The 57,671-nt window shown below is 31.2% G+C and carries 53 protein-coding genes and 5 pseudogenes (1 of these 58 running past the window's edge); 8 read left to right on the top strand and 50 right to left on the bottom strand.

Annotation, left to right across the window (positions count from 1 at the left end):
* Nucleotides 1–106: 106 nt before the first annotated feature.
* The 3 genes from ACFWTK_RS10790 to ACFWTK_RS10800 form a co-directional block, all read right to left on the bottom strand.
* A complete protein-coding gene (locus ACFWTK_RS10790) occupies nucleotides 107–307 on the bottom strand; it encodes a GGDEF domain-containing protein (protein ID WP_415876019.1) in 201 nt (66 codons plus the stop codon).
* A complete protein-coding gene (locus ACFWTK_RS10795; protein ID WP_415876020.1) occupies nucleotides 288–650 on the bottom strand; it encodes a hypothetical protein in 363 nt (120 codons plus the stop codon). Before ACFWTK_RS10795 ends, ACFWTK_RS10790 begins: the two co-directional genes overlap by 20 nt.
* A 569-nt stretch (nucleotides 651–1,219) precedes the next feature.
* Nucleotides 1,220–1,984, bottom strand: coding sequence for an SLC13 family permease (locus ACFWTK_RS10800; RefSeq protein WP_415876021.1), 765 nt, complete (start codon nucleotides 1,982–1,984; stop codon nucleotides 1,220–1,222).
* Between the two features lie 471 nt (nucleotides 1,985–2,455).
* Here ACFWTK_RS10800 and ACFWTK_RS10805 point away from each other — a divergent pair, with 471 nt between their 5' ends.
* Entirely contained in the window at nucleotides 2,456–2,854 is a 399-nt protein-coding gene (locus ACFWTK_RS10805; protein ID WP_415876022.1) for a hypothetical protein, read from the top strand.
* A 401-nt stretch (nucleotides 2,855–3,255) separates the two neighbouring features.
* Here the strand turns inward: ACFWTK_RS10805 and cooS are convergent, their stop codons facing one another.
* From cooS to ACFWTK_RS10925, 24 genes and pseudogenes are all read right to left on the bottom strand, one after another.
* The gene (cooS, locus tag ACFWTK_RS10810) at nucleotides 3,256–5,172 is read right to left on the bottom strand and encodes an anaerobic carbon-monoxide dehydrogenase catalytic subunit (protein WP_415876023.1); all 1,917 of its coding nucleotides are present in this window, start codon (nucleotides 5,170–5,172) and stop codon (nucleotides 3,256–3,258) included.
* 199 nt (nucleotides 5,173–5,371) lie between these two features.
* Nucleotides 5,372–6,403, bottom strand: a pseudogene (locus ACFWTK_RS10815) (FGGY family carbohydrate kinase); the annotation flags it as partial.
* A gap of 522 nt (nucleotides 6,404–6,925) precedes the next feature.
* Nucleotides 6,926–8,350: a WD40/YVTN/BNR-like repeat-containing protein gene (locus tag ACFWTK_RS10820; RefSeq protein ID WP_415876024.1), complete on the bottom strand. Its 1,425-nt coding sequence runs from the start codon at nucleotides 8,348–8,350 to the stop codon at nucleotides 6,926–6,928.
* A gap of 164 nt (nucleotides 8,351–8,514) precedes the next feature.
* Nucleotides 8,515–8,910, bottom strand: a complete 396-nt coding sequence (locus ACFWTK_RS10825; RefSeq protein ID WP_106024460.1) for a DUF3888 domain-containing protein — start codon at nucleotides 8,908–8,910, stop codon at nucleotides 8,515–8,517.
* 885 nt (nucleotides 8,911–9,795) lie between these two features.
* Nucleotides 9,796–11,964 (bottom strand): type IA DNA topoisomerase, encoded by a 2,169-nt coding sequence (locus ACFWTK_RS10830; protein WP_415876025.1) that lies wholly within the window; start codon nucleotides 11,962–11,964, stop codon nucleotides 9,796–9,798.
* A 12-nt stretch (nucleotides 11,965–11,976) separates the two neighbouring features.
* A complete protein-coding gene (locus tag ACFWTK_RS10835) occupies nucleotides 11,977–12,537 on the bottom strand; it encodes a hypothetical protein (protein ID WP_415876026.1) in 561 nt (186 codons plus the stop codon).
* The gene (locus ACFWTK_RS10840; protein ID WP_415876027.1) at nucleotides 12,525–14,564 is read right to left on the bottom strand and encodes a hypothetical protein; all 2,040 of its coding nucleotides are present in this window, start codon (nucleotides 14,562–14,564) and stop codon (nucleotides 12,525–12,527) included. Before ACFWTK_RS10840 ends, ACFWTK_RS10835 begins: the two co-directional genes overlap by 13 nt.
* A gap of 7 nt (nucleotides 14,565–14,571) precedes the next feature.
* On the bottom strand, nucleotides 14,572–15,012 hold the full coding sequence (locus tag ACFWTK_RS10845) for a hypothetical protein (RefSeq protein WP_415876028.1): 441 nt from the start codon (nucleotides 15,010–15,012) through the stop codon (nucleotides 14,572–14,574).
* A gap of 35 nt (nucleotides 15,013–15,047) precedes the next feature.
* On the bottom strand, nucleotides 15,048–16,277 hold the full coding sequence (locus tag ACFWTK_RS10850; protein ID WP_415876029.1) for a hypothetical protein: 1,230 nt from the start codon (nucleotides 16,275–16,277) through the stop codon (nucleotides 15,048–15,050).
* Between the two features lie 70 nt (nucleotides 16,278–16,347).
* Nucleotides 16,348–17,010 (bottom strand): hypothetical protein, encoded by a 663-nt coding sequence (locus ACFWTK_RS10855; protein WP_415876030.1) that lies wholly within the window; start codon nucleotides 17,008–17,010, stop codon nucleotides 16,348–16,350.
* Between the two features lie 57 nt (nucleotides 17,011–17,067).
* Nucleotides 17,068–18,141: a tyrosine-type recombinase/integrase gene (locus ACFWTK_RS10860; protein ID WP_415876031.1), complete on the bottom strand. Its 1,074-nt coding sequence runs from the start codon at nucleotides 18,139–18,141 to the stop codon at nucleotides 17,068–17,070.
* A 322-nt stretch (nucleotides 18,142–18,463) separates the two neighbouring features.
* A complete protein-coding gene (glpK, locus tag ACFWTK_RS10865; protein WP_415876032.1) occupies nucleotides 18,464–19,954 on the bottom strand; it encodes a glycerol kinase GlpK in 1,491 nt (496 codons plus the stop codon).
* 90 nt (nucleotides 19,955–20,044) lie between these two features.
* On the bottom strand, nucleotides 20,045–20,749 hold the full coding sequence (locus ACFWTK_RS10870) for an MIP/aquaporin family protein (RefSeq protein WP_415876033.1): 705 nt from the start codon (nucleotides 20,747–20,749) through the stop codon (nucleotides 20,045–20,047).
* Between the two features lie 157 nt (nucleotides 20,750–20,906).
* Entirely contained in the window at nucleotides 20,907–21,287 is a 381-nt protein-coding gene (locus tag ACFWTK_RS10875; RefSeq protein ID WP_415876034.1) for a DUF1667 domain-containing protein, read from the bottom strand.
* A gap of 4 nt (nucleotides 21,288–21,291) precedes the next feature.
* Nucleotides 21,292–22,551, bottom strand: a complete 1,260-nt coding sequence (locus tag ACFWTK_RS10880; protein WP_415876035.1) for an NAD(P)/FAD-dependent oxidoreductase — start codon at nucleotides 22,549–22,551, stop codon at nucleotides 21,292–21,294.
* Between the two features lie 29 nt (nucleotides 22,552–22,580).
* Nucleotides 22,581–24,014: an NAD(P)/FAD-dependent oxidoreductase gene (locus ACFWTK_RS10885; protein ID WP_415876036.1), complete on the bottom strand. Its 1,434-nt coding sequence runs from the start codon at nucleotides 24,012–24,014 to the stop codon at nucleotides 22,581–22,583.
* A gap of 249 nt (nucleotides 24,015–24,263) precedes the next feature.
* The gene (locus tag ACFWTK_RS10890; protein ID WP_415876037.1) at nucleotides 24,264–24,830 is read right to left on the bottom strand and encodes a glycerol-3-phosphate responsive antiterminator; all 567 of its coding nucleotides are present in this window, start codon (nucleotides 24,828–24,830) and stop codon (nucleotides 24,264–24,266) included.
* 26 nt (nucleotides 24,831–24,856) lie between these two features.
* On the bottom strand, nucleotides 24,857–26,749 hold the full coding sequence (gene phnD / locus ACFWTK_RS10895; RefSeq protein WP_415876038.1) for a phosphate/phosphite/phosphonate ABC transporter substrate-binding protein: 1,893 nt from the start codon (nucleotides 26,747–26,749) through the stop codon (nucleotides 24,857–24,859).
* 102 nt (nucleotides 26,750–26,851) lie between these two features.
* A complete protein-coding gene (gene glpK / locus ACFWTK_RS10900) occupies nucleotides 26,852–28,348 on the bottom strand; it encodes a glycerol kinase GlpK (protein ID WP_415876039.1) in 1,497 nt (498 codons plus the stop codon).
* Nucleotides 28,349–28,421: 73 nt separating this feature from the next.
* Nucleotides 28,422–29,126 (bottom strand): MIP/aquaporin family protein, encoded by a 705-nt coding sequence (locus ACFWTK_RS10905; RefSeq protein WP_415876040.1) that lies wholly within the window; start codon nucleotides 29,124–29,126, stop codon nucleotides 28,422–28,424.
* A gap of 333 nt (nucleotides 29,127–29,459) precedes the next feature.
* On the bottom strand, nucleotides 29,460–29,831 hold the full coding sequence (locus tag ACFWTK_RS10910; RefSeq protein ID WP_415876041.1) for a DUF1667 domain-containing protein: 372 nt from the start codon (nucleotides 29,829–29,831) through the stop codon (nucleotides 29,460–29,462).
* Nucleotides 29,832–29,864: 33 nt separating this feature from the next.
* Complete coding sequence (locus ACFWTK_RS10915) at nucleotides 29,865–31,121, bottom strand: NAD(P)/FAD-dependent oxidoreductase (protein WP_415876042.1); 1,257 nt, start codon at nucleotides 31,119–31,121, stop codon at nucleotides 29,865–29,867.
* A gap of 50 nt (nucleotides 31,122–31,171) precedes the next feature.
* A complete protein-coding gene (locus tag ACFWTK_RS10920; protein WP_415876043.1) occupies nucleotides 31,172–32,605 on the bottom strand; it encodes an NAD(P)/FAD-dependent oxidoreductase in 1,434 nt (477 codons plus the stop codon).
* Nucleotides 32,606–32,792: 187 nt separating this feature from the next.
* Nucleotides 32,793–33,359, bottom strand: a complete 567-nt coding sequence (locus ACFWTK_RS10925; protein WP_415876044.1) for a glycerol-3-phosphate responsive antiterminator — start codon at nucleotides 33,357–33,359, stop codon at nucleotides 32,793–32,795.
* A 267-nt stretch (nucleotides 33,360–33,626) separates the two neighbouring features.
* Between ACFWTK_RS10925 and ACFWTK_RS10930 the strand changes: the two genes are divergently transcribed.
* Nucleotides 33,627–34,574 (top strand): L-lactate dehydrogenase, encoded by a 948-nt coding sequence (locus ACFWTK_RS10930; protein WP_415876045.1) that lies wholly within the window; start codon nucleotides 33,627–33,629, stop codon nucleotides 34,572–34,574.
* A 75-nt stretch (nucleotides 34,575–34,649) separates the two neighbouring features.
* Here ACFWTK_RS10930 and ACFWTK_RS10935 read toward each other — a convergent pair whose 3' ends face one another.
* Complete coding sequence (locus tag ACFWTK_RS10935) at nucleotides 34,650–35,630, bottom strand: HD-GYP domain-containing protein (RefSeq protein ID WP_415876046.1); 981 nt, start codon at nucleotides 35,628–35,630, stop codon at nucleotides 34,650–34,652.
* Nucleotides 35,631–35,758: 128 nt separating this feature from the next.
* Entirely contained in the window at nucleotides 35,759–37,564 is a 1,806-nt protein-coding gene (locus tag ACFWTK_RS10940) for a MutS-related protein (RefSeq protein WP_415876047.1), read from the bottom strand.
* A 248-nt stretch (nucleotides 37,565–37,812) separates the two neighbouring features.
* Between ACFWTK_RS10940 and ACFWTK_RS10945 the strand changes: the two genes are divergently transcribed.
* A complete protein-coding gene (locus ACFWTK_RS10945) occupies nucleotides 37,813–38,085 on the top strand; it encodes a GIY-YIG nuclease family protein (protein WP_415876048.1) in 273 nt (90 codons plus the stop codon).
* Here ACFWTK_RS10945 and ACFWTK_RS10950 read toward each other — a convergent pair.
* The 4 genes from ACFWTK_RS10950 to ACFWTK_RS10965 form a co-directional block, all read right to left on the bottom strand.
* Nucleotides 38,075–38,236 carry a YetF domain-containing protein gene (locus ACFWTK_RS10950; RefSeq protein WP_415876049.1) on the bottom strand — a complete coding sequence of 54 codons (162 nt, stop codon included), beginning with the start codon at nucleotides 38,234–38,236 and terminating at the stop codon, nucleotides 38,075–38,077. The genes ACFWTK_RS10945 and ACFWTK_RS10950 overlap by 11 nt on opposite strands.
* Nucleotides 38,233–38,772 carry a permease gene (locus ACFWTK_RS10955; protein WP_415876050.1) on the bottom strand — a complete coding sequence of 180 codons (540 nt, stop codon included), beginning with the start codon at nucleotides 38,770–38,772 and terminating at the stop codon, nucleotides 38,233–38,235. Before ACFWTK_RS10955 ends, ACFWTK_RS10950 begins: the two co-directional genes overlap by 4 nt.
* Nucleotides 38,769–39,254 carry a permease gene (locus tag ACFWTK_RS10960; RefSeq protein WP_415876051.1) on the bottom strand — a complete coding sequence of 162 codons (486 nt, stop codon included), beginning with the start codon at nucleotides 39,252–39,254 and terminating at the stop codon, nucleotides 38,769–38,771. The genes ACFWTK_RS10955 and ACFWTK_RS10960 overlap by 4 nt, the downstream gene beginning before the upstream one ends.
* Nucleotides 39,255–39,621: 367 nt before the next feature.
* A complete protein-coding gene (locus tag ACFWTK_RS10965; protein WP_415876052.1) occupies nucleotides 39,622–40,248 on the bottom strand; it encodes an NUDIX hydrolase in 627 nt (208 codons plus the stop codon).
* 320 nt (nucleotides 40,249–40,568) lie between these two features.
* On the opposite strand from ACFWTK_RS10965, the pseudogene yjeM reads away from it, so the two are divergent.
* Nucleotides 40,569–42,092 (top strand): annotated as a pseudogene (yjeM, locus tag ACFWTK_RS10970) (glutamate/gamma-aminobutyrate family transporter YjeM).
* 143 nt (nucleotides 42,093–42,235) lie between these two features.
* Nucleotides 42,236–42,958: a 2-phosphosulfolactate phosphatase family protein gene (locus tag ACFWTK_RS10975; RefSeq protein ID WP_415876053.1), complete on the top strand. Its 723-nt coding sequence runs from the start codon at nucleotides 42,236–42,238 to the stop codon at nucleotides 42,956–42,958.
* Nucleotides 42,959–43,016: 58 nt separating this feature from the next.
* On the opposite strand, the gene ACFWTK_RS10980 is transcribed toward ACFWTK_RS10975, so the two are convergent.
* From ACFWTK_RS10980 to ACFWTK_RS11000, 5 genes are all read right to left on the bottom strand, one after another.
* Nucleotides 43,017–43,217, bottom strand: a complete 201-nt coding sequence (locus tag ACFWTK_RS10980; protein ID WP_415876054.1) for a cold-shock protein — start codon at nucleotides 43,215–43,217, stop codon at nucleotides 43,017–43,019.
* 560 nt (nucleotides 43,218–43,777) lie between these two features.
* Complete coding sequence (locus ACFWTK_RS10985) at nucleotides 43,778–43,957, bottom strand: lmo0937 family membrane protein (RefSeq protein WP_415876055.1); 180 nt, start codon at nucleotides 43,955–43,957, stop codon at nucleotides 43,778–43,780.
* Nucleotides 43,958–44,063: 106 nt separating this feature from the next.
* The gene (locus ACFWTK_RS10990; RefSeq protein WP_415876056.1) at nucleotides 44,064–44,489 is read right to left on the bottom strand and encodes an acyl-CoA thioesterase; all 426 of its coding nucleotides are present in this window, start codon (nucleotides 44,487–44,489) and stop codon (nucleotides 44,064–44,066) included.
* Between the two features lie 209 nt (nucleotides 44,490–44,698).
* Complete coding sequence (locus ACFWTK_RS10995) at nucleotides 44,699–44,902, bottom strand: hypothetical protein (protein WP_415876057.1); 204 nt, start codon at nucleotides 44,900–44,902, stop codon at nucleotides 44,699–44,701.
* Nucleotides 44,903–44,925: 23 nt separating this feature from the next.
* A complete protein-coding gene (locus ACFWTK_RS11000) occupies nucleotides 44,926–45,492 on the bottom strand; it encodes a rhomboid family intramembrane serine protease (protein ID WP_415876058.1) in 567 nt (188 codons plus the stop codon).
* Here ACFWTK_RS11000 and ACFWTK_RS11005 point away from each other — a divergent pair, their 5' ends adjacent.
* Nucleotides 45,493–45,615 (top strand): hypothetical protein, encoded by a 123-nt coding sequence (locus tag ACFWTK_RS11005; protein WP_415876059.1) that lies wholly within the window; start codon nucleotides 45,493–45,495, stop codon nucleotides 45,613–45,615.
* Between the two features lie 136 nt (nucleotides 45,616–45,751).
* Nucleotides 45,752–45,928, top strand: coding sequence for a DUF1540 domain-containing protein (locus ACFWTK_RS11010; RefSeq protein WP_415876060.1), 177 nt, complete (start codon nucleotides 45,752–45,754; stop codon nucleotides 45,926–45,928).
* Between the two features lie 91 nt (nucleotides 45,929–46,019).
* Here the strand turns inward: ACFWTK_RS11010 and aroQ are convergent, their stop codons facing one another.
* The 10 genes and pseudogenes from aroQ to ACFWTK_RS11060 all read right to left on the bottom strand — a co-directional run bounded on the left by aroQ (nucleotide 46,020) and on the right by ACFWTK_RS11060 (nucleotide 54,649).
* Nucleotides 46,020–46,454 (bottom strand): type II 3-dehydroquinate dehydratase, encoded by a 435-nt coding sequence (gene aroQ, locus ACFWTK_RS11015; protein ID WP_415876061.1) that lies wholly within the window; start codon nucleotides 46,452–46,454, stop codon nucleotides 46,020–46,022.
* Nucleotides 46,455–46,495: 41 nt separating this feature from the next.
* The gene (locus ACFWTK_RS11020) at nucleotides 46,496–46,987 is read right to left on the bottom strand and encodes a shikimate kinase (protein WP_061857683.1); all 492 of its coding nucleotides are present in this window, start codon (nucleotides 46,985–46,987) and stop codon (nucleotides 46,496–46,498) included.
* Between the two features lie 15 nt (nucleotides 46,988–47,002).
* On the bottom strand, nucleotides 47,003–47,815 hold the full coding sequence (gene aroE, locus ACFWTK_RS11025; RefSeq protein ID WP_415876062.1) for a shikimate dehydrogenase: 813 nt from the start codon (nucleotides 47,813–47,815) through the stop codon (nucleotides 47,003–47,005).
* A gap of 82 nt (nucleotides 47,816–47,897) precedes the next feature.
* The gene (gene pheA, locus ACFWTK_RS11030; RefSeq protein ID WP_415876063.1) at nucleotides 47,898–49,058 is read right to left on the bottom strand and encodes a prephenate dehydratase; all 1,161 of its coding nucleotides are present in this window, start codon (nucleotides 49,056–49,058) and stop codon (nucleotides 47,898–47,900) included.
* A 52-nt stretch (nucleotides 49,059–49,110) separates the two neighbouring features.
* Entirely contained in the window at nucleotides 49,111–50,184 is a 1,074-nt protein-coding gene (gene aroC / locus ACFWTK_RS11035; protein WP_415876064.1) for a chorismate synthase, read from the bottom strand.
* Nucleotides 50,162–51,441: pseudogene (aroA, locus tag ACFWTK_RS11040) on the bottom strand (3-phosphoshikimate 1-carboxyvinyltransferase). The gene aroC and the pseudogene aroA overlap by 23 nt, the downstream one beginning before the upstream one ends.
* 20 nt (nucleotides 51,442–51,461) lie before the next feature.
* Nucleotides 51,462–52,520 carry a 3-dehydroquinate synthase gene (gene aroB / locus ACFWTK_RS11045; RefSeq protein ID WP_415876065.1) on the bottom strand — a complete coding sequence of 353 codons (1,059 nt, stop codon included), beginning with the start codon at nucleotides 52,518–52,520 and terminating at the stop codon, nucleotides 51,462–51,464.
* Complete coding sequence (locus tag ACFWTK_RS11050; RefSeq protein ID WP_415876066.1) at nucleotides 52,521–53,372, bottom strand: prephenate dehydrogenase; 852 nt, start codon at nucleotides 53,370–53,372, stop codon at nucleotides 52,521–52,523. It abuts the gene before it with no gap.
* Between the two features lie 21 nt (nucleotides 53,373–53,393).
* Nucleotides 53,394–54,407 carry a 3-deoxy-7-phosphoheptulonate synthase gene (gene aroF, locus ACFWTK_RS11055; RefSeq protein ID WP_415876067.1) on the bottom strand — a complete coding sequence of 338 codons (1,014 nt, stop codon included), beginning with the start codon at nucleotides 54,405–54,407 and terminating at the stop codon, nucleotides 53,394–53,396.
* 116 nt (nucleotides 54,408–54,523) lie between these two features.
* The gene (locus ACFWTK_RS11060) at nucleotides 54,524–54,649 is read right to left on the bottom strand and encodes a hypothetical protein (protein WP_415876068.1); all 126 of its coding nucleotides are present in this window, start codon (nucleotides 54,647–54,649) and stop codon (nucleotides 54,524–54,526) included.
* Between the two features lie 263 nt (nucleotides 54,650–54,912).
* On the opposite strand from ACFWTK_RS11060, the gene ACFWTK_RS11065 reads away from it, so the two are divergent.
* Nucleotides 54,913–55,185, top strand: coding sequence for a hypothetical protein (locus ACFWTK_RS11065; RefSeq protein ID WP_415876069.1), 273 nt, complete (start codon nucleotides 54,913–54,915; stop codon nucleotides 55,183–55,185).
* A gap of 44 nt (nucleotides 55,186–55,229) precedes the next feature.
* Here ACFWTK_RS11065 and ACFWTK_RS11070 read toward each other — a convergent pair.
* Together ACFWTK_RS11070 and ACFWTK_RS11075 are read right to left on the bottom strand one after the other, a co-directional pair.
* A pseudogene (locus ACFWTK_RS11070) lies at nucleotides 55,230–56,823 on the bottom strand (ABC transporter permease/substrate-binding protein).
* Nucleotides 56,823–57,671, bottom strand: a pseudogene (locus ACFWTK_RS11075) (ABC transporter ATP-binding protein); it runs 287 nt beyond the window's last position. The pseudogenes ACFWTK_RS11070 and ACFWTK_RS11075 overlap by 1 nt, the downstream one beginning before the upstream one ends.

Genomic DNA, 57,671 nt, shown 5'->3' on the forward strand with positions numbered 1-57,671 from the left:
ATTCTTATTTTATACCCTCAATTTTTATGTTTTACTTTTTCAACAGTTTTCCTTATTCTTTCTAAAACCTTAAATGCTTTTTTATTATCTGTATTAGATAAGCATATTAAAAACTCATCTCACCATATCTTGCAGCCCAATCTGTATCATTTCTAATGGAATTCGATAATATCTGTCCAAGCTTCTTTATAATAATATCACCTGCATTATGGCCATAGGTATCGTTTATACTCTTAAAATGGTCTACATCAATCATGGCAATAGATAAAGGATTTTTATCATCACATCTAGCAATTTCTTCTGGCAATTATTCTATCAATGTATCTCCTATTGTAAAGACTAGTCAATGTATCTTTCATTATAAGAGTATTCAAATCTTGTACAATATTCCGTAATTCATGACTTTCACATTGATAAACTGTTTCGAAAACCAAGATATCCGTAATATCCTTAATCAATTCCAAGGCAAATATGTCTCCATTAAGCTCTAAAGGCACAGCAAACATCAAAAACATCTTATCTGCATTATTTTGTATTTTTACAAAGGTTTTTTTATGATTTAGTGCCTTTATAATAATACAATCCTTACACTCATTACCATCTAACCACCTTGAATAGCAGGTTATATTTTCGGGAAATATCTTTATCATCTTTATATATAGTAGCTTTTTTTGTAACTGGATCTACAACTCGTACAGTATCAAAAATTCTCTCGTAGGCTTTAAACTTGCTGTCTAAGGCTTTCATATTTGGTTATTTCTTTCATAGTAGAGATTACTCCTTTAAGCCCCATTTTTTATAATCATATATTTGTTAAACTAATTATATTATTACCACATATCAGATACAATATTTTATAATATACAACAAATATACATAATTCAACTATAGTATAATATAATTTATGATTATAAAAACAACAAGACTTATTAAATTATATATGGTGAATTTCTTTAAATATCCCTTAGACTTTTCTGGAAAAATCGGCAACATAGAGCTTATAAGATATTACGCTGGCAAAGAGAAGCTATAAGCGTTCCCATTCCTCCCTATATTTACTCCAAGCAAAATCTCTCCAATTTTCCGTAAATCAGCTAGCAAAACAGCACAAGGCACGTTGCTTATAACCTGGCTTAATAAATGGCAGCAAAATAACTTTTTTTCTCACTGCCTAAAATATATTTCATAACTGAATGAATCCCTGTGCTATTAGATACATTTACCTATAAAAAAGGAAAAAACCTATAAAGGTAATTAGTAAAAAGTAATCTACTTTCATAATAAGCTCTCTGTCTAGAAAAAATACTACAATTATAGTTAATGCTGAAACTAACTTATAATCTATAACATTAAATACAGACATTATGATTATAAAAAATAGGACTCCATATATTACCGCCCTTTTTTTATCTTTTATTGGTATATGATTTAATTGAAAATCTAGAGAAATATTTTTATTCCTTAAGTTTATTAAGAAAAGCCATATAGCACCTATAGCAACTAATGGAGCAGTTATCTTAAAAAAAGCACCTGCTTTTAATTTGTAATAAGAGAATAAAAATAAGTTCTGTGGATTTCCCATTGGTGTAAGACTGCTTCCTATGTTTGCAGCCAAGGTTTGAAATATTATTATATCTATAACTTCTATCTTAGTCTTTTTCCCTATAATCAATGTTAATGGAACAAAAGTTATCAAAGCTACATCATTAGTAACAAACATAGAACTTATAAAGGTTAAAGAGATTAATATTAAAGAAACCATTCTTGAATTTTTATATTTGCTTAATATTTCAACAGCTAACTTGTCCATGATTTTTAATTCCTCAAATGCCTTTACTATAAGCATGAGATTAAATAAAGAAAATAATACCTTAAAATCTATGTAATCTAACCTTGGAATAGATATAAAAGATGTTCCTATAGCTAGTATCAAGGCTCCAGTAAAAACTACTTCATTTTTTAGAGTATTTATTATGCTCTCCACGTTATCATCTCCCCAAACAATTATATGTTTATTTGAGGCCAGTTTCAACAAAATACGCATTAAAAATATATTGTGTGGTTTATGCCATATATATTTTAGAACTTTAGCAAAATAATACTAAAAACAAGAAACTCTAGACTTCAAAAAACGAAAACAGGATTAACTGCTATGGTAAACAGTCAATCCCAAATAACTAAGTCACTATATTTATTTACTTAATCTTGATATATTAGTCCCATATAAAAAATTTACATTAACTTTGAATTGTTAATTCATATATAAGATAAAAACATCTATAAAAAGTTTCATTTTTTTGAAACATTTTTTTTAAAATCTATATCTAATTTATAGTGAATTCTCCATGCTTAGAGTACAACTAGTGATTATTTTGTTAATGGTATAACTTCTATTGCACAGCCAGATATAAGTTATATTAGAGTTCAAGGTTAGCAAACCAAAAATATTATGGAGGTGATTAAACTGGTAGTTTCTAAACCAAAACATGATATAAATCTATTACTATATTCTTTTATAATAGCTATATTATTTGGTTTTATATCATGGATAATTTCAAAATCATTTGGAAAACAATTTACAGATATATTGTTTTATGTAAGCTTAGGAGTTATAATAATTGGGTTTTTTTTAATGATGAGAGGAAATCCTTCAGGAGCTTCTCTTTCAGGCCTTGGTAGAAATAATACTCAATATATTGCAAATGAAACTCTTGAAGCCGTAAAGCAACAGCAGCAATCAACAGATTACCACAAGAACTTTAAAAAACATTCTGTTGTGGAATTAAATTTTAAAGGAATAGCTATATTGTTAAGTGGAATACTTTTGATGATGCTGAATGTTATTTTATCATAGACAGAAACGCAAAAAGAGGCTATCTTAAAATGATTTTAAAAGTCATTTTGAGAATTAGCCTCTCTTTTTTTATCTAAATTCTCTAAAGTTCTCCACTTGCGCATCAGGTGCCTACACTGCCCTTTACTCCTCCAATTGTCCTTATTTATCTTCCTCAGAAAATTTCAGTACATTGGTGAAATATTTCAACATCATGGATGAGACTTGCATTGTAGAAAGCATTGAACAAGCATTAGAAGCTCTTTATTTCTGAGTTTAAAACACCGTAAGAACCTTCTATTGTTTGAACGTCAGTGAGTTTAGAAGGTTTAGGGGTTTTAAACTCAGAAATATTAGAGATTCTTTGCATAGTGAAGCTTTCCTAAATGCAAATCCCATGGGTGATGTTTAACATAATTATCTTAGCTTAATCCCATCTTTTTTCTCTTATCAATAATATGAGCTTCTATATTATTTGCTACTTCCACTGGGTCATCTCCAAGAGCAATCTTTCCTCCTGTTATATCTTCTACTTCTTCAGTCAATAGCTTTACAAGTTTAGGAGCACCAGTCATAAATGGAGTTGGAGATAAGTGAGTATATGCACCAAATCCTAATGCAAATATTCCATCTATTGTTGCCTTTTGTTCCATCCATTCTGGAGCTGTAACTGCTATCGGTAAATCAGATACATCTACATCTAAATGATCTGCCAGTGCAGATACAACCATAGATATTCTTCCTGTATCTGTACAAGTTCCAAAGCTTAGTACTGGAGGTATCTTTAAAAGGTTGCAAACTTCTTTTAAACCTTCTCCTGCAATATTATTAGCTGCTTCAAGAGTACAAAGTCCAGCAACTTCTAATGCATGGTTTCCGCATCCTCCTGCAACTACTAAAATATCCTTTTTAATTAATTCCTTTGCAAGATTTACTGTATTCCAGTCCTGTGGTCCATTTCTTAAAGTTGAACAGTTTGCAATAGCTACTATTCCCTTAATCTTTCCTGCAGCTATTACATCTACTAATGGATCAAGCTTTCCTCCAAGAGCCTTTAATATAGCTTCAGTAGAGAAACCTGCAATAGCCTTTTGTGTAATCTTTGGAACCATAGGTTTAACTTTATTTTTACGTTTCTTAAAGTTTTCTATAGCAAGTTCAATTAATTTATCTGCCATTTCATCCACTTTTTCAGGATAGTATGGAATTTTATGCTCAATTCCTGGCATATCTATAATTGTGCTTATGCTAACTAAAGTTGCTTGATATTTTTCAGCATATTGGTCTAAAGCTGGTGGAGAACAGTTTTCTTCCATTGCTAGAACGTCTACTGTACCTGTAGCAAGTAATGGCTCTATAGCTAACCAGTTACCCATTAATCCTACAAAAACATCATCAATTTCAAATCTTTGTAGTAATTCCTGTCCTGTTTCTATAGAACCTACTACTCTTAGTCCTTTTGCTCCAGCTGCTCTTGCCTTTTCTTGCACTTCCTTAGTTCTTGCCTTTAGAATTGTTGCGGCTCCACCCCAAGGTTGATGTCCGTTAAACACTACATTTACATAGTCTGGATCCATAATACCTAAATCTACATCAACTTCATGAGGCATAGGTGTTCCAAATAAAATGTCTTGAACCATTTCAAGTCCAATCTGAGAATTATAAATAGTTGCAATTCCTAGACGAAGTGCTTTTGCAGCCAGTGATTTATAGCTTCCATCCACATTTGTTAAACAGCTTGCTACACAGTTTTGTTCCTCATGAATTGTGCCTTTAGGATAAACATTTATTTTTTTCCAAAGCTCTTTTCTTTTTCTTGGAGCAAAAGCTTCTACCATAAGATTTTCATCATCTTCACCAATCTCTTGTTGTCTTTGTAGTAATTCTGCTAATTGTACAGCCATTTTATTTATATCTTGATTAGTATCAATGCCAAGCTTTTCACACATCCATTTTAATTTATCTACATCTTTAATCTTAAATGGAGTTTTTCCTTCTCCTGTTGCCTTTAATGTACGGAATGCTTCATATGCATGATGACTATATGTACCTGCTCCCATTATATTTTTTAATAGGAAATTTCTCATTGCCATAGCATCTGGTCCAATTCCGCATACACCTTTTTCAGGCTCACCTTTATCATTTATTCTACATGGCCCATTTGAACATAATTGACAGCTCAAACCTTGAAGACAGAATTTACAGCGTATCTTTTCTTGTTTAGTCCATCTGTCAAATACGTTAGACATCCCATCTTCTCTAATTCTTTTCATCATTTCCTCAACTGAATCGTGATAACTTACACGTCCTTCAGCTTTTTCCAATATAGTTTCACTCATGAAATAACTCACCTCTTTTTAATTTTTCTCTAATAAGTTTTCCACTTACTTTCTTAAATATGTATTACAAATAAGTAAAAAAGTGATTGCACTCATACGTAATGCAATCACTTTTTATATATTAATTCACTCTATTTTATTACTTGCTTTAATTCGAAGTATTTCCTTTGTTCTATCTATACCATATAAACACTAACTTTTATTTTTCTTCCCAGTTTTGTGATCTTTCTACTGCTTTATGCCATCCTTTAATTAATTCAGCACGTTTTTCTTCATCCATATTAGGTTCGAAGGTTCTTGAAATCTTACAGTTAACAGCTATATCCTCTTTATCCTTCCAGTACCCTACTGCAAGACCTGCAAGATAAGCAGCTCCTAGTGCTGTTGTTTCTATAACTTCTGGTCTTTGTACTGGAGTACCTAAAATGTCAGATTGGAATTGCATTAAGAAATTGTTAGCGCATGCTCCACCATCAACCTTTAATGCTTGTAGTTTTATTCCAGAATCCTCTTCCATAGCTTTTAATACGTCATAAGTTTGATATGCCATAGATTCTAGAGCAGCTCTTATTAAGTGTTCCTTCTTAGCTCCTCTTGTAAGTCCTACTATAGTTCCTCTTGCATAAGAATCCCAATATGGTGCTCCAAGTCCAACGAAAGCTGGCACTAAATAAACTCCATTTGAATCTTCAACAGCTGTTGCATATTTCTCTGATTCTGGAGAATTGTTTATAATTCTAAGCTCATCACGCAACCACTGAATAACTGCTCCACCTATAAATATACTTCCTTCAAGAGCATATTCAACTTCTTCTGTGCAGCTAGCTGCCATAGTTGTAAGAAGTCCTTTTTTAGATTCTACTGGTTTATTTCCAGTATTCATAAGAAGGAAGCATCCTGTTCCATAAGTGTTTTTAGCCATACCTTCTTCACAGCAAATTTGTCCAAATAGTGCTGCTTGTTGGTCTCCAGCATCTCCTGCTATTGGAATTGGCGATCCAAATATAAGCTCATCAGTTTCTCCATAAATTTCGCTAGAAGGTTTAACTTCTGGAAGCATTGATTTTGGTATATTTAATTCTGCTAAAAGTTCATCATCCCATTTTAATTCATGGATATTATAAAGCATTGTTCTTGATGCATTTGTATAATCTGTAACGTGAACCTTTCCTTTAGTTAGATTCCAGATTAACCATGTGTCTACATTACCAAATATTAATTCTCCCTCTTTTATACTTACTTGTATTTATGTGTAATATCCTCAAAACACTTATAAGTCAGTATGTGTAGAGCTTATGTATTACTTTTTATGATTTACACACCTATATTTATATATTATATTATATACAACAAATTTTCTGCTTATATTCAAAAAATCTTTAAATTATTTCACATCTATTTAACAAAAATAGTTATATACTAAGATTTTAAAACTGAATGGAGTGAAATGGAATTAAATTAAATCAGATATGTTTTAATATAATCCTTTAGATGTATTTTCAATATGAATAACTAATAAAGATCCATTAACAAAATGTTACTAATCTGATACTATAGGACACATTAATCTATCCAATTAACTGTTGCAATTGTATCTGCTATAAAATCTGGTCACCAGTGTTTCTAAATAAAAAATACCCTAATCTGGCACTAAGTAAGAACAGCTTAAATAAGTTATCATGGTATCTTTCTTATAATAATATAGAGGTTCTATCTCAAAACAAAATTTGAAGACAGAACCTCTATATTATATTTATATTCGATCTATTTTTTCATTAGTCCACTCTATAAAATCACCTCCTTGTTTTAATTTATATAGGCTATTCTCAGGTGTATATATGTAAATTGAATAACCTCCGTTTAAACTTTGATCTATAAAAATGTTTTTTATTTGTACAGGCACCTCAAGCATCGTCCATTTATTTGTATTCTTATTCAATATAGCAATTTTTTTAGAATTATATATTATTATGCTATTGTCTTTGACCTCTAGCCCTTCAATATCATCATTTAATGGAGTAGACAACTTTATCCAACCCCCACTATTCTCTATAAATAGTTGATTATTCTTTATCATAATCAACTTTTCATCTAAATCACTCTTAATTATTTGAGCTCCTTCAGGTACGTTTTTAATAGTCCAATTATTACCTTCATCATTAGAAATGTATAACTTTTTTTGTGTTACTATAGAAACATTATTTCTATTAATACTACATCCATAAATTATATCTCCTGAAATATCAATCGTTTTTACCCAAGTATCTCCATCATCTTTTGATACATACGCTCCCGAGTCTGCTACTATATACATAGTCTTATTTTTTTTATATCCTGATGAAAACCATAATCTCGCTATATTATAATTTAATTTTAATTTTTTCCAGGATTGTCCCCCATCAGCTGTTATTAACGACACTGGTTTTATAGAGGACTCAGAATCTCCGCTAAACCCCCAAATTGCAATAACTTCTTCGCCTTGAAAGTTATCTGCTTTAGCTGCTCCTACAGCTCCAAATATTTTACTTTCTAACGGTTGAATTTTATTCTTCTCCTTGAACAGTCCCCCACCTACTCTTATTTTATGAATAGCTGAGTCAATATTACCTGTAAGTGAATCAACAAAAATCTTAGCCATATTTCCACTATTATCAGTTCCTATTACTGTCACCATATATTTATTATCTTCTAAGTTTAACCTAAAATGATATCCTGATGCCCAACCAATGCTCGGATTGATATTATATTTATCTTTTATATCTTTTAGTCTATTTGAAGCATTTAATATACTTTTTTCATCATTCATAATGGTTTCCTCTTCAACTACACTCTTCACTGCTTTACAGCTAACTACATCTTTGTCATGTATAGTCACTATATAGTGTTGATCTGTTTTAGGAACAGCGAAATCTAAATTCCAAAATCTTCTTTTTCCGTCTACACCTTCATTCATATCTTTTAATTTTGGATCATCAACACTACTGATATAGCATACTTGAGCATTTTTATTTAATTTTTTTACTGTCAATAATGATAATTTATAAGCCTCATACATATTTATTGGCTTGAAAGCTACAGCATGTACAGTTTTTGGGCTGCCAAATATATTTTTATAGTTCATTGCTAATATAACTATTCCTAATAAGATTAATATACAAAAGGCGATCTTTTTAAACATCAAATCACTTCCTCATACATTAATTATCGCAATTTATGTAACATTATATACTAATTTTACATTTATTTTCTACTTATGTAAATATATTTTATTATTACCATCTAATTTTTTATGCTATATAACAAAAATAAGCCCACACTAAAAACACAGGCTTATTTCTATATTTACTCTGATTTATGAATAAAATTAATTACTTTTGTACTTTCTGGACTAGTTTCTATAGTTATCGTATCCGTGCCTAGAGGTGGATTATGTGCTCCAGTAAAAGTATTTATCTGTATTATAACCCTATAAGTAAATGCTTCACTTGGCTTATCAATACTAAGTATTTTAGCATCAAACAAATCAAACTGTTTATTAGTACCATAATAGTCATAAACTGCTTTAGTAATAAACGGATATGCAAATGACAATAAAGCTTCATTACAATAATTAGCAGCTACTTTCTCTAACTGAATTTCCTTTTTTTCGCTAAAGGCTTTTGTTTTTCCACTGCAACAAAGTGCACACATAGTAATAGTGATCATAAAAACTACTACAGTATATACTATTTTTTTCATTATAACTGCAACACCTCCTTTTACTTATAGTTATTATGTTATTATTTCACTGTAATATTCACATTACTTTTAAATTTGAAAGGAGATTACTTTGTAGTACAACTTAATATTAAATTAAAAATGTATGCCTTATATTTTTTGCTTTTAAAGTTATATGTAGTATATAATAGATATATCTGTATACTTTGTTTTACATTGTAAACCCTACTTATTTTCACATAATTATAAAGTGCTTGCTTTTTGCGTTTGAAATTTAATACTAAAATCATCAAATTTGACTTATCTCTGAAACTGACTAACTTGACGTCCTTAGTCCCGCTTTCATTATAAAAGCCTCATTACTACTGCGAATCCATCTGTACCTATGCTAAATTCATGCCATCCTTTGCCGTTCATCATCTAGGCAGTAAACAGATTTCCTCTAGACTTGTCTCGAAAGCCACATAAAGTTTTGGTTTTGACTGCACTTATGAGTCTTAACGAAGCTTCAACAGTTCTTCATTTTCGTTCAGCTTTACAATACATACCTTACTGTTTTATACCGCCTTTTCCTAATTGTGCTCAGTACCACAACTTTTAATTATAGTACTCAATTGTGTTTTGTGGTCTGTACCTACATATCGACCACGGTAGGCCAACTATCATCTCTTAAAAAGCATTGTCTCACTAAATACTTCTAGCATTCAGGGAACACTATGTGCTAAACTACTATTGTCTATTATTAACATACCTTCATTGTTGGTAACAATCGTTAAACTCACCACCATTTTACATTAGAAGTATCTTTTTTCTATTCAACGTTAAAAGCCATTTAGGACCACAGGAAGAACCAGCAGTATTTATTAACCCAAAGATCAATAGCTTAATAAATAGTGCTATCGACCTTTATATCGTGTTAATAAATTCCATTTTCCATCTATAATATCCAGTTTCTATATTTATTTCATATCTTAAATATGCTGAAAAAGAAGTTCCTTTCTTACTTTTTAGATTTCTAAAACCAACTTTTCCATTTTTTAATAATAACTCTACCATATCTTTACTTACAGTTTTACCTAAAGATTTAATAAATTTATCATTTTTCCAAATAGTGTAGTCACATCCATTCTTCCAGTTAATACATCCGAACCCCTTATCGCTTTCAATTATGTCATTACCACACACAGGGCACTTACCAACACTCTGTACACCTTCTGGAATCTCCACCTTAAAGTGTTTAAGCATAGAGTTGTCTTTCTTAATATCATCAATTGCCTTAACTGTAAATTCCTTAATCATATTTAAAAAATCATTTTTTCTAAATTTACCTTTTTCAATATCATATAATGTTTTTTCCAGTCTACCTGTATATTCTAAATCCAATAATTCCTTAACTGGAAATATTTCTATCAAAGTCCTCCCCAGTTCTGTGCAAGTGAGACTTTTTCCTTTAGTCTTTATGTACCCAACATCTTTTAACTTTTTAATAGTTTCAGCTCTTGTTGCTGGTGTCCCAATACTAAATCCACTTAATATTGATGACATCATTTCTTCTGTATCATCTTCATCTTCTTTATACCCCTTACCACAAGTCTCCATAACTCTTAGAAGAGTTTTCTCTGTATGTAACTTAGGAGGTTTCAGAGTAACAGTATTAACTTTAGAATCAACAATATCAATAATTTCTTTTTCAACTACAGCAGGTAATATATTATCTTTACTTTCTATATTTTCAATTACACGCCATCCTTCAACTATTTGAACCTTTCCCTTAGAAATGAATACTCCATTTATATTTTCATCATATACTTTGGCAGTGATCTTAGTTTCTTCAAATTCTGCTATAGGCATAAATTGCATTAAAAATCTATTTTTTATAGCCTCATAGACTATACTTTCATCACCAGTTAATTTCGATGGTTTTATGTAAGTAGGTACTATAGCACTATGACTCTCTACCTTAGAATTATCAAATATTCTCTTACTTTCAATAAATTTAATTTCATTTTCATAAGGTAATCCTTTTTTTAATATATCTAATACTTTTTTTGTTCTATCCTTTAGGCTTTCCTCCAGTGCTATACTTCCTGTTCTTGGATATGTTATAAATTTCTTTTCATATAAAGACTGAGCTACTTTTAAAACTTTATCAGATGTCCATCCCTTATGCTTACTTGTTATATATCCTTGTAAATTAGATAAATTGAATAAATATGGTGCATAATCCTTTTTTCTTTCAACCTGTTTTTCTATGACTTCAGCATTTTTAGTTTTTATAATTTCTGAATAACTTTTTAATTTCACCTCATCATCGAACTTTTCAGAGTTTTTCTCATAATAAGTTGATTCAAATTCAATGTTATCTTTTGTCTTGAAATTTACAATTAATTTATAATATTTAGTAGCCTTGAAGTCCTCATTTTCTTTATCTCTGTCATATATTATTTTTAAAGTTGGTAACAAAACTCTACCTACGTTTAATATTTTCTTATTATTGGGACTATATCTTAATGTTGACACTGATGTTAAATTTATTCCTATTATCCAATCAGCCCATTGTCTACCTATACCTGCATCCGTAAGATGCTGCATCTCTTCATTTTGCTTAATAGATTTTAATCCATTTAAAACTTCATTTGGAGTCCATTCATTAAGTAATAGCCTATATACGGGCTTATTTGTACCTATATACTTAACTAATATATCCCCAATAATTTGCCCCTCTCTATCAAAATCGCAGGCTGAAATTATACTATCTACATCTTCCCTGTTCGCTAGTGTACTTATAATCGAAATCTGCTTTTCTGCCCCTTTATCATTTTTATTCTTATTAACAGGGTCACATTTAATTTTATATTTAAACTGCTTTGGTATAAAAGGAAATTTGCTCAATTGCCACCTTGCCATTTCTATATCATAATCTTTAGCATCATATAGCTGCAGCAAATGTCCAAAGGCCCAGGTAACAATAAAGTCGTTTCCTTCGTAGTATCCATCTTTTCTTATCTTTATCTTTAGAGCATCTGATATATTTTTTGCAACTGATGGTTTTTCTGCAATAATTACCTTAGCCATACTTCCACCACCTTACTTTTGCTTTTTATCCTTGGTAGGTAATATTTCAACATTTGTTATATTACTATCCTTCATTATATTTTTCAAGTTTTTAATTATTTTATCTTTTTCATCTATAATACTCTGTATTTTTTCTTTATCCTCTGTTAGCCTTAATATTTCTTTTTTATAATTTTCAACTTCAACTCTCAGTACATTAACATAGATAATATTATCAAGAACCTTATCATACTGTCCTTTTATTTCTTTTAACTCCATATGTAATTGCTCAACTTTTCTTTCAGTAAAATAATCATCTTCATCCTGAATGCATTTTTCAATATACTGCTCTAATAACTTGTCATTATAAACAGTTTTTCTAGTAAAACTCGTATTTTTTGAATTAGCAATATAAGATTTACTTAATTTTAGCTTCTTTATTTCTACTATTAGTTTCTGAATTTCAGCATGAGAATTCATCACAAGATTTTCTATTTCAAATAACCTCTTCTGAGTCTTAGCGTCTAGTTTTTCGTATGATGGATAATTTATTGCGCTAAGCTTATCATTGATAATTTGCTCTATTCCATCCATGGCCCTATTTCCTTTCTTATATTGTCTAAATTTAATAATACTTCACCTATTTGAGGATATTTGTGTAAAATTGGATTTTGTCCAATTTTATTAATATCTTTATTCAGAAGCACAATTTGCTCCATTAAATTATTTCTCACAAATATCTTTAATGCTTTCTCTTCTCTCTCGAATTCTAACATATAACTTTCATCTTCTTCAGCAATTTTTCTATTATGATTTACAATTGAAACTTTTTGATGGAATCTTTCATATGAAAAATGAATGTATCTATAAGTAGGCAATGTATTTTCTAAAAAGTAGCTATCTGAAATGGAACTAAAATACTTCCTTCTTTCACATAATCCACTTATAGTGGATCTAATACATATTCCCAGTTCATTTTCTACAATAGACGAATCTGTCTTATCTAGTAATTTAATGATTTTCCCTAGATCATCTCTTATATTTAGCTTGCTACTTTTTAAAAAGTCATTGATCTTTTCTATATTGATTTTAAATTCCTCATTTTTCATTTCATTTTGAAGAAATTTGTTATTTATTAAATCAGGATTTGTTTCTATTAAACCTTCTACATTAGCAATACTTGACAATATATTTGTACCTTCTTCTAAAGAATCTATAAAGTCTTCACTTTTATTATAGTAAGCACTCATATCTTCACTAAGATGATTTAAATGTTTAACTATAAAATCTAAATGAACACCTTGCATAAATAATTTAGTGCACACGGTAACCCTGAACATATGTGGATTTACATAATAAAATCTTTTATTCTTCACTTCTTCGAAGGAGAGATGATTTCTCTTTTCCAGTGAGAAATACTTTTCATACTTTGATTTACTTTGAATCTTCAGTATTTTAAGATTTTCTTTTTGATTGTAAGGCATTGTTTCTATACTAAAATCATTTTCATGTCTAATAAAAAAACGCTCTAAATTTTCTCTTAAAGGTACAATCCCCTTTTTTTGTAAGCCAGTTTTAGCACTAGTAAATAAATATCTTGTACTCTCTAGTTCTAGTTCCTTTAGCCTATCATCATCTATCTCTGATATCATTTTCCTGAGCTCTTCCAAAGTTATAGGTCTCTTTAAGTCTTTCTTTGTGTGTAGAGTTATTAGTAGCCTTAACTTTGTCTTTTCAGAAAGATTTTCAATTATATTCTTAACTAAATTTTCACAGGTTCTGTAAGCCTTTAATGCTTTATCACTTAATGCAGTATAAGTTTCTCGAGTTCCTGATTTAAAAGTTAAAAATTTCAAATAACACAACTCTGTACCATTTACTACTATAGTATCAAGCTTATTTGTTTCTAATAAGCTCACTTCTTCTGCCCTCATTCCTGTCTCAGCTAATAAGATCATTAGGCAAGCCATTATCCTATCATCCAGCTTCAATTTTTCATTATCTACGTCTTTAATTGCTAATGAGACTACTTCATTTAAAAATTGATCTGGGATGTATTGATTTGCTGATTTGCTTGATCTTTTTTTAGTGCATGAACTAATTACTTTGTTTAGATAATTAACTATGTTTTCTAAATTATATCCATTAATATCTATAATAGAGTTTATCAATTTTTTAATTGAAATCGCTAATCCTCCTACATGATAGTTACCGCAATTTTTAAGCTTTTTTTCTATATATAACTCAATGATAGCTTTATCAATTAATCTAACATCTTTAATATTATATTTATATAAATCTTTTGTTAATCTTTGCAAATGTTCTTTTAGTTTACTTGTACTTGTATAGCTATTTTTCTTTTTATTTAGCTCTTCAAATATAACAACTTTTATATAAAATATAAATGGCTCAGGTATAAAATTAAAGTCAAACTTATATTTATATCTTTGACGATTATTAACATTCATTTCACTAAAATCCCATACCATATCACTAAACCATGTATTATTATTAATTTTGAAATTTATCCATTTTTTCTTTGCTTTATATACTTTCTTTGAATAATTATATTGAACAATAGAATTGTTATTAAAGTTATAATTTATTGCCTCTCTACTCATAGAAATACTATCCTTTCAGTTTCTGCATTTTATACATTTCAGCCAGAAACTTACCTAGCAATTTTTTTTGAATACTTAACTCTTTAATTTCTATTGGATTAAAAGATTTTTCAATAATTTTATTATATTCCAATATTTGTTGCTCAAAGTACGGGATTCTATTGATAAAAGTTACAAAAGACCTACACATTAAACACTCAGCAACATCAAAAGTACAGTGACCATTTTTGCATTTTCCTAAGTTTTTCTTTACAACTTTATATTTATTCTCCTTCTCAACCTCTAATATATTTCCGTATATATCCACATCAGAAATAGTCACTTTAGCCATAGCTTCAACATATAATTCTATCTCACTGTATTTTCTATAATACATGTTAGCAGTCTTATAACTATTTCCTGTAATACTAGTAATTTTGTTTATTGATAAATTATTTTGTACACCCATTTTATATACTGAATTAATAAAAAGTATGTCGAATATTATAAGGAAAATAATCTTTTATCTCGAGCTTCTCCTCTGACAGCTTTCAATATTGCCTTAAAATACCTATAGAAATTAATTCTTTTAACTTTAGTAACATGTTTTGCTCTATAAGGCTCAACGAATATATATTGTGCCATTATATCATTTCCTGAAATATAGGGTTCAGTTAAATTAATTGCTTCATCTATTAAAGCTGCTACATTTTCTGATATATTCTGCATTACAAATTCTTTATTACTTGTTTTTGATAAATATTTTAATTTTACATGTTCTTTTTCTTTATTTAAACAATCTCTTCTTAAATTATATATTTCGCCAATACGCAAATTTGTTAACATAAATATTTCATAAAGAATAGTATATAATCTTCCATTTTGAACTATCGATTCTTGTTTTTCAAACTGCTTATAAATAATACTTGCATCTTTTTCACTAATTGGTGTACCACCATCAAATTTTCCAAGTCCCTTTAAATTTAAAATATCTAAATCATTCTCTGTAACATTATACTTATCTTTGAAACATTTCATGTATTTTCTAACTATTTTAAGTATTCCCTTTAGATGTCCATTTGACTTTACTGTATTCTCTATTGTACTTCTAAAATCCCATAAAAAATCTTCAGAAAATTCCTTGTATGAATTATTTAAATCCAATGCTATATTTACATACAGTTGATCATGGTTAACCTTGAAGTTTAAAAATTCAATTAGTTTATACATGTAGGTATTTGTAGTTCTTATATCTCCATCAATTTTCCATATAAAGTTTTTTACATCATTCTTATACTTTTGCGGCACATTTTCAAGATTTATAGCAGCAATCCTATAATTATTTCCACTTGAATTTAATAGTGTTTGAATAGAAGGAAGTACACAATACTTATCAGATTCAGGTGGCAATTCTAATCTATTATGATAAACAAAACAAAATCCTTTCTCATAATATTTATAAAAACTTTTTGAATAGATTACCTGCTTAAAACTTTTGCAAAATACATTATTATAATCTAGTTCTTCTAGCCTATTAATAAAGTATCTATAGAATGCTACAAGATTTTGCTGTAACTTTTTAACATTAATTATAAGTTTTTTCTTTCTGTAATCATTATCCATCTTCTGATAAAACTTATACTGCAAATTAAAAGTTTGCTCATCAATATCTTCATATCTCTCTAGACGCTTTTCCCCTAAGCTTTCTACAAAATAATAAATAAAAATTCTCATTTCCTTTGACTGTAAGCGTTCAGATTTATTATAGGATAGCAAGAAGTTAGTAAGTATATTTCTTATAAATTTACAACCTGTTTCTTATATTAAAATTTGCGTTCAAAATAGAATCCTTATTCTTTGTTGAATAATATTCTACTTGAATTACTTCGTTATAGTTGGATTCTAGTGGAAAGTTGCTTAAAATATTTCTTTCTAAATTTAAATATTCATTATCTGTTTCAATAGTTAAACTTTCATAATTTGAGTAGTTTAATAGCAAATGCTTATATTCATTTACTTCTTTAATATTTTTCATAGACTTATATCTTACATTATTGCAAAGTAATAAATAAAATTTATTAAGAATATCATAAAAGTCTAAATGCCCTACCATAAGCTTCTTTTTTTCATAATACTTAAATAATCGTTTTATAGATACACCTATTTCTTTCCTTTTATAATATCTTATTGCTTCACTTAATTTATCGTTAAAATTGCTATTATGTAATTCACAAATTACGTTCCAGTTAAGATCACTTATCTTATAGTTTTTCATATAATTAATTATATAAAACCATCCTACAATCCTTTTATACATTTGCATGCTATATAAAAATGTATTACCTTTATAAAAGTCATCATATAGAAATCTTGATAACTCTTTCTTCATATCTATATATTCTACTGTAGAATTGATACATTGTTGCAAATCACTCATATACTTTTTTAAAGTATCTTTATCAATCATTTCTATTATCTCCTAGTGTTACCTTTTATTTTATCAAGTATCTCCTTTTGTATTTTTTCAGTTTTCCTTTAATTGATCCTCAGGTTTAGGATTATAATACTTCAATGTAGACTGTATACTTTTATGTCTCATTTCTTTTTGAACATAAGAGATATCTTTATTTAATTCATCAATCAAATACATAGCATATCCATGTCTAAATCTATGATTTAAATTATCCTCCTTACTATTCTTATCTATCGAAATACCTATCTTAATAAAAATCTCTTTGAGAAAATTATTCCATCCTGAAGGTGATAATGGACTTCCATTCTTGTTTAAAAATAGGTAGTAATTTCTTCTTGTATTTTCTCCTACACAGTCTGCCTTCGCATATTTCATGATATTTTCCAATTTTCTTTCCGTTTGATTTAGAATATCTCTAGATATTTCTTGATATTTTCTGACTTCATCCATTAATTTTATTGGCAAAGCCACAACCTGATACCCACCTTCTCTTTCACTATTATAGATTTTTGTCTTATACATTTCTGAAGAAAAAACCTTCATGCACCCTTTTGCATGTTGATATTTCTTATCACTTACTCTATTTCTCAAGTAAAGTTGACCTGCTCTCTTATCATCGGGATGAGGAATAATGTCCTCTAATGTAATTCCTAATACTTCACCAATCCTCAATCCTCTTAAAAACATTAGATCTATAATCAATTTATTCCTTAATTTAAACTCTGATCTGACATTTTCATCAATGTATTCCAAAACTCTAGTATATTCTTTAACTGAAATATACTTAGGAACATATTGATTAAAACCCTTATGCCTTGATTTATTTGTTGTATATTTGCTTGTCACAATTACTTTATTTGCACTATAGCTAATTTTATCAGTGACAAATTGTACCTTATCAAAAAATTCATTTTTATTAAATCTAGAAAACATTATATACTTTCTGATGTCATCAAAGTATGTATTATGAGTTGTTATTGTCCTATTAGTCTTAAATATATACCTTTCAATATTTCCTTCTATATTATGGCCTAAAATAAAATGTGATAAATTAATAATATCTGTCTTGTCAAGTTCCTGTATTTCCCTTCCAATAATTTCACTAAAAGAATATAATAACTTCAATGCACTTGCTGCTTGTTCTCTACCTGAAAGAACTACGCTTGCACAATAATAATTTAAGTAATTAAATACTTCTTCGATTACTTCTCCTTTTGAATTAAGTAGAAATACATAATGGAAATTCTCATACTTCTTACTAACTCTTACAATGCTTACTTTTCTTACAAGTTCATCATCTATATTAAATTTAATAATATGAATGCAATGCAGGAAATACCAAAATTTTTCAATTTCATGGTAATTTGTCCCCTTTATTTAATAATACAAGATGAACTTCTATAGCAATTCATAGAAGTTCATCCATAGTATAATATAGTTTAATCAGTTATTTTTCCCAACCTTGAGATCTTTCAACTGCTTTATGCCATCCCTTAATAATTTGTTCTCTCTTTTCTGATTCCATGCTTGGTGCAAAAGTTGTTGATGCTTTACAGCTTGAACATATATCATCTAAGTCCTTCCAATATCCTACTGCAAGACCTGCAAGATAAGCAGCTCCTAGTGCTGTTGTTTCTATAACTTCTGGTCTTTGTACTGGTGTATCTAATACATCAGCTTGGAATTGCATTAAGAAATTGTTAGCGCATGCTCCACCATCAACCTTTAATGCTTGTAGTTTTATTCCTGAATCTTGTTCCATAGCCTTTAATACATCATGAGTTTGATATGCCATAGATTCTAAAGCTGCTCTTACAAAATGCTCTTTTTTAGCTCCTCTTGTAAGACCTACAACAGTTCCTCTTGCATATGGATCCCAATATGGTGCTCCAAGTCCAACGAAAGCTGGTACTAAATAAACTCCATTTGAATCTTCAACAGCTGTTGCATATTTTTCAGACTCAGCAGCGTTGTTGAACATTCTTAATTCATCACGTAACCATTGAATAACTGCTCCACCTATAAATATACTTCCTTCAAGAGCATATTCAGGTTTTCCATTATAGCAAGCAGCCATAGTTGTAAGAAGACCATTCTTAGATTCTACTGGTTTATTTCCAGTATTCATAAGAAGGAAGCATCCTGTTCCATAAGTATTTTTAGCCATACCTTCTTGACAGCAAAGTTGTCCAAACAATGCTGCTTGTTGGTCTCCAGCATCTCCTGATATTGGAATTGGTGATCCAAATATAAGTTCATCAGTCTCTCCATAGATTTCGCTAGAAGGTTTAACTTCTGGAAGCATTGATTTTGGTATATTTAATTCTGCTAAAAGTTCATCATCCCATTTTAATTCATGGATATTATAAAGCATTGTTCTTGATGCATTTGTATAATCTGTAACGTGAACTCTTCCCTTAGTTAAATTCCAGATTAACCATGTATCTATATTACCGAAAAGTAATTCTCCCTTTTCAGCTTGTTCTCTAGCTCCTGGAACATTATCAAGTATCCATTTAACCTTTGTTCCTGAGAAATATGCATCTAAAATTAGTCCAGTCTTTTCTTTTATGTTTTTATCAAAACCTTTTTCTCTTAATCCATCGCAAATTGAAGCTGTTCTTCTGCACTGCCATACTATTGCATTGTATACAGGAACTCCTGTATTTTTATTCCATACAACTGTAGTTTCTCTCTGATTTGTAATACCTAATGCAGCAATATCTGTTGCATCAAGCCCAGCTTTTTCTAAAGCTTCTTTCGCAACTCCTGCTTGAGTTCCCCAGATTTCCATAGGATCATGTTCAACCCATCCACCTTTTGGATATATTTGAGTAAATTCCTTTTGTGCTACACTTATTATTTCACCCTGTTTATTGAATATTATGCATCTCGAACTTGTTGTTCCTTGATCTAAGGCCATTATATATTTTTCCATAATACACTCCCCCTAAGTTAAACCTTAAAATTAAATTATTATATTCATAAAATCATTTAAAACTTAACTTATATAATATTTAAAAATTAATTAAAATACACCTACAAATAAGAATGCCCCAATTAATCCACCTATTATTGGTCCTATTACTGGTATCCATGCATATCCCCAGTCTGAATCTCCTTTTCCTGCTATTGGAAGTATTGCGTGAGCTATACGTGGTCCTAAGTCTCTTGCTGGGTTTATAGCATATCCTGTAGGTCCACCTAATGCAAGACCGATAATTAATATTACTAATCCTACTGCTAATGTTCCAAGTCCATCTGTCATCTTAACTTGGCCAAGTCCTAAAATACTAAATACTAATACGAAAGTTCCCACAATTTCTGTAATAAGATTTGCTGCTGAATTTCTAATAGCTGGTGCTGTTGCAAATACTCCAAGCTTTGCTGCCTTGTCTTCTGTAGCTTCCCAGTGTGGCAAATATGCGATCCATACTAATGCTGCTCCAACAATAGCACCTAACATTTGAGCTACTATATATCCTGGAACTAGTGCCCAATCAAAGTTTCCAATTGCAGCTAATGCTATTGTAAGTGCTGGATTAAAGTGTGCTCCACTTGCTGCTCCAAAAATCCATGCTGGAACTGCTACTGCACATGCCCATGCTACAGTTATTACTATCCATCCTGCATTCTGCGCTTTACTCTTGTTAAGAGTTGTGGCTGCACACACTCCATCTCCTAGTAGAATTAACATCATTGTGCCTAAGAATTCTGCTAAATAACTTGACATAATAATTCCCCCTTAATTTAAAAAATTTATATATCATTTCACATTTATATAAATATGAAATGAACATAACGAAATCGTTTACGCAGGTTAAAAAGAGCATTATCAAGAAAGAGTTTATTTCTCTCTCCTAATAATGGCTCTCATCTCTCCGCCAAGATTATTCATCTTTATCTACGCACTTTACACTCTTTGTTGCTATAACATCTACACCAGTTCCTACTACATTTTGTATAATTACATCTCCTATATTTATAGGTGCCTTTACCTTTATCCCTTTAAGAGCTTTCATACATTCATATATCTTCTCTTTAGGGATATCCTTCTTCGTTTTTACTGAAACTACACCTAATTCTCCGTTCTCTATTTCAACAGTTGAAGTAACTATTCTCGTAGGATTAGTACATTCTTTCTCAGCATAAGCAACACCCTTAACACAGCTATTGCCTTTAACCTCTATAACCTTTTTATCTTCTAGTGTAACTTCTAAAGCACACCCCATAGGGCATCCTATGCATGTAAGTTCTATATTTTCCCTCATAATACTACACTCCTTCCACCTTTACTATGATTTTCTTACAGTCAGGATAATTTTCAAACATACTCTTTGTAAGCTTTAAGGTTTGCATTTCTCCAGGAGTTAGTATTTTCTTATTTATATGCATAGTTCTTTCCCCATCAAAATAAAGAGAAATATATTTGTCTTTATATACGTTATTTACTCTGAATCTTAGGTCAACAAACTTATCCACATTGTTTATATTAATATATTTTGGAACTGTATAAGTTATTCCATCTAGTGGTAAAACTTCTATTCCTTTTTCATCGAAAGATTTTCCTTTCACATATCTTGCTGCATTTTTACCAGCATTTATACTTTCCTCAGTAACATTGTCTACTAAATCATGAACGTGAAGCACATTTCCACAAGCAAAAATTCCATCTATATTTGTCTGGAGACTTTCATTAACTTCTGGTCCTCCTGTAACGCTGGACATTTCAACCTGCGCCTTCCTTGAAAGCTCATTTTCTGGAATTAAGCCTACTGATAGCAATAGAGTATCACAAGGAATATATTCTTCTGTCCCTTTTATAGGCTTTCTATTTTCATCAACCTTTGCAATAGTAACCCCTTCAACTCTATTCTTTCCTTTTATTGATACAACTGTATGAGATAATTTTAAAGGAATATTATAATCATCTAGACATTGAACTATATTTCTCTTAAGTCCACTAGAATAAGGCATAAGTTCTACAACAGCCTTAACCTTTGCTCCCTCTAAAGTCATTCTTCTTGCCATTATAAGTCCTATATCACCAGAGCCTAAAACAACTACTTCTTTTCCTGGCATATATCCATCTATATTTACAAATTTCTGAGCTGTTCCTGCACAATATATACCAGCACATCTATCCCCTGGAATACCTATAGCTCCTCTTGGCCTTTCACGACATCCCATAGCTAAGATTATAGCCTTAGCCTTAATTTCTAAAATTCCGTCCTCTTCATTTACTGCTGTTATAACTTTGTCTTTATTAATATCTATTACCATAGTATTCAATTTATGCTCTATTTTTAAATCCCTTATCTTATCTATAAATCTTGCAGCATACTCTGGTCCTGTTAGCTCTTCTTTAAAAATATGAAGACCAAAGCCGTTATGAATACACTGATTTAAGATTCCTCCTAGTTTATTATCTCTTTCTAATATTAGTATATTGTCTATGCCTTCTTCTTTAGCTCCTACAGCTGCTGCAAGCCCTGCAGGTCCAGCGCCTATTATTACCACATCATATTCTTTCATTTTTCTATCCTCCAAAAAATTAATATGGTTTATATTTCTTTGTTTTTACCTACAAGAAGGTTAGACTTTCCTCCAAATAAGGTTACATCCTCTGGACTTAGGTTTAGTTCCTCTGCCAAAATATGAAGCACCTTATTTGAGCAGAATCCACTTTGACATCTTCCCATACCAGCCCTTGTTCTTCTCTTAACTGCATCTATGTTTCTTGCACCAAGAGGTCTTCTTATAGCCTCTACTATTTCTGCTTCTGTAACTGTTTCACATCTGCACACTACTCTTCCATACCTTGGATTTTTCTTTATTGCTTCTATTCTTTCTTCTTCAGTCATATCCCTAAACTTTGGTATTCCTTTTCTTATTGGATTAAACTTTTCATTTTTGCTTGGATGTAACTTTTCAACAACAATGCCTGCTATCATCTCTGCAATGGCAGGTGAACTTGAGAGCCCTGGCGATTCAATTCCTGCTGCATTTATAAATCCTTCTACATCCTCTGCTTCTCCTATTATAAAGTCTCCAGTATTTCCCCTTGCTCTATTTCCTGCAAAAGACTTTATAAGGTATTTCATAGGGATATTTTTAAAGGTTATTTTAGCCTTATCTATAACGTCATCCAATCCTTCTCTTGTATTTGATAAATCTCTTTTATCTTCAATATCATCTGCATTTGGTCCTATTAACAAGTTTCCATCTACTGTTGGGGTTACTAATATTCCTTTTCCAAGCTTGGTTGGTAATTGGAACAATGTCATCTTTGCCATATTGCCAACCACTTTATCAAATAAGCAGTATTCCCCTCTTCTTGGCATTATCTTTATCTTATTTTTACTTACCATATTATTTATATCATCTGAGAACAATCCTGCTGCGTTTATTACAAGCTTACTCTCTATTTCTTCTTTAGAAGTTTTGATTACAAACTTATCCTCTATCTTATTTATTCCTATAACTTCTGTGTCAAGTTTAAATTCCACTCCATTTGTAGCTGCGTTTTCTGCAAGAGCAATGGTCATCTCATATGGACACACAATTCCTCCTGTAGGTGCATATAATGCAGCATATACATTATCATTTATGTTTGGTTCTAATTCTAATATTTTTTCTTTGTATATTATTTGAAGATCTGGAACTCCATTTTTTTCTCCTCTTTCTTTTAGCTCTAATAAATTAGGCATTTCCTCTTCATTAAAGCATAAAACTAAAGACCCATTTCTCTTAAATGGAAAGTCAAGTTCCTCTACCAATTTGTCAAACATAGCGTTGCCTTTCGCATTCAATATTCCCTTTAGAGTACCAGGTTTAGCATCATAACCAGCATGAACTATGGCACTATTGGCTTTTGTGGTTCCAACAGCCACATCTGACCCCTTTTCCACTACACAAACTTTTAAATTATATTTAGCAAGTTCTCTAGCAGTAGAGCAGCCTACAACTCCTGCTCCAATTATAGTTACATCAAACATAGCATAACCTCCTTTTATAAATCTAGTTCCTCATCTTAGTGGATTTTTTCCACCTTAATTTTAGAACTGGTTATCTAAAGAAAAAAGCAAAAAGAGCCACAATTAATTAAGAGATTCTACTCTCCTAAAATTGTGGCTCTCATTAACTCCGCCTTTCAATATATAATGTATACATTTTCTATACAATAATATATATGAGAAGAAGCCCTATATTAGTACAGAATGTAAGAAATATACGCAGCATTTTTCTTACATGTACCAAATTTCTTCCTTGCTGGTTGATATAGCAATGGCTCCTGCTTTTAGGCTGTTCATTACGTCCTCTTTGTCCATTATAAGTCCTCCAGTTATGATTGGAACATTGGTTTTATTAGTAAATATCTTTGTAACCTTTGGCATTATTCCTGGCAATATCTCTACCGCATTAGGTCTTATAGATTCTATAGAATGTATTCCTGTATCCAAAGATAAGTGGTCTAGTACAAAAAATCTTTGTATAACAAATATATTAAGACTTTTTGATGCTCTTACTAAACTAGTCTTAGTTGTAATTATTCCATCTGGATTTATATTTTCATGTATGTATTTTAATGCTAAGGCATCCTTTGCAAGTCCTTCTATCAAGTCTACATGTATATATACTCCTTTTCCTGAAACCCTAATTTTATCTACAATGGACTTTATATTAAATATATCTGATTTTAAAACGAAGATAATTTCACATGGAGATTCAATAGCCCTTTGTAACTGATGCTCATCCTTTATAGCTGCTATTATAGGATTTATCTGTAACCTACGATAAAACTGATTTCCCACAATACTCCCCGCCTAACTTATATAAACTATAATATCTTTCTAATTACATCATATTTCTCATCACTGCTCTCTATGAATTCATCAATAGGTGTTTTAAACATTTTTAGATCCTTAGTATTTATAAAAGCTTCCTTAACTTTATTTATAAGTTCTGGCTGCATTCTTGGATTTACGGCTATTGCATCTTTCGGTATATCTTCTGTTTCTTTAATTATAACAATATCCTCAACCCTTAACCCATTAATCCTTGCATTATCTATTGCTTCACTATAAGTAGCTCCTGCATCTATCTCTCCTGATAAAACTGCTTTAATAACATTATCATGACTTCCCATAAAATAAACTTTATTGAAAATTTTTTCAGGATTTAGGTTGTTAGATTTTAACATATGTTTAGCATACAAGTATCCAGAAGCACTATTTTGATCTACATATCCAAAATTCTTGCCTTTTAAGTCTTTTAAATTTTTTATATTGCTGTCTTTTCTAGTGATTATATATCCTTTATAGTATGCCTTTCCATTTACTTTAGGAGTAGCTATTGGCAGTACTCCTGCCTTTTCATGGGCATTCACATAGGCAAATGGAGAAAACCATCCTAGATCAATTATATCTTCCTTTATACTGCTGCTTAAAGCATCGTAGTCCTTTACAATTATAATTCTAGGTTTATATCCTATACACTTAAATATATGTTCTAATATAGGTACGTACATATTCTTTATATTTTCTGGAGATGTAAATGGATTAATACCGATAATTATTTCATCACTTCTTTTTAATTTCACTGATATTTTTTGAAGTTTTTCCGATATCTCTCTCAATTGATTAAACTGTAAAGCTATTTCCTCATTTTTCGTTTTTTGATAGTTTATGCTTTCAATAGATTCATAGGATAGTTTATGAGTATCTTCTATAGCTTTTGACATACCTTCAACTGCCGCTTCGATTTCCGTGGATGTATATAATACCTGAGAAGACATAGACTGTAAATTTTTTATAGAATTATTGATATGTTCTACAATGACTTTTATCTCATCAATGGCATTAGTCGACTGGTTTACTATTTCTTCTACTTCATTTATCTTTTCATTACATTTTTCTATTGCTTTATTTGAGTATACTACCTTTTCAGATGTATCGTCAACTATCTCTTCTATCTGTGAAATATGAACATGAGTCTGTTCTGAAAGCTTCTTTATTTCATTTGCCACAACTGCAAACCCTCGTCCTACTTCTCCTGCTCTTGCAGCTTCAATAGCTGCATTTAAAGATAATAGATTGGTCTGATTAGATATTTGTTTTATATAATCCACTACTTTATATATATTATTAGAAGATTCTATGAATTCTTCATTGCTTTTAGAAGCATTGCTAACTTCTTTTGCAAGCTCTTCTAAAAAAACGCTTATACCTTCTATAGTATCTCTATTTTTTTCTAACATTTCTACAGACCTTAATGAATAGTTCCGTATATCTTCAACGCTCTTATTTAAATCTCTAGAAAATGATACAAATTCATTAATACTAGCATTTATTTCTTCTGCAGCTGCTGCATTTTGCTGGCTATAATTCTCTACCTTATGAGATATATCATAAGATTTGTTAAAAATAGAAGTATTTTTATCTGCAACCCATAATAATTGCTGTACATTGAAGCCAATAGCTTCTGATGCAGAAAGTAATTCCTCTTTTATCCCATCATCGACTCCAATATCTTTATTATATGGTATATTATTACAAATGGTAGCATTAAAATCTAAACTTTTACTAAAAAGTTTAATAGATATAGCAAATATAGCTATGTCCCCCAAAAGCGATATTATAAAATATAGAATATTGTGAAAAATACAAAAATATAAAATTAAATTTAACAATATAAAGCCGCCGCAAGAAATGCTAAATTTTTTTAATTTCATGCTCATTTATCCCCTTTAAATATTTATCCTTATTATAATAATATAAGATGAACTTCTATAAAAATTCATAGAAGTTCATCTATAATAGTATAATTTACTCAGCTATTTTTCCCAACCTTTAGATCTTTCAACTGCTTTGTGCCATCCATTAATAATTTCTTCTCTCTTTTCTGGTTCCATGTTTGGTGTGAAAGTTTTTGATGGTTTGCAACTTGAGCATATATCATCTAAGTCCTTCCAATATCCTACTGCAAGACCTGCAAGATAAGCAGCTCCTAGTGCTGTTGTTTCTATAACTTCTGGTCTTTGTACTGGTGTATTTAACACATCAGCTTGGAACTGCATTAAGAAGTTGTTAGCACATGCTCCTCCATCAACCTTTAATGCTTGTAGTTTTATTCCTGAATCTTGTTCCATAGCCTTTAATACATCATAAGTTTGATATGCCATAGATTCTAGAGCTGCTCTTACAAAGTGCTCTTTTTTAGCTCCTCTTGTAAGACCTACAACAGTTCCTCTTGCATATGGATCCCAATACGGTGCTCCAAGTCCAACAAAAGCTGGTACTAAATAAACTCCATTTGAATCTTCAACAGCTGTTGCATATTTTTCAGACTCAGCAGCGCTGTTAAACATCCTTAACTCATCACGTAACCATTGAATAACTGCTCCACCTATAAATATACTTCCTTCAAGAGCATATTCAGGTTTTCCATTATGACAAGCAGCCATAGTTGTAAGAAGTCCTTTTTTAGATTCTACTGGTTTATTTCCAGTATTCATAAGAAGGAAGCATCCTGTTCCATAAGTGTTTTTAGCCATACCTTCTTCACAGCAAAGTTGTCCAAATAGTGCTGCTTGTTGGTCTCCAGCATCTCCTGCTATTGGAATTGGCGATCCAAATATAAGCTCATCAGTTTCTCCATAAATTTCGCTAGAAGGTTTAACTTCTGGAAGCATTGATTTTGGTATATTTAATTCTGCTAAAAGTTCATCATCCCATTTTAATTCATGAATATTATAAAGCATTGTCCTTGATGCATTTGTATAATCTGTTACGTGAACTCTTCCTTTAGTTAGATTCCAGATTAACCATGTGTCTATATTACCAAAAAGTAATTCTCCCTTTTCAGCTTGTTCCCTAGCTCCTGGAACATTATCAAGTATCCATTTAATCTTTGTTCCTGAGAAATATGCGTCTAAAATTAATCCAGTCTTTTCTTTTACTACTTTATCAAATCCTTTAGCTTTTAACTCATCACAATACTCAGCAGTTCTTCTGCATTGCCATACTATTGCATTGTATACTGGAATACCTGTTCTCTTATTCCATACTACTGTAGTTTCTCTTTGATTTGTAATACCTAATGCAGCAATATCTGTTGCATCAAGCCCAGCTTTTGCTAAAGCTTCTCCTGCAACCCCTGCTTGAGTTCCCCAGATTTCCATTGCATTGTGTTCAACCCATCCAGCCTTTGGATATATTTGAGTGAATTCCTTTTGTGATACTGCTACTATTTCCCCCTGCTTATTAAATATTATACATCTTGAACTTGTTGTTCCTTGATCTAAGGCCATTATATATTTTTCTTTTTCCATTTAATATTCCCCCCATAACTTATATTTGTAAATGTTTACACCATCTATATAAAAACTTCATTAGATATTTATATTAAAATACACCTACAAATAAGAATGCTCCAATTAATGCACCTATTATTGGTCCTATTACTGGTATCCATGCATATCCCCAGTCTGAATCTCCTTTTCCTGCTATTGGAAGTATTGCATGAGCTATACGTGGTCCTAAATCTCTTGCTGGATTTATAGCATATCCTGTAGGTCCACCTAATGCAAGACCAATAACTAATATTACCAATCCTACTGCTAATGTTCCAAGTCCATCTACCATTTTAACTTGACCAAGTCCTAAAATACTAAATACTAATACGAAAGTTCCCACAATTTCTGTAATAAGGTTTGCTGCTGAATTCCTAATAGCTGGTGCTGTTGCAAATATTCCAAGCTTTGTTGCCTTATCTTCTGTAGCTTCCCAGTGTGGTAAGTATGTTATCCATACTAATGCTGCTCCAACTATAGCACCTAACATTTGAGCTATTATATATCCTGGAACTAGTGCCCAATCAAAGTTTCCAATTGCAGCTAATGCTATTGTAAGTGCTGGGTTAAAGTGAGCTCCACTTGCTGCTCCAAAAATCCATGCTGGAACTGCTACTGCACATGCCCATGCTACAGTTATTACTATCCATCCTCCACCCTGCGCTTTACTTTTGTTAAGAGATGTTGCTGCACATACCCCATCTCCTAGTAGAATTAACATCATTGTGCCTAAGAATTCTGCTAAATAACTTGACATAATAATTCCCCCTTAACTATAAATAAATTAATATATCTTAAGTTTATGTTGGAAACATAAACTTAAATTCATTACATGTCCTCAAGGCTTGTCCTTTTTTTAAAATCTCCCTTTCTTTTGTTTTTTTAAATTCTTGAATTATTTTTCTTTAGGAAACGTTTACTTATGGCTTAATTAAATTAATAAACGCCATTATTATGAAAGGGATTAAATCCCTTTCTAATAATGGCGCTCTCTTCTCTCTGCCGTTGATATTTATTTGTAATTTATATTACAGCACTTGTAATCTTTCGCTATTTTTTCTAATTTTTCTTTAATATTATTTTACACCATTTAATTGACCTTTGCAATACTTTTAGTAGCAATAACATTAACTTTTGTTCCAGCTACATTTTTTACTATTACATCTCCTATATTTATAGGAGCTTCTACTACTAATCCTTTAAGATCTTTTATGCATTCAGCAATTTTCTCCTTTGGAATGTCTGCCTCTGTCTTTACAGAAACTGCATCAATCTCTCCATTCTTAACCTTAACAGAAGAAGTTACTATTCTTGTAGGATTAGTACATTCCTTCTCCGCATAAGTTTTTCCCTTTAAACAAGTATTTCCTTTTACATCTGTTACTTTATTATCTTCTAGAGATACTTCTAACATGCATCCCATTGGACATCCTATACAAGTAAGCTCTCTATTTTCACTCATGATATTACCCCCCAACGTGTAAATTCTAACTTCCTAATTTTCTATTTTAACAGTAATCTTCTTACAGTTAGGATGCTTTTCAAATAATGCTTTTGTAAGCTTCACTGTTTCCATTTCTCCTGGAGTTAATATTCTCTTCTTCATATGCATTTCACGTACATCATCAAAGTAAACAGAAACATAGCTATCTTTATAAACATCTCCAACTCTAAATCTTACATCTACAAGTTTTTCTACATTTTCAGGATTTATAAACTTTGGAACTGTGTATCTTGGTCCATTTTCTGCAACTATCTCGATTCCATCCTTAGTGAAAGTTTGACCATTTATATATTTTGCAGCATTTTTTCCTGCATTTATACTTTCTTCTGTAACGAAGTCAACTAAATCATGAACGTGAAGAACGTTTCCGCAAGCAAACACTCCTTCTATATTAGTTTGAAGACTTTCATTTACTATTGGTCCCCCTGTAATAGGAGATAACTCTACATCTGCTTTTGTAGATAATTCATTTTCTGGAACAAGACCTACAGATAAAAGTAAAGTATCACATGGTATATATTCTTCTGTTCCTTTTATAGGCTTTCTGTTTTCATCAACCTTTGCTATAGTAACTCCTTCTAATCTTTCTTTTCCTTTGATATTAGTAACAGTATGAGAAAGTTTTAGTGGAATTCCAAAGTCATCTAGGCATTGTACAATATTTCTCTTAAGTCCACCTGAGTAAGGCATAAGTTCTACAACTGCTTTAACCTTTGCTCCTTCTAAAGTCATTCTTCTTGCCATTATAAGTCCTATATCTCCAGAACCAAGGATAACAACTTCTTTACCTGGCATATATCCATCTATATTAACAAACTTTTGTGCAGCTCCTGCTGAATATATACCTGCACATCTACTTCCTGGAATGTTTATAGCTCCTCTTGGCCTTTCGCGGCATCCCATAGCTAAAATTATAGCTTTAGCTTTGATTTCTAAAATTCCATCTTCTTCATTAACTGCTGTTATAATCTTATCATTGTTTATATCTATAACCATAGTATTTAATTTGTATGGTATCTTCATATCTTGTACTTTATCAACGAACCTTTGTGCATATTCTGGTCCTGTGAGTTCTTCCTTAAAAGTGTGGAGTCCAAAACCATTGTGGATGCATTGATTCAATATTCCACCAAGACGGTTGTCTCTTTCTAATATTAAAATATCTTGTATACCTTCTTCTCTCGCACCTATTGCAGCTGCAAGACCTGCAGGGCCTCCCCCTATTATTACTACATCATGTTCTCTCATTTTTCACTCCTCCAAACTCATAGATATATTAGCTATACTAACTTGAAGCACTAAATCTCCTTATTTTCTCCTATTAAAAGCTTAGAATTTCCACCAAACTTGGTAATTTCAGTTTCAGGTACTCCCAATTCTTTTGATAGAATTGCAACTACCTTAGTTGAGCAGAAACCTGATTGACATCTTCCCATACCTGCTCTTGTTCTTCTCTTAACCGCATCTAGGTTTCTTGCACCAAGAGGTCTTCTTATAGCATTTAAAATCTCGCCTTCTGTAACTGTTTCACATCTGCATACTATCTTTCCATAAGCTGAATCTTTAGCTATAAGCTCTTTTCTTTCCTCATTGCTCATTTCTCTAAATTTAGGAATTCCATGTCTTATAGGATTAAAGTTTTCATTTTTAGCTGGTGATAGCTTGTCTACTACTATACCTTCAACCATTTCTGCTATAGCTGGTGCACTTGAAAGTCCTGGTGACTCTATTCCAGCTACATTTATAAATCCTTCAACGTCTTCAGCTTCCCCAATTATAAAGTCATCTGCTGTACAATGAGCTCTAAGTCCTGAGAAAGAAGTTATTACTTGTTTCATTGGAATTTGCTTTAATGTTAACTTAGCTCTATCTAATACATCATCTAATCCTTCTTGAGTTGTACTTAAGTCAGTTTTATCTTCTATATCTACTGCATTTGGTCCTATAAGCAAGTTTCCATCTACTGTTGGTGTTACTAATACCCCTTTACCCATCTTAGTTGGCAATTGGAAAAGAGTTCTTTCAGCCATTGAACCTGCTGCTTTGTCGAATAGACAATATTCCCCTTTTCTTGGTATTATCTTTATTTTATTCTTGCTAACCATATTATTTAACTCATCAGAGAATAATCCTGCTGCATTTATAACTAATTTACTTTCAACATTTCCATTATTTGTTTCTAAAATAAATCCATTTTCAGTCTTTTTTATATTTTTAACTTCTGTATTAAGTTTAAATTCAACTCCATTTTCATATGCGTTTTCAGCATAAGCTATAGTCATTTCATAAGGACATACAATACCGCCTGTTGGTGCATATAGAGCGGCTGCTACATTTTCATTTAGACTTGGTTCTAATTCTAATAGCTTGTCCTTGCCTAATATTTGAATGTCAGGCACTCCGTTAGCTTCTCCCTTTTGTTTTAATTCATCTAATTTGTCAACTTCATTTTCATCAAAGCATAAAACCAAAGAACCATTTCTTTTAAATGGAAAGTCTAATTCTTTTGATAACTTATCAAACATAGCATTTCCTTTAGCATTCAATTTTCCCTTTAAAGTGTTTGGTTTTGCATCAAAACCAGCATGTACTATTGCACTATTTGCCTTTGATGTTCCTGTTGCCACATCAGAACCTTTTTCTAATACACAAGTCTTTAAATTGTACTTTGATAATTCCCTTGCAATACCGCTTCCAACAACTCCAGCTCCAACAATAACCACATCAAACATATTATACCTCCTATCTTAAATAAAAAAGGCCATAATTCCAAAAGATATTCAAAGATAATATCTTTTAAAATTATGGCTCTCTATACTCTGGCCTTTTCATATTATATTTTATGATTTTATTATATCATCATATATTTTTACAGTCAACACCTTATTTAAACCTTTTCATACATTTTTCTATAGTTTTTTACATTTCCCATATTTCTTCTCTACTTGTAGATATACCCATAGCACCAGCTTTAAGACTTTCAATAACATCCTCTTTATCTATGATAAGTCCTCCTGCGATTATAGGAACCTTTGTTTGACCTTTTATTTTTCTTGTTATCTTTGGCATAATGCCCGGCATGATCTCTACCGCATCTGGTCTTATGCTGTTTATAGAATTCACTCCAGTTTCTAGGGATAAGTTATCTATCATAAAGAGTCTCTGTATACAAAACATGTTCATTTCCTTAGATATCTTAACTAAATTTGATTTCGTTGTTATAATTCCACTGGGATTTACTTTTTCTTTCATATACTTTATAGCAAAAGCATCTTTTCCAAACCCATCCATTAAATCCATATGTACATATATATTTTTACCCTCTGCTTTCACTTTATTTACTATATTTTCAATATTGCATATGTTTCCTTTTAGAAGAAAAATAACCTCGCTTGGGGACTTAATAGCTCTTTCTAAAGCCTTTTCATCTTTAACTGCGGCAATTATAGGATTAATACTCAGTTTGTCATAAAATTCACTTTTCATACTTTCCTTCTCCAATCTGTAAAAAAATATATAAAATCTTTATATTTTTTTATGTTTATAATTGATGTTATTATATCCCTATTTTACTTTCAGTTCAATAATATTCAACCATTACTATATTGCCAAAAATTTTCATCATTCATTTTATTATTGATAAAACTGCACATACTTTATATTGTAACCATATTATATATAAAAACTTATTGATAATTACTATTATTTAATATATACTATTAATAACAAATTTTACTTGCGGAGGTTGTTAATATGGCAATTAATAATGCAAAAATATCTGTAATAGGCGCTGGTTTTGTAGGTTCTACTACGGCTTATGCTTTAACACTACAAAATGCAGCTTCAGAAATAGTTTTAGTAGATATAAATGAGGATAAGTCAAAGGCTGAAGCTTTGGATATCGCCCATGCCACTTCTGCTTTAGGAGATATAGAGGTAAGGCCTGGTAACTATAAAGAAACTAAGGATTCTGACATTGTTATTATAACTGCTGGAGTTGGCCCAAAACTTGGGGAAACAAGACTTGACATTGTAAATAAGAATCTAAAAGTTTTTAAATCTATGATACCTGAGATTGTGAAATATAGTCCTAATGCCATACTTTTAGTAGTATCAAATCCAGTAGATATATTAACTTATATGACTTATAAGCTTTCTGGTTTTCCTAAGAATAGAGTTTTAGGTTCTGGCACAGTTCTTGATACCTTAAGGTTAAAATATACTATTGAAAAAAAATACGACATTGATTCTAAAGATATTGATACTTTAATAATTGGAGAACATGGCGATTCTCAAGTTGCTCTCTGGAGCCAAACTAATATTCATGGAATACCAATTGACTCATATTTTAAGGCTATAAATAGGGAGTTTCATAAAAATGTAAGAGAAGAGATTGCAGAAGCTGTTAAAGAGGCTGGATATCATATCATTCAAGGTAAGGGGTATACAAACTTTGGAGTTGCCATAGCTGTAACTAGAATAGTAAAAGCTATTCTTAATGATGAAAATGCACTGCTCCCAGTTTCATCCCTATATACTGGAGAATATGGTATAGAAGATATCTATCTTGGAGCTCCATGCATGGTAGGTAGGATTGGAGTAAAAAGGATATTCCAGATACCTATAGATGAAGATGAACTTGCGCAGCTTAAGGCATCATCAGATAATCTAAAAACATTGACCAGAGACCTAAATATATAATTAAGGTTGAGTTCTAAAAATCAAGAATAGGCTTTCAAATACAATATCTATCGGAAGTCTATTCTTAACTATATATTATAGTATAACTTCCTCTATAAATAGAGTTAGACTTTGTAGTAGATTGTAAAAGTTAAACTTTCCATCTTTTTTTACCTGCACTATGGGTCTTGTAGAAGCATTTTTGTTTTGAGCTATAACTAATCCATCTAGACCATTGTTTAGCTTCACATGAAGTCCATTAGGATAACAATAAACGGAGCTTGCAAAATCTCTATATACATCCTCATCATAAGAAGATATTGCTTCAGCACCTATTTTCTCCATAGCTTCATGAGGTAGTATACCTTCTTCATCATTCAAATACTTAATATATTGATTGCATATGCTAACTATTTTAGATAATTCAAATATCTTATCTCCATTAATTCCTAATAATCCTGTTCCATCCTTCTTTTCATAAAGTTCATATACACACATATAAGAAAGTGGACTAAACAGAGTATTTCTCTTTAACATTTTATATCCAATCTCTACATGTCTCTTTTCTTTAGTAAATAATTTTCCTATATCATGTAACAAGGCTCCTATGGCTAAGTTAACCATTTTCTTTTCATTATATTTTCTCTTTGAACCAACCATAATTGACAACGCAGCTACATCTAGACTATGAACAGCTAATTTAGATATCTCATCTCTAGGAACTAGATTATTTATAATTACAGCATTCTCTGATAAATTTATGTTTTCTATCAGTTCATTTACTATATTAACTACTTTGTTATAATCTACTTCCTTACTGCTTTTAACCTCATCAAACAGTGCTTTTAATGACTTTATAAGTCCCATTCTTATTTGAGTAGGTATTACTTCCTGTAGTGTTATACCGTCATTGCCATCATCTATGTAAACAGTATTTATACCTATTCCTCTTAATCTTTTTATTATAGATTCCGAAAAAACACTACCTTTTCTTAAAAACATAACTCCATCTTCTGTGTAAATACTACTTCCTAATCTTTCTCCGACTAATTTAGTATTTAATATTACAAGTTTCATTGGAACACCCCTTCTTAGTACGATGCATATATTCTTATATTTAGACCTTTTAAATATTATAATATAGTCTTTACGGATTAAAAAGCCGCATATCAATTAATTATCGAAAAAAAATTTAATAAATTTAGTTACTCCTCTACATCTATTCCTGCCATTTTTATAAGATATATGGCATTTCTTGTCGTAGAAACTCCTTTTTGAAGCTTATAATCAAAATATATCTTACCATCCTTATAATACTCTGTAAAATGATAATTTTTTATCCTTCCGCCGCTTTCTTTTTCTAATTCTTCCAACTCTAAATCATGAGTTGATACAAGTCCTAAAGCACCTTCTTTATTTAGTTTATTTATTAAGATTTTTGCACCTGTATGCCTATCCGTAGAATTAGTCCCCTTGAATATCTCATCAAGCAGAAAAAATATTTGTTTATCCCCCTTAGAAGCTTCTACTATTTTCTTTATCCTTAAAAGCTCTGCATAGAAAGAAGAAATATTTTTCTCCAAGTCATCACTCACCCTCATACATGTATAAATGTCCATTATAGAACATAGAAATTCTTTAGCACAAACAGATGCACCTGCATAAGCTAAAACCAAATTTATACCTGCTGTTCTAAGCAAAGTACTCTTACCAGACATGTTAGAACCTGTAATCAAAAGAATAGTTGAAGGTTTTTCAATTTTTAGATCGTTACATACTCTATCTTTAGTAAGCAGCGGGTGCCCCATTTCTTTAGCTGAAAGTAAAGGAGTATTTTCTATAAATTTAGGCAACACCCATTCTGGATTATCATGTTTTATAATAGCTAAGCTTCCTAGGGCCTCAATCTCTGCTATGCTATTGAGCCAACTTTTTATAAACTTACCAGAATTTCTTTTCCATGTTTCCAGAAGCCTCATATATCTATAATCAGAAAGGGTAAGTATATTTATTATAGAGTAATAGGCATTTCTTCGACCTGACACCTTGTCTTCTATAATTGATAGTTTTCTTATCTGTCCTGAAGCTACTTCTCCCATGTCATTTATTAAATTACTCTTTACATTTTTTATATGAGTGGAATGGAATTGTTCTTTTTCTAATATCTTAAGCATACCATAGTAAGTTTTTATATTTTCCTTATACTTATCAACATTCCCAAGTGTTCTACTTCTATTTTCATTGTCCCACATAAGTATCCCTATATTAATGCTTATCATTAAAGCTGCTAAATAATAAGGGGCTTTAGTAATAAAGGGCAGTAGTACAATTGCCATAGTAACAAAAGGCCATATATATACCATAATTTTTACTAAAGAAGTGCAATAAAAATTATTTTTACTGATTCCCCAAGAAAATAAATCCTCTGGATTATGCATATCTTTTTGATTTATCATGCCGTTAGCTATAAAAGCCTGCCTAAAATCCAGTTTTTCCGCTAGCTCCTCTACAGCCTCCTGCCTTCTTTGAATATCATCTATTTCCATGCTTGGATTTTCAAGAAGTTTTCTTAACCTTTCTCTTCCTAAATAAGTTACTGTTGAATTAATCCATTGAAAAAGAGAGCCTTTGCCGAATATATCCAAGTCCTTTGAATATCTATGTTCATCACTTATAAATTCCTTCCCTATATCGCTGAATTCCTTCCATTCTCCATTTATTCTTTTTATCGACTTATCATTTATATGCCACAATGCATCCATAAGCCCTTTATTTTCTATTGCTCTGTTATGTATCTTTACCAATATGATAAAGCATATCAAAAATATAAAAAATGTAATTATAGCCAAATGGTAATTTTGAGTCAAGTAGTAAAATAAAGTACCCACAACACCTAGTAAAAAAAATATAAGCCTTAGATTACTTATTAGAGTTATTTTAGTGCCCTCTTTCTTCAATAAATCTTCATAATATCTTCTTCTTTCCTCATATTTATCTTCTATAGTATTCAATAATTGATACCCCCCAACTATCAGTTTAACTTTAGGTTATCCTTGTTCTTATTTTAAGCTATTTCTAATAAAGCTCAATACCTTATCTCTGTAATTTAATTATATTATAATATTTATCTCATTGTATATTTTTAACAAATACACAATAACCATCTTTAAATAAATTTATTTCGGCAGCTATTCTCTTCTTCAATAAATACTTGTCCAATATAAATTTATTAAGGTATAATTTAGACTGGTGATAGATTATGTGTTATGTATACATACTTGAATGTTCTGATAAAACCTTATATACAGGCTGGACTAACAATCTTAATAAAAGAATAGAAACCCACTCTAAAGGAAAAGGTGCAAAATACACAAGGGCTAGACTTCCTGTTAAACTTGTGTATTTTGAAGAGTTTGAAGATAAAATCTCTGCTCAAAGGCGGGAATATGCTATAAAGCAATTAAGTAGGAAAAAAAAGCTAGAACTTATTGTAAATGGCTCACTAATATCTACAAATCAGTTTAAGAAATAGCCCAATTATCATCCTTATTAATTTGTTCAAGCTCCTTGAAAATAATTCTACCATCCTTAACAATAGTTCTAGGCAGGTCAAAGGATTCCACTGATATTTGATAAGATGAAGGAGTAATAGGTTCATATTTTAGATATAAGCTGATTTTCACTTCATTTCCTCAGATTTCAAATACAACTCTTCAAGCTCATTCTTTGGCATAAGCCATTGAACCAAGAACCCCATAATTATTATTCCTGGAAGATCTACAAGAAATCTTACTAATGTAAACTCATATCCTAAAGCCGAAATTTCAAACATTAATGTAGTTATCTTTGTTACACACCAGGCATTCATAAATATTATTATGTTGCTGAATTTTACGCCCTTCCTTAGAAGCACTGGTATAAAAGGAAAAGCAGCATACATAGGTCCTGCCGCTATAGAGCCAATGAGTACAGCAAGACTTATTCCTAAAAGTCCAGATTCATCCCCCATATATTTCATCATAGACTCCCTTGGAATCCATACATCCATAAGACCCAATAAAACCATAATTGGAGGAACTACAGATGCCATTTGCACAAAGCTAGAACCTGCTGTTTTAAAAGTCTTTAAGCCTATTTCCTTATCTATAGCCGTAGTAATAACCACTATAATGAAAAAAATTATAAAAAATCTGTATCTCCTTATTATCTTTTTAATCATAACATTCCAGCCACCTTTCCAAAGACAAAAGCTACTACAAATGAAAATAAGAATGCTACAAAATTTCTATAAAATGCAGCCTTCTTCCCTATATATTGAGCTTCTAATGGAAAAGTTACTAAACCAACTAAAGTTAAAGCAGATACAAGAGCTCCAACTTGAGCATATCCTGCCCCATTTTTAAGAAGCATATCTGCTGTGGAAAAAGCTACAAAGGTAGGCATTAGAGTTATGCCTCCTATTACAGCTGAAATTGCCACTCCAAATATTCCAGATTCTTTTCCTATTATTTTAGATATTAACTCTGGATCAACAGCAGCTAAAATCAATCCAACTACAAGAATTATACATAAAAACTGAGGCATTATTCCTTCAAAAGACCTCCATGCCTTTCTTAAAGCTTCTTTAGTTTTATTCCTGTCCTCTATATATGAAATAAAAAGCAGTACCAAAGCAATACCATAAAGAATAAAAGCAGTCACATTCTTCTCCCCTATACGATTGTTTCATTAATATTGTATGCTTAGTAAAAATAAATTGATAAAATATGAATAAAGTTATTATAATCTTTAAAGAAACTTATTAGAATGTTTTAATACACTTTACATAATGGAATTATTGAGTTCATATTTGCTATTTATAATTTAAAACAAGCTCTTTAGGAACAGCAAAAATTAAAAAGGAAATTATATTAATTCCTTCCCCATCTCAATTAATATAATTTCCTTTTTTGCTAAATCTCAAAAGGTTTTTTAAACAGCTCTTGCTATAATATTTATTGCAGATTAATTATCAATAAAAAGCTGTTGTATCCCTTTCCCTAGGATATAACAGCCTTTTATTATATTTCTATTTCAAGTATAAGTTTACGTTAACTATATCTTTCCCTATTTGTATGAAGTTCTGCAGTGTAAGGTAAGCCTTTGCATCAAATTTAAGCCCTTTTTCTAACATACCTTTGGCCTCTTCTTGTGACACAAGCATAACTTCTATTTCCTCATCTTCTTCTAAATATTCACCAGATACTTCTCCTTCGCATAAGCAATACACTAAAGCCATAGACTCATCTGTCATTCCTCCAGATGCATATATAGGTGCTATTTTTTTTGTACTATCAATAGCTGCTAATTTTAATCCTGTCTCCTCCTTGAGTTCCCTTTCTGCAGCTGCGAGCACATCTTCGCCTTCATCTATAAGCCCTGCTGGCAGTTCATATATATAATCATTAACAGGCACTCTAAATTGTTTTAATAATACTAACTTATTCAAATCTTTATGAAGTGCCACTATCACTACTGCATCAGCCTTTTCTTTTTTATTATCAAATATTTGAGCCTCTAAAGTCTCTTTAGTCTTTCTAGAAGCCATAGTCCAATGGTTTACGTTACCCTTTTTATTTATATATTCAGCATCATATAAACTTAAAAATTTAGTATTTGCTAATGTTTCTATTTTATTAATTTTTGTTCTTCCCATTATCCAATTCTCCTATTATAAATTTTATTTTATAAATATCTTTTCTCACGCCAATATTGTCTCCATATTTATATATTATACCACACAAAAAATATGGTTAAAATTAACCAGTACAAAAGGAATTTAAGATTCTTAAATTGAGTTGTTTTGACTAAATTATACATAATACTACATCTTGAGGTATTGAAACATATTTTTAATTGTAGTAAAATTACTAAGGCTTTTGTTCTATATTTGTATAATTATGGCCCAAATGTCGAATCATATAGAATTATAAGCGATTATTATGTTCAACTTATTACATATAATGGGAGGAAAAAATGGATACTAATGAAAAACAAACTAAAAAACTAACTTTAACATCCTTAATTTTAATGATTTTCACTTCAGTATTTGGATTTGCAAATATGCCTAGATCATTTTATTTAATGGGTTATGGAGCAATTCCATGGTTTATTTTATCGGGATTTACTTTCTTCATACCCTTTGCATTTATGATGTCAGAGTATGGATCAGCCTTTAAAACAGAAAAAGGTGGTATTTACTCTTGGATGAACCTATCTGTAGGTCCTAAGTATGCCTTTGTAGGAACATTTATGTGGTATGCGTCTTATATAATATGGATGGTTAATATAAGCTCTACTATATGGATCCCTTTATCTAACGCATTGTTTGGAAAAGATACTACTGCTAATTGGTCTATATTAGGGCTAAATTCAACTCAAACTTTAGGACTACTTGGAGTTATTTGGATTTTAGTAGTAACTTTTACAGCATCTAAAGGTCTAGAAAAAATCACAAAAGTAACCTCTGTAGGTGGAACTGCTGTTGCATTATTGAATATTGTATTGTTGATTGGAGCTATAATAGTTTTAATATTAAATGGTGGAAATTTAGCTCAACCAATTGTATCTGCTCAGTCTTTTATAAAATCACCAAACCCTAGCTATCAATCTTCTATTTCTGTCTTATCCTTCTTGGTATTTGCTATATTTTCTTATGGAGGAATCGAAGTGCAGTTGGTGGTCTTGTAGACCAAACAGAAAATCCAGAAGTAACCTTCCCTAAGGGCTTAACTATTGCTGCATTCATTATCGCTATAGGCTATTCTGTAGGTATATTCTTAACAGGAATATTCACTAATTGGAATAATGTATTATCTACAGAAGGAGTTCACATGGGTAATGTAGCATATGTAGTAATGCAAAACTTAGGTTATGAACTAGGTCATAGGCTTTGGATTGACTGAAGCTGCATCTTTAAGCCTAGGTGCTTGGGTAGCTAGATTTGTTGGATTATCTATGTTTCTAGCATTAAGCTGGAGCATTTTTCACTTTATCTTACTCTCCTTTGGAAACAACTTATTGAAGGAACTCCATCAGAATTATGGCCAAAAGAAAATGACAGTAATTGAAGATGGAATGCCAAAAAATGCTATGTGGATTCAATGTATTATAGTAGTTGTATTTATCTTACTTATATCCTTCGGCGGTGAGGGTGCCGCTCAATTTTTCACTAAGCTAGTATTAATGACAAATATAGCTATGACATTGCCTTACTTATTCTTATCAGGTGCTTTTGCATCTTTCAAAAAGAAGAAAGAAATAAAGAAGCCTTTTGAAATATTTAAAACCTATGGTTCTGCTTTAGCAGCTACAATTATAGTTACATTTACTGTAGGATTTGCGAATTTCTTTACAATAATAGAACCTGCACAAAACGGAGATATATCATCTACAATATGGATGATTGTAGGACCTTTGTTCTTTACAATAGTATCATTGATACTGTATAAAAGATACGAAAATAAAATTGGAAATAAAGAGATAAAAGAAACTGCATAAAAAAAATTAAAACAGGGCATAACTCCCTGTTTTAATTTTTTACTCGCATATCTTTTATACTATACTAGTCCAACAATTGGTATAATAAATATATAAAAAGGTTTTATCAAAAACATTTCTATTATAAAAGTGGGGTAACAAAAATGAAAATTGATATTATTATTTCAGCAAATGATATTAAGAAAGAAAAAATTAAAGATAAAACAGTAGTTATTATAGATATACTTAGAGCTACATCTGTAATAATTACTGCTCTTAATAATGGATGTAATGAAGTAATTCCTGTAGTAGATGTGGAGGATGCAAAAAACTTAGTTAAAGATAGCAGAGAGAAATATATTCTAGGTGGGGAAAGAAATGCATTAAAAATTGATGGCTTTGATTTCTCTAATTCACCATTAGAGTATACTGAAGATATTGTAAAAAATAGAACTTTAGTAATGACTACAACTAATGGTACAAAAGCAATACACGGCACCTTAGGTGCAAAACATATATTAATAGGCGCTTTTATAAATGCAAAAGCTGTGGCTCAAAAGGCTATTGAGTTAAATAATGATTTAGTTATAGTTAATGCTGGAACCCGCGGTGAATTTTCTATGGATGATTTTATATGCAGCGGATACATAATAGAATGTATTTTAAAAAATGCATGTGTAGATTTATCTGACATCGCTGCTACTGCTCACTACATTTATACTCAAAATACAGATATACTAGGATTTTTAAGTAAAGCAAGGCATTATAAAGTACTTATGAATCTGGGACTTCAAAAGGATATAGAATATTGCTGCAAAACTGATATCATAGATATAGTTCCTAGCTGCGACCTCACTTCTTATGGAATAAGAATACAAAAAAAGTGATATTCAAAAGAATATCACTTTAATTAACCGTATTTAAAACAATCTATTTAAATACTAATTATAGTTTAACTACGTTAGCAGCTTGAGGTCCTCTAGCTCCCTCAGTTACTTCGAATTCAACTTTTTGGCCTTCTTCTAAAGTCTTGAATCCGTCTCCTTGGATAGCTGAGAAATGAACGAATACGTCATCTTCTCCTTCTACAGATATGAACCCAAATCCTTTTTCTGCGTTAAACCATTTAACTGTTCCTGTTTTCATTGAAAAAATTCCTCCTAAAAAATCTTAAAATATATGCACACAGATTTCTACTTTTATGCGGAAACCAGCGAACAAACTACTTCATATTGTTCTCATCTTTATAGAATGAATCGGCCAATATTTTTAGCTTACTCAGTACATTATACTAATGGTATCATATATAAATTCCATTGTCAATAAATCTATTTGCCCATTCATTCTGTTTCCTTGTTCTCTATTAGTTTTCCCAAAGAAATTTTTTATATTCACAAAATAATAAAAATACGATGCAATTTTATTATGTATAACATCACACATGGGATTTGCATTTAGAAAAGCTTCACTTCTCAAATAAGCTAAAAGGCAGTGGAAAAAGTGTAGGGAATATAGACGCTAAAGCGCTGAGTTTAGAAAATACCGATAATCTTTTTAATAAAATACATAACCAATTCATGTAAAAAATTACAATTTAAAACCACAGGTTCTATTACGTTCATTGCAGCTTGTTAGCAATAGCAGCAAACTTATATTAGTAGATGAAAAATGCTGCTGATATATATGTTATCAGCAACATTTCTTTGTCAACCTCTATCTCTTTCTCCATTTCTAGTGGTTTTTCTTCTCCCAGTTATAGCATCAAAAATAAAAACTACAGCTGCTACTATTAATAATAAGTGTATAAGCCTTCCACCTATTCTGAAGATAAGACCTAAAAGCCAAAAAAATACTACTATTCCACCTATCCAACGCAATAATCCCATTACAATATCCTCCTAATTCTATAGCATTAGACTTTTTCTTTTGATAGTAGTATCTCCAAAAAAACACCACTTATTACACAATTTCTTATGTTTAAACGGTGTCTTTTTATTCTGGAGAGTAAAGTTTTATAAGTTTTTCCCATATTTCCGGCCTTTTCTTTTTTAGATTTATAACTCTAAAGTTTTCGGAATCAACGAAAGCATGAGTTGTGGTTCCTTTAGCTAGAATTTTATTGTCTCTTTCTCTTATGACATTATAGCTAAATATAGCTTTAGCAGGAGTTAGCTTTTCTATAAAGGTTTCAATTATAAGCTCATCTTCGTATTTTGCACCTTCTATGTATTTGCAGCCGCTTTCTACTACAGGAAACATTATTTTTTCCTTTTCTATTTCTGTATAAGTCATTCCAGAGTCCTTTATAAATTCTGTTCTTCCAACTTCAAACCAAGCATAGTAGTTTGAATGGTGAACAATACCCATTTGGTCTGTTTCTACATATCTAACACTTATATTAGTTCTATTTGTATACATTATCAGTCAATCCTCTCTTAATAAGTTATTCATGTGTACAATACATGATGTTTATTATAATACATTAGCTTTATTTAATATCTTTTCATAGCAGTAAAATGACTTTTCCTTTCGTGGAAATCTTATTTCTCCAACTAAGTCGTAACCACATTTTTTCAATAACCCATTCATTTTTGTATTTATTGAATAGGTATCTGTTTTCAAATATCTTATTTATTAACACATACGAAACCAGCTAATTTTCCTTCTCTCTCTGCCGCATATAGTTCTCCTCTTTGAATGTCATTCATAAAGTCTTTTTCCTGAGGGTAATTTTCGTCCCATTGAGTATTGTTGTAGGTTCGCATTTCTGCAATAGTTTCTTTTATAATTTGCATAATCTCTTTTATATCTTCCTCAACTGCCTTTCTCATCCTATTATCCTCCTAAAAATATTTCAACTGTGAATTTTTCTATATCCAAAAATTCCTCCGCAAAGTCCGCCAATTATGTGAGTAATTTGAGATATGTTGTCCTGGATAAATATGCCGCTGACCACCTCTTTGCCCAAAAATATTATTACTACTATGACAAGAGTTAAAGGTATCTTCCCTGTTTCAGCATTAGCAAAGGAGCTTAGTAAAATCATCATAAATACAATTCCACTAGCGCCCAAGAGAGCTGAATCAAACAGCATAGTATTTAAAATCCCTGTAACAAAAGCTGTTATCATGATCATCTCCACCATATTCTTTGAGCCATATTTTTCTTCTAGCATAGGTCCTAAAAGCAATATAATCAAAAAATTGCCGCTAAAATGTTCCCAGCTAATATGTCCTAAAATATGAGTAAATAAACGAATATATTGGAAAGGATCTAGAAACGAAGTTCTATAATTTGAAAATAAAAACTTAGTGCTTATATGATGTGTAGCCATTCCTAAAATTAAAACTCCTAAAGACATAAAGGTATATGTTAAAGTAACTGGAGCATTATATTGCAATCTTTTTGTTCGATTTTCCATATGAAATACCTACTTTCTAGAAATATTTATAATCTATTTTATTATAATATAAAATCTACAAATTCAATTAACAATTTAGCTTCTGCAAATTCTGCTGCAGCTAAAGATATACCTATACCATAGAATTAATTTCCGAATAAATGTGTTTAAAAAGGTTAAACTACTTAAGGAAGCTTATGATTTAAAGGCAATATATTTTGCATGATTTTTAAATCATATTTTTTTAAAAATTTATTATTTCAAATAGGAGGGATTAATTATGGAAGGAAGAGTAGAAAAAACTAACAACCATATTTCTGGTGTTAAATGCGTTGTAAACACTTGTCACTATCATGAACAAGGCGACTACTGCAGTGCTGCTAAAATAGAAATTCAACCACGTAACGCATCTAATACTCACGAAACTGACTGCGCAACTTTTACTCCACAATCATAGTTTAAAAGACATGCAGCCCCCTGCATGCCTTTTAACTTTAGAGATATATATTATAAATTTATATACTTCAAATCTATTAGCTTATAATAACCTAGCTGTTCTCACTATTATTGATTAATGCCATTATTCCCATAATATATCCATATATTCCAAAACCACTTATTTGACCAATGCAAGCTGCCGCTGTAACAGACTTATGCCTAAATTCTTCTCTTTTGTGAATATTGCTTATATGTACTTCAACCGTAGGAATTTGTACCGCCATTAGTGCATCATATATTGCGATACTATAGTGTGTATAAGCACCTGGATTTATTACAATTCCATCATATTTTCCATAGGCTAATTGTATATAATTGATTATTTCTCCTTCAATATTGCTTTGAACTATTTCCACATCAGCCAAATTCTCACTTTTTTCTTTTATATACCTGCACATATCATCATAAGCAGTAGTGCCGTATATATGCTTTTCTCTTATTCCTAGCATGTTTATATTTGGACCGTTTATTATTAATATTTTCACTGTTTATACCTCCATTTAAAAATTTTGCAAAGCAAAATTTTTTATATTAAAGAAATAATTTTACTAATACTTTTTTTAATATCAACATTAGTTACTTTATAATCACAATACTTATTATAAAGTGGATATCTTTCATAATAAAGCTGATATAGTTTTTCAATGCCATCCTTTAATAGAGGTCTGCTTTTTACGTCTACATCTTGAGCAATATCTTCTATAGGCCTATCTATAAAAAATATGATTCCATTCTCTTTTAAGACTTTTATGTTGTCAGACCTTTTTACTGCACCTCCACCTGTTGCTATGACTTTAGGATAGGTTTTGCATATTCTTTCTATTGCCATGCTCTCAATATCTCTAAAGTATTCTTCTCCGTTTTTAAATATTTCAGAAATACTATGCTTTTCGCTTTCTACTATATATTCATCCACATCACAAAATTCTATATTTAATTCATGGGCTATCCTTTTCCCTATGGTAGTTTTCCCACAGCCAGGCATACCTATTAGAACTATATTTTTATTTAATTTCATAAATTTCTTCCCCTTTTATAGCAAATCGAAAAGCTCCCTATAAATTTTATCCACAGTTTCATCATTAATTTTTACACTATTCCACAACTCTTCTGACTTTATTGCTTGACCGACTAACATATAAAGTCCGTTTATTCCCTGTAATCCTAACTCTTTAGCGTATTTTAATAAAAGTGTTTCCTGTGGATTATAAATTACATCTACAACTACTTTAAACTTTGAAATCAATTCTTTTGTTAATGGTGAAGCTTCAACTTTAGGATACATTCCAACAGGAGTACAGTTAATTACTATATCTTTATTACTTTTTTCTTTAAGCTGCGTATAATTTATTACCTCAAATCCATTAAATTTTCTTTTTCCCTCTTCTACACTTCTGCTTACAAAGGTAATTTCTCCAGCATCATTATCTAACAAGTATTGAAGTACTGCTCTAGATGCTCCTCCAGTACCTAAAATAACCGCTTCTCTTCCTTTAATATCCACATTAAATTTGTTTAGCATCATTCCAAAGCCATAGTAATCTGTATTATATCCAACAGCTTTTCCCTCTTTAAAGCAAATAGTGTTAACAGCTCCTATATCTTTTGCTTCTTTAGATACATCATCTAAATATTTTATTACATCAATCTTATATGGAATGGTTACATTTACTCCCCTTACCTTAAGAGCCTTAAATCCTAAGATTGCATTTTGAAGATCTTCCTTATTTACTTCAAATAAATGATAGTATCCATCTATGCCTAACTCTTTGAATATTAAAGAATGTATTTGTGGAGAAAAGCTGTGCGGCAGACTCTCTCCTAATAATCCATATAGGTTTTTCAAAATATTAACTCCTCCTTTCCTCACTATTTAATCCTAAATACTTTATAGGATTTTCTAGGCATTAAGATTAAAATTGTGCCCTTTATAATTTCCCAAAAGCTTGAAAGTCATAGCTGTTGTTTTTTATATCTGCTATGGCTTCCTTCACAGCTTTACCATGCAAGTTTCCTTCAAAATCAATATAAAAGAAGTATTCAAAGGGCTTGCCTATGATTGGTCTTGATTCTATCTTTAACAAACTTAAATTGTACTCTGCAAAAATACTCAATATATTGTAAAGAGAACCAGGCTTATGTGGTAAAGTTAATATAATGCTTATTTTATTATAATCTTTTTCTAATTCCAAATTTTTACCTATAACTATAAATCTAGTATAATTATTTTTATTATAATTTATGTCATGTTTTATTACATCTAACCCATATATTTCCCCAGCTTTTGTGCTGGCTATGGCCGCCTTTTCTTTCCTATTTTCATTTTTTACAAACTCAGCACTTGCTGCTGTATTTCTATAAGGAATACATTTCCATTCCGGATAATATTTTAAAAACTCACTGCTTTGTTGAAGAGCTTGAGAGTGAGAATACACCTCTTTTATATCTTCTATTTTCGCTCCTTTTACGCCTAACAAATTATGAGTTACCTTTATAGTTCTCTCTCCTACTATGAAAAATCCGTATTTTCTTAGAAGATCATATACTTCTATTATGCCTCCTGTAGATGAATTTTCTATAGGAAGTATTCCATAATCTATTTCATTATTTCTTAGAGCCTTAAATACATCCTCAAACTCTGCTACATTATGTGAATCTACATTCTCGCCAAAATACTCTAACAAGGCTTCTTCACTAAAAGAACCTTTAACCCCTTGAAATCCAACTTTTATATTTTCCTTTTTAGGTGTGCAGGCTGCTTCATAGCTTACCATATACTCTAAATCATTTCTACTATTTTCTCCTTCATCCATGTTATACTCGAAAATTTTCCTTGCCTGAGCCTTCTTGCTAATAGCCATAACACTCTTTAAAAATTCTGCTTCTTCTTTCTTAAAGCCTTTGTTCTTTAAATACTTTATGTTTTTCTCAATAACCTCTTCTTCACGACTTTTATTTAGTATAGGTATATTATTTTCCTTCTTATACTGAGCTACTTTTAATACAGTCTCCATCCTCTTTTCAAATAGCTCTGTAAGTTGCTTATCTATATCATCTATTTGATTTCTCAAAATTTCTAAAGTGTCCAACTACTTAATGCCTCCCCATTTTTTTAGTAATCAGCTTTCTTTTAAACCTTATCTAACTTATTAGTTCTAATATTCCCATAGCCGCTGCTGCCTCAACCACTGGCACTGCCCTTTGAACAATGCATGGGTCATGTCTTCCTTCAATTCTTATCATAGTATTTTCTCTAGTTACAATGTCAACTGTTCTCTGCTCTTTTGCAATAGACGCTGTGGGTTTAAATGCAACTCTGAATATTAGGGGCATTCCGTTTGTTATTCCCCCCAATATTCCTCCATTGTTATTTGTGTAGGTTTTTATGTTATCATTCTCAATAAAAAATTCATCATTAGCTTGTGAACCCTTCATTCTAGATATATTAAAGCCTGCACCAAATTCTACTCCCTTTACTGCTGGAATAGAAAACATAAGACTGCTTAAAATGCTTTCTACAGAGTTAAAAAATGGTGAACCTATTCCTGCAGGTAGATTTAAAATTGCACACTCCACAATTCCACCTATAGAATCTAATTCTTCTTTGCACTTTAATATCTCTTCCTTCATTTTTAAAGCCTTTTCTTCATCTATTGTAGGAAACTCTTTTTTAGATAATTCCTCTAACAACTCTTTTTTTATATTCACACTATCAAAGTAATTATCTTCAACAGTGCCTATACTTTTTATGTGGCTTCCGATTATTATTCCTTGTTTCTTTAAAATCTGTTTTGCCACAGCTCCAGCAAATACAATAGGAGCTGTAAGTCTTCCAGAAAAATGGCCTCCTCCTCTATAATCATTAAAACCTTCATACTTTATAAATCCAGTATAGTCAGCATGACTCGGTCTTAAAAGGCTCTTTGTTTTTTCATAATCCTTTGAGTGTTGATCACTGTTTTTTATAGTAATGCAAAGAGGAGTACCTGTAGTCCTATTATTAAAATATCCGCTCTGTATTTGGAATTCATCTTTTTCATTTCGTGCTGTAGAAAACTTATTCTTTCCTGGAGCACGTCTTCTCATTTCTCTATTTATTTCTTCTATATCAAGTTCTATTCCTGATGGTAAGCCATCTATAATTATTCCTATGGAATTCCCATGAGATTCTCCAAAAATAGAGTATTTTATTTTATTTCCCCATACTCCACTCATATACTGCACCCCCTAGCTTTTTAAAATCTTCCCAAAAATGTGGATAAGATTTGTTAACAGCCCTGCTGTTTGTTATTATGAGCTCTTTTTCACATTTTATGGATGCAACAGCCATAGCCATAGCTATTCTATGATCATTCCAGCTATCTACAACTCCACCCTTTAAAACTTTCTTTCCTTTTATTATAAGTCCATCTTTAAGTTCTTCTACTTCAGCCCCTATTTTATTAAGTTCTGTTGCCATAGCCTTTAATCTATCACATTCCTTAATTCTTACCCTTTCAGCATTTATTATCTTTGTAGTTCCTTCGCTTACTGCCCCAAGAACAGATAAAATAGGTACAAGGTCTGGACATTCAGAAGCATCTATGGTGATTCCTTTAGTAGTTGATTGTTTTACATCTATAGAGTCATCTCTTACCTCTATTTTCCCTCCCATTTCCTTTGCTATGTCCAGTATTACCTTATCTCCTTGAAGTGAATTTACATTCAAATCTTTGCATCTTATTTCTTTTCCTAAAATACCTGCAACTATCCAAAAGGCTGCTTGAGAAAAATCTCCTTCAACTCTATAATCCATAGCTTTGTACTTTTGATTTCCTTTAATATGAAACTCTTTATAGTCATTATTTTCTATTTCTATTCCAAACTTCTTCAAGCAATCTATGGTTAAATCTACATAACCTTTTGATTCTAGTTCTGTAGTCATTATAATTTTAGAATCTCCCTCTAAAAGTGGAAGTGTAAACATAAGACCAGTTATAAACTGAGAACTTATATTTCCCTTAACAAAAAAGTCCCCTGACTTTAATTTACCTTTTACTTTTAAAGGAAGCTCACCTTTATTGGTTTCATATTTTATTCCCTGCTTTTCAAATATGTCATAATACACATTGAGAGGTCTTGATACTAATTTTCCTCTTCCTTGAAAGGTTATTTCTTCTCCGGTAAGCAATGCTATGGAATCAAAAACCTTAAAGTTGAACCTGATTCTATACAATCTATAGTATCTTTTATGAGTATAGGATATGACCTACCTCTTATGCTTAAATTATCGCTATAATTTTCAATTTCTACCCCAAGGCTCTTCATGCCTTCTATAGTAGCCTTAATATCCTGTGAATATATAATATTACTTATGTTACTTACCCCTTCTGAAAGTCCAGCACATATAACAGCCCTATGTGCTAAGCTTTTAGATGGAGGAATATTTATCTCTCCTTTTAAGGAGCTTGGCATAATTCTTATGTTCTCCAATATATCATCTCCTCTCATCTTTAAAGGAAATTAGCTATTTCTTCTCTTCTTATTTTGTGAATAAAAGCTTCTCCAATATCTTTTAAAAGAATTATATTTATAAATTCTCCCTTGTTTTTCTTATCTAGGGATATTGCATTTAATATACTTTCCTTATCTTCTAAATTAATCTCATTTTGAAGATTATACTTACTTAAAGTTTCAGCTATTAGAGAAGCTGTTCCTTCTTTAGTTATCTTCATCTCTTCGCTCTTCTTAGTTATCATATACATTCCTAAAGCCACAGCTTCCCCATGAGTATACTTCTCAAAATTATAATATTTTTCAATAGCATGCCCTATAGTGTGTCCGAAATTTAAAATCATTCTTTCTCCAGTGTCCTTTTCATCCTTCTCCACTATTTCTTTCTTTATAGAACAGCAAGTGTAAATTATATCCTCCATATTATCTAAAAGGCTTTTTTCATCATATTTCATGAGCTTATAAAATAAATCCTTATCCCTTATACAGCCATATTTTATTACCTCTCCCATACCATCGCTAAAAAATCTCTTATCTAAAGTACTTAGTACATTTGGATCTATAAATACCGCTTCTGGATGATAAAAACTGCCTACTAAGTTCTTTCCCCTCGGTAAGTCTACAGCAACCTTCCCACCTATGCTGCTGTCTATCTGAGCTAAAAGAGAAGTCGGTATTTGTACATATGGGACTCCTCTAAAAAGAGTAGATGCTGCAAAGCCTGTTAAATCTCCTATAACGCCTCCTCCAAGGGCAACTATAAGTTCACCCCTTGTAATTCCTGTATCTAAAAGTTCATCATATAAATTTATAAGCTCCTCTATAGACTTACTCTTTTCTCCAGATTTCACTACAATCTTAAAGGTTTTAAACCCAGCATTCTCTAGGCTGGACTTTACCACATTTCCATAAAACTTATCTACATTCTCATCCGTTACTATAACTACCTTCTTACCACTGTATATCTTATTTATTTCTTCCCCTATCACCTTTAAGATTCCTCTTTTTATATATAAGGGGTAGCTCTTATCACTAAGTTTTACTTGAAGCAGCCTCAACTAGGACATCTCCTCTCTCTTTTTACTAGCTCTATTTAATATATTACCTAAAGCTTCAGTATCCTCATTTATCAAAGCATGTTTTATATCTGCAATATTTTTTTCAAATTTCTCTATGTGATTAATCAAATTTTCCTTATTTCCTATAAAGAGTTCAGTCCATAATTTTGTATTGATTCTAGCTATTCTAGTAAGATCCATATAGCTATCTCCAGTAAATTTCCCAGTATCTATTTCAAGATTATCGCTATTAACTAAGGATACTGCTATAACATGAGGAAGTTGGCTTACAAAGCCTATAACTTCATCATGCTTTTCCACACTTATTTTTTCTACATGTTTAAATCCCATATCTTTTGCTATATTTTCTATAAGCCTTATATTTTTTTCTTTGTTTCTTTCAGTAGGAGTTATTATATAATTTGCTCCTTTGAATATTTCCTTAGAAGCATACCTTAATCCAGTAAACTCTCTTCCAGCCATAGGGTGCCCAAAGATAAAATCAATATCTTCTCTTAAAATAGAATTTATATCTTTAGCAAATTCCTTTTTTATTCCTACAACATCTGTTATTACCGCACCACTTTTAAAATTATCTATGTTATCTTTGATAAACTTTTTTATACTTTTAGGATATATACATATTATTACTAAATCTGATTCTTTTAGAGGAATCTCAGGACCTAGAAAACCCTTATCAATGATTCCTCTTTTCTCCCCAAGTTTTATAGCTTCTTCATCTATGTCAACAGCATAAAGCCTTTTAGGATTTAACTCTCTCAAAGCCAAAGCATATGAGCCCCCTATAAGCCCTAATCCTACAATAGTTATATTTAAATCTAGCCCCATCATAGTTACCCCCATACAGCATTCTTAGATTTCTTTTCCAACCGCCTTTGCTATCACAGCTAATGTTTTCATAAGGTCTTCAAATTTTTCAGGTTTAAGTGATTGAGAACCATCACTTTTTGCCTTAGCTGGATTATTATGAACCTCTATCATAAGGCCGTCTGCCCCTGCTGCTACAGCAGCCTTAGCTAGTGGTTCTACAAGCCACCAAATTCCTCCTGCATGGCTTGGGTCTACGATTATAGGTAAGTGACTATGTCTTTTTATTACTGGTACTGCACTTAAATCCAATGTATTTCTAGTGTAATTTTCATAAGTTCTTATTCCTCTTTCACATAAAATTACATTCTCATTTCCCTCTGACATTATATATTCTGCTGACATTAAAAACTCTTCTATAGTTGCAGCCAATCCTCTTTTTAAAAGTATTGGTTTCCTTGTTTTTCCCAATTCTTTTAAGAGGTCAAAATTTTGCATGTTTCTTGCCCCTACCTGAATTACATCTACATCTTCTACGAATTTATCTATCATCTTAGGTGACATTATCTCTGTAACTATAGGCAATCCTGTTTCTTTTTTTGCTATTTTTAAAAGCTCCAGTCCTTCTAGCCCCATCCCTTGGAAGCTGTATGGAGAAGTCCTTGGCTTAAAAGCTCCACCTCTTAAAAAGTTAGCCCCTGATTTTTTTACTTGTTTTGCAAGCTCCACTATCTGTTCTTCACTTTCTACTGAACAAGGTCCTGCCATTACGGCTAGCTTATTGCCCCCAATAAGCTCACTGCCTACAGGTATTATTGAATCTTCAGGATGGAAAAGCCTATTTGCTTTTTTATATGGCTCCTGCACATGAACTATTTTTTCAACTTCTTCATATGCTTCTACTTGTTTTGGATCGATTATGGTTGTATCTCCAACCAATCCAAGTATACAGTATTTCTCACCTTCTACCTCATGGACTTCAATTCCTTTTTCAATTATGTCCTGTTTAATTCTTTCAATACTTTCTCTTGTTGCGTTGTGTTTCATTACAATAATCATAAAATAACCCCCCTATAAATTTTTATAAAAAAAGAGACTCATTAATGAGTCTCTTATATATCTACATTGATACACTACTAATCTTGAACTATTCAAAGTGTCTTTTTATTTATAGATTAACTCATTAGAATGGGAATTTTAAATTTTTTACAAGACAAATAACCAGCGTTAAAAAAATAACCCCAGTTTCTAAAGTAAAAGCTATATTGTCTTGCTATTCCTCTGCTAATAAGTCTTTTCATTACTTTTCCTCCAAATAGAAGATTTGTAGTTTAATTATTGTGTAGAATTATACCACTCTCAAATTTTATGTCAATACTTTATAATAAAAATATTAACACTTTTTGATCCCATATAATATATTATATTAGGTCCACAATACCTTCAAAACTTTTAGACAAGCTACACAATCCTAACAATATATCTTAAATCTATGATTTAGTGATAGTCGTCACTCATATGAAAATAATGAAAGAGTTTTACACTCAATGGAGGTGACTATAATATGCTAGGTTCATTTTTGTTTCCACTATTGTTCCTAGGCGGACTTGGCCGCGGCGGATGTGGTCATGGTTACGGCGGATATGGTGGATGTAGTGGATGTGGATGTACTCCCCGCTGCTTTAATCCGTGTGATTGTTGTGATGATTGTCATCATAAACATCATAAACACTGCAAACACCATAAACACGAAGAGTGCTGCTGCCAATGCTATCCTATGAATTCTTGTTGTCAACCTTATAATAAATGCGGATCATTCTTTGATTGGTTCTGCTGATAATTATAAAACCCCTGAGGAAAATTTCCTCAGGGGTTTTCTTACTAAATAAGTCCCTTTTCTTTTAAAAACTCATCAGCTACAGTTCTTGGATCTTCCCCTAGTTTATCTACTTTATAATTAAGCTCTCTCATAGCTACCTCATCTATTTGTCCTGCTAACTTGTTTAAAATTCCTTTAATTCTGGATACTTTTGAAGGGTATCTTTTCTAATTATAGGTGCTGCATGGTATGGTGGAAACAGATGTTTATCATCCTCTAGCGTTACAAGATTGTACGCCTTTAAAAGACCATCTGTTAAAAATGCATCGGTTATATCTGACTCTTTATTGTTTATCGCCGTATACCTAAGTCCTCCATCAACAGGCTTTATCTTATGAAACTTAGTACCATATAGTTTTTGCATTCCTATATATCCATCTTCTCTATCTGTAAACTCCATAGTAGGTCCAAAAACAAAGTTTTTTCTTTTCCCTTTAGGTCTGACATCTTTTTTAAATTATATTTTTTTGCCGTATCTTCTCTTACTGCGAGAACATAGGTATTGTTAAAGCCTAGTGGTTCTAACCAAGTAAGCCCATATTCTTTATCGAAATGCTCTTTTACTACTTTGTAGGCCTCCTGCGGATCATTTATACTTTCATGATTCATAATGTTTATAAGTCCAGTGCCTACATATTCAATATACATATCTATGTCTCCAGCCTTTATAGCCTCAAAGGTTACACTAGATCCTCCCAGATTTAATCCAGTTCTCTTTACATTTAAGTCTGTATTTTTTTCTACTAAAGTTGCAAACATGTTTCCTAATATAAGTTGTTCTGTATAATTTTTAGAGCCTACTACAAATTCCTTACCTCCACTATATGCTTTGTAGCTTATACCTCCTATAGCTATAATAATAACTAGAAGTGATGCCGTAATAACTATTGTCCTAGTTTGCTTATCTCTTTTTCTACTTCTACTTCTTCTTTTTATTTTTTTCTCTTTACCTTCTTTATTTAACTTTATTCCTTCTGGAACTACAGAATTTTCTATCTTACCCACTATAAAATCCATTAAAAGAGCTAGTATACAAGCTGGCACAGCTCCTGATAAAATCATGTAATTATCTACTCTTTGAACTCCTGTAAACACCATGTATCCAAGGCCACCTGCTCCTATAAAAGCAGCAATAGTCATGAGTCCCACGGCTGTAACAGCTGCAATTCTGATACCTGCCATTATAACAGGAAGTGCTAATGGAATCTGTACCATTTTAAGTTTTTGTCTTCCTGTAAGCCCTATACCATCTGCAGCTTCAAGCATATCTGGATTTATGTTTTTAAGTCCAGTATACGTATTTTTAACTATAGGAAGTAATGAATATAAAAACACCATAACTATGGCTGGAGCACTTCCTATACCAAGTACTGGAATTAAAAATCCAAGTAATGCAATACTAGGTACGGCTTGAACTACATTAGCTAACCCAATTATGGGACCAGCTAACCTTTTCTTTCGTGTAATCAATATTCCTAATGGAACTCCTATCAGTATAGCTGCGATAACAGCAGCAATAGTAAGTCCTATATGCTGTAACAGTAGTTGAATAATTTGATCTTTTCTGTCTATAAGGTATGTTAAAAATTCTCTCACTATGCACCTACCTCCTCATCATCTAAGAATTGTCCGCTTAATACACTAATTAAGCTGCTCCTAGTAATAAGTCCATTCAATTTTTTATCGTCATCTACTACAGGTATATAGCCTATCTTTTTTTCCTTCATTACCTTCAATACATCTATTATAGAATCATCTTTATTGACTGATATTATTTCCTCCTCAATAATATCTCTGAGACTTGCATTTCTGCTGCCTTCTCTATGTTTTCTTATATCTTTTAAAGTAACAATCCCCTCTAACTTACTATTTTCATCTATTACCAAAATACTATCTACATTTCTTTCATTCATTATCTCCGTTGCTTGAAGAAGGGTTCTGCTTCCTACTGCTTTTACAGGATTTTTTATTACTATATCTTTAGCCTTTATAAATTCTGGCTGACTCCATATTCTATTTCTACCTACAAAATCTTCAACAAACTCATTTGCAGGATTTCTAAGTATATTTTCTGGAGTATCGTATTGAAGTACCATTCCATCCTTCATTATGCATATTCTATCTCCTAATTTTAAGGCTTCATCCATATCGTGGGTAACAAAGACTATGGTCTTTTTAAGCTTTTCTTGAAGACTGAAAAGTTCATCTTGAAGTTGATTTCTAGTTATGGGATCAAGAGCTGAGAAAGGTTCGTCCATTAGTATTATATCCGGATCCGTAGCAAAGGCTCTGGCAACACCTATCCTCTGCTGCTGCCCTCCACTTAATTCCCTTGGGTATCTATCAATATATTTTCTGGATCCATACCAACCATTTGAAGCAATTCCTCTATTCTCTTTCGTATATCCTCATCTGACCATCCCTTCAAGTAAGGTACTAGTCCT

The sequence above is a fragment of the Clostridium sp. genome (genome assembly GCF_047777555.1).
Classification (GTDB): Bacteria; Bacillota; Clostridia; order Clostridiales; family Clostridiaceae; genus Clostridium_H.

Excerpts from the sequence above, each read along its gene's own strand:
- ACFWTK_RS11000 (WP_415876058.1), bottom strand. The coding sequence starts at position 45,492 with ATGGAAAATCGAACAAAAAGATTGCAATATAATGCTCCAGTTACTTTA.
- ACFWTK_RS10965 (WP_415876052.1), bottom strand. The coding sequence starts at position 40,248 with ATGGGAAGAACAAAAATTAATAAAATAGAAACATTAGCAAATACTAAA.
- ACFWTK_RS11065 (WP_415876069.1), top strand. The coding sequence starts at position 54,913 with ATGCTAGGTTCATTTTTGTTTCCACTATTGTTCCTAGGCGGACTTGGC.
- ACFWTK_RS10885 (WP_415876036.1), bottom strand. The coding sequence starts at position 24,014 with ATGTTTGATGTAACTATAATTGGAGCAGGAGTTGTAGGCTGCTCTACT.
- ACFWTK_RS11020 (WP_061857683.1), bottom strand. The coding sequence starts at position 46,987 with ATGAAATTAAATAAAAATATAGTTCTAATAGGTATGCCTGGCTGTGGG.
- ACFWTK_RS10995 (WP_415876057.1), bottom strand. The coding sequence starts at position 44,902 with ATGAGAAAGGCAGTTGAGGAAGATATAAAAGAGATTATGCAAATTATA.
- ACFWTK_RS11050 (WP_415876066.1), bottom strand. The coding sequence starts at position 53,372 with ATGATGGGGCTAGATTTAAATATAACTATTGTAGGATTAGGGCTTATA.
- aroF (WP_415876067.1), bottom strand. The coding sequence starts at position 54,407 with ATGATTATTGTAATGAAACACAACGCAACAAGAGAAAGTATTGAAAGA.
- ACFWTK_RS10920 (WP_415876043.1), bottom strand. The coding sequence starts at position 32,605 with ATGTTTGATGTGGTTATTGTTGGAGCTGGAGTTGTTGGAAGCGGTATT.
- ACFWTK_RS11005 (WP_415876059.1), top strand. The coding sequence starts at position 45,493 with ATGAAATACCTACTTTCTAGAAATATTTATAATCTATTTTATTATAAT.
- ACFWTK_RS10980 (WP_415876054.1), bottom strand. The coding sequence starts at position 43,217 with ATGAAAACAGGAACAGTTAAATGGTTTAACGCAGAAAAAGGATTTGGG.
- ACFWTK_RS10985 (WP_415876055.1), bottom strand. The coding sequence starts at position 43,957 with ATGGGATTATTGCGTTGGATAGGTGGAATAGTAGTATTTTTTTGGCTT.
- ACFWTK_RS10845 (WP_415876028.1), bottom strand. The coding sequence starts at position 15,012 with ATGGGTGTACAAAATAATTTATCAATAAACAAAATTACTAGTATTACA.
- ACFWTK_RS10840 (WP_415876027.1), bottom strand. The coding sequence starts at position 14,564 with ATGAGTAGAGAGGCAATAAATTATAACTTTAATAACAATTCTATTGTT.
- ACFWTK_RS10955 (WP_415876050.1), bottom strand. The coding sequence starts at position 38,772 with ATGATTAAAAAGATAATAAGGAGATACAGATTTTTTATAATTTTTTTC.
- ACFWTK_RS10990 (WP_415876056.1), bottom strand. The coding sequence starts at position 44,489 with ATGTATACAAATAGAACTAATATAAGTGTTAGATATGTAGAAACAGAC.
- ACFWTK_RS10880 (WP_415876035.1), bottom strand. The coding sequence starts at position 22,551 with ATGAAAGAATATGATGTGGTAATAATAGGCGCTGGACCTGCAGGGCTT.
- glpK (WP_415876032.1), bottom strand. The coding sequence starts at position 19,954 with ATGGAAAAATATATAATGGCCTTAGATCAAGGAACAACAAGTTCGAGA.
- cooS (WP_415876023.1), bottom strand. The coding sequence starts at position 5,172 with ATGAGTGAAACTATATTGGAAAAAGCTGAAGGACGTGTAAGTTATCAC.
- ACFWTK_RS10915 (WP_415876042.1), bottom strand. The coding sequence starts at position 31,121 with ATGAGAGAACATGATGTAGTAATAATAGGGGGAGGCCCTGCAGGTCTT.
- ACFWTK_RS10910 (WP_415876041.1), bottom strand. The coding sequence starts at position 29,831 with ATGAGTGAAAATAGAGAGCTTACTTGTATAGGATGTCCAATGGGATGC.
- ACFWTK_RS10905 (WP_415876040.1), bottom strand. The coding sequence starts at position 29,126 with ATGTCAAGTTATTTAGCAGAATTCTTAGGCACAATGATGTTAATTCTA.
- ACFWTK_RS11060 (WP_415876068.1), bottom strand. The coding sequence starts at position 54,649 with ATGAAAAGACTTATTAGCAGAGGAATAGCAAGACAATATAGCTTTTAC.
- ACFWTK_RS10870 (WP_415876033.1), bottom strand. The coding sequence starts at position 20,749 with ATGTCAAGTTATTTAGCAGAATTCTTAGGCACAATGATGTTAATTCTA.
- ACFWTK_RS10930 (WP_415876045.1), top strand. The coding sequence starts at position 33,627 with ATGGCAATTAATAATGCAAAAATATCTGTAATAGGCGCTGGTTTTGTA.
- ACFWTK_RS10830 (WP_415876025.1), bottom strand. The coding sequence starts at position 11,964 with ATGGCTAAGGTAATTATTGCAGAAAAACCATCAGTTGCAAAAAATATA.
- ACFWTK_RS10835 (WP_415876026.1), bottom strand. The coding sequence starts at position 12,537 with ATGGATGGAATAGAGCAAATTATCAATGATAAGCTTAGCGCAATAAAT.
- ACFWTK_RS10795 (WP_415876020.1), bottom strand. The coding sequence starts at position 650 with ATGATAAAGATATTTCCCGAAAATATAACCTGCTATTCAAGGTGGTTA.
- ACFWTK_RS10850 (WP_415876029.1), bottom strand. The coding sequence starts at position 16,277 with ATGAGAATTTTTATTTATTATTTTGTAGAAAGCTTAGGGGAAAAGCGT.
- ACFWTK_RS10820 (WP_415876024.1), bottom strand. The coding sequence starts at position 8,350 with ATGTTTAAAAAGATCGCCTTTTGTATATTAATCTTATTAGGAATAGTT.
- ACFWTK_RS11010 (WP_415876060.1), top strand. The coding sequence starts at position 45,752 with ATGGAAGGAAGAGTAGAAAAAACTAACAACCATATTTCTGGTGTTAAA.
- ACFWTK_RS10935 (WP_415876046.1), bottom strand. The coding sequence starts at position 35,630 with ATGAAACTTGTAATATTAAATACTAAATTAGTCGGAGAAAGATTAGGA.
- ACFWTK_RS10855 (WP_415876030.1), bottom strand. The coding sequence starts at position 17,010 with ATGATTGATAAAGATACTTTAAAAAAGTATATGAGTGATTTGCAACAA.
- aroC (WP_415876064.1), bottom strand. The coding sequence starts at position 50,184 with ATGAGTGGAGTATGGGGAAATAAAATAAAATACTCTATTTTTGGAGAA.
- ACFWTK_RS10875 (WP_415876034.1), bottom strand. The coding sequence starts at position 21,287 with ATGAGGGAAAATATAGAACTTACATGCATAGGATGCCCTATGGGGTGT.
- ACFWTK_RS10975 (WP_415876053.1), top strand. The coding sequence starts at position 42,236 with ATGAAAATTGATATTATTATTTCAGCAAATGATATTAAGAAAGAAAAA.
- ACFWTK_RS10825 (WP_106024460.1), bottom strand. The coding sequence starts at position 8,910 with ATGAAAAAAATAGTATATACTGTAGTAGTTTTTATGATCACTATTACT.
- glpK (WP_415876039.1), bottom strand. The coding sequence starts at position 28,348 with ATGGAAAAAGAAAAATATATAATGGCCTTAGATCAAGGAACAACAAGT.
- ACFWTK_RS10925 (WP_415876044.1), bottom strand. The coding sequence starts at position 33,359 with ATGAAAAGTGAATTTTATGACAAACTGAGTATTAATCCTATAATTGCC.
- ACFWTK_RS10945 (WP_415876048.1), top strand. The coding sequence starts at position 37,813 with ATGTGTTATGTATACATACTTGAATGTTCTGATAAAACCTTATATACA.
- phnD (WP_415876038.1), bottom strand. The coding sequence starts at position 26,749 with ATGAAATTAAAAAAATTTAGCATTTCTTGCGGCGGCTTTATATTGTTA.